Source organism: Sinorhizobium glycinis, from assembly GCF_001651865.1.
Taxonomy (GTDB): Bacteria; Pseudomonadota; Alphaproteobacteria; order Rhizobiales; family Rhizobiaceae; genus Sinorhizobium; species Sinorhizobium glycinis.
Genome location: NZ_LPUX01000053.1, coordinates 1188199 through 1244046, shown reverse-complemented (window position 1 = coordinate 1244046; position 55848 = coordinate 1188199). Strand labels below are relative to the sequence as shown.

At 63.9% G+C, this 55848-nt stretch carries 56 protein-coding genes (2 of these 56 cut by a window edge); 22 read left to right on the top strand and 34 right to left on the bottom strand.

The features are described 5' to 3' along the window. Nucleotides 1-1108: the 5' portion of a translation elongation factor 4 gene (gene lepA, locus AU381_RS10650; RefSeq protein ID WP_064241671.1), read on the bottom strand. 728 nt of this gene lie to the left of the window's left edge; the window shows 1108 of its 1836 coding nt (coding positions 1-1108); its start codon is at nt 1106-1108; the stop codon falls past the left edge of the window. 72 nt (nt 1109-1180) lie between these two features. Beyond that, entirely contained in the window at nt 1181-2422 is a 1242-nt protein-coding gene (locus AU381_RS10645; protein WP_064241670.1) for an MFS transporter, read from the bottom strand. Nucleotides 2423-2567: 145 nt separating this feature from the next. Here AU381_RS10645 and AU381_RS10640 point away from each other — a divergent pair, with 145 nt between their 5' ends. The 3 genes from AU381_RS10640 to AU381_RS10630 all read left to right on the top strand — a co-directional run bounded on the left by AU381_RS10640 (nt 2568) and on the right by AU381_RS10630 (nt 4940). Continuing rightward, nucleotides 2568-3146 (top strand): helix-turn-helix domain-containing protein, encoded by a 579-nt coding sequence (locus tag AU381_RS10640; protein ID WP_064241669.1) that lies wholly within the window; start codon nt 2568-2570, stop codon nt 3144-3146. A 2-nt stretch (nt 3147-3148) separates the two neighbouring features. Beyond that, the gene (locus AU381_RS10635; protein ID WP_064241668.1) at nt 3149-3676 is read left to right on the top strand and encodes a GNAT family N-acetyltransferase; all 528 of its coding nucleotides are present in this window, start codon (nt 3149-3151) and stop codon (nt 3674-3676) included. Nucleotides 3677-3914: 238 nt separating this feature from the next. Then, complete coding sequence (locus AU381_RS10630; protein WP_064241667.1) at nt 3915-4940, top strand: histone deacetylase family protein; 1026 nt, start codon at nt 3915-3917, stop codon at nt 4938-4940. Between the two features lie 252 nt (nt 4941-5192). On the opposite strand, the gene AU381_RS10625 is transcribed toward AU381_RS10630, so the two are convergent. Beyond that, nucleotides 5193-5831 (bottom strand): exopolysaccharide biosynthesis protein, encoded by a 639-nt coding sequence (locus tag AU381_RS10625; protein ID WP_064241666.1) that lies wholly within the window; start codon nt 5829-5831, stop codon nt 5193-5195. 333 nt (nt 5832-6164) lie between these two features. Here AU381_RS10625 and AU381_RS10620 point away from each other — a divergent pair, with 333 nt between their 5' ends. After that, complete coding sequence (locus AU381_RS10620) at nt 6165-6830, top strand: YiaD family glycine zipper/OmpA-like lipoprotein (protein ID WP_064241904.1); 666 nt, start codon at nt 6165-6167, stop codon at nt 6828-6830. Nucleotides 6831-7023: 193 nt separating this feature from the next. Here the strand turns inward: AU381_RS10620 and AU381_RS10615 are convergent, their stop codons facing one another. After that, nucleotides 7024-8076 carry a lysine-2,3-aminomutase-like protein gene (locus AU381_RS10615; protein WP_064241665.1) on the bottom strand — a complete coding sequence of 351 codons (1053 nt, stop codon included), beginning with the start codon at nt 8074-8076 and terminating at the stop codon, nt 7024-7026. After that, nucleotides 8073-9125 (bottom strand): EF-P lysine aminoacylase EpmA, encoded by a 1053-nt coding sequence (epmA, locus tag AU381_RS10610; protein ID WP_064241664.1) that lies wholly within the window; start codon nt 9123-9125, stop codon nt 8073-8075. The genes AU381_RS10615 and epmA overlap by 4 nt, the downstream gene beginning before the upstream one ends. 154 nt (nt 9126-9279) lie before the next feature. On the opposite strand from epmA, the gene efp reads away from it, so the two are divergent. The 3 genes from efp (at nt 9280) to mbfA (ending at nt 12601) form a co-directional block, all read left to right on the top strand. Then, nucleotides 9280-9849, top strand: coding sequence for an elongation factor P (gene efp / locus AU381_RS10605; protein WP_064241663.1), 570 nt, complete (start codon nt 9280-9282; stop codon nt 9847-9849). Between the two features lie 310 nt (nt 9850-10159). Beyond that, nucleotides 10160-11401, top strand: a complete 1242-nt coding sequence (cfa1, locus tag AU381_RS10600; RefSeq protein WP_064241662.1) for a cyclopropane-fatty-acyl-phospholipid synthase — start codon at nt 10160-10162, stop codon at nt 11399-11401. Between the two features lie 216 nt (nt 11402-11617). Then, nucleotides 11618-12601, top strand: coding sequence for an iron exporter MbfA (gene mbfA, locus AU381_RS10595; protein ID WP_064241661.1), 984 nt, complete (start codon nt 11618-11620; stop codon nt 12599-12601). 195 nt (nt 12602-12796) lie between these two features. Here the strand turns inward: mbfA and AU381_RS10590 are convergent, their stop codons facing one another. Beyond that, nucleotides 12797-13417 carry a transglutaminase-like cysteine peptidase gene (locus AU381_RS10590; RefSeq protein WP_064241660.1) on the bottom strand — a complete coding sequence of 207 codons (621 nt, stop codon included), beginning with the start codon at nt 13415-13417 and terminating at the stop codon, nt 12797-12799. Nucleotides 13418-13671: 254 nt separating this feature from the next. Further along, complete coding sequence (locus tag AU381_RS10585; protein ID WP_064241659.1) at nt 13672-14478, bottom strand: alpha/beta hydrolase; 807 nt, start codon at nt 14476-14478, stop codon at nt 13672-13674. A 219-nt stretch (nt 14479-14697) separates the two neighbouring features. Here AU381_RS10585 and infC point away from each other — a divergent pair, with 219 nt between their 5' ends. The 5 genes from infC to pheT all read left to right on the top strand — a co-directional run bounded on the left by infC (nt 14698) and on the right by pheT (nt 19933). Beyond that, nucleotides 14698-15234 (top strand): translation initiation factor IF-3, encoded by a 537-nt coding sequence (gene infC / locus AU381_RS10580; protein ID WP_082909774.1) that lies wholly within the window; start codon nt 14698-14700, stop codon nt 15232-15234. A 353-nt stretch (nt 15235-15587) separates the two neighbouring features. Next, on the top strand, nt 15588-15791 hold the full coding sequence (gene rpmI, locus AU381_RS10575) for a 50S ribosomal protein L35 (RefSeq protein WP_012710090.1): 204 nt from the start codon (nt 15588-15590) through the stop codon (nt 15789-15791). A gap of 37 nt (nt 15792-15828) precedes the next feature. Further along, nucleotides 15829-16233, top strand: coding sequence for a 50S ribosomal protein L20 (gene rplT, locus AU381_RS10570; protein ID WP_012710091.1), 405 nt, complete (start codon nt 15829-15831; stop codon nt 16231-16233). A gap of 155 nt (nt 16234-16388) precedes the next feature. Next, a complete protein-coding gene (gene pheS / locus AU381_RS10565) occupies nt 16389-17471 on the top strand; it encodes a phenylalanine--tRNA ligase subunit alpha (RefSeq protein WP_064241657.1) in 1083 nt (360 codons plus the stop codon). A 35-nt stretch (nt 17472-17506) separates the two neighbouring features. Next, on the top strand, nt 17507-19933 hold the full coding sequence (pheT, locus tag AU381_RS10560) for a phenylalanine--tRNA ligase subunit beta (protein ID WP_064241656.1): 2427 nt from the start codon (nt 17507-17509) through the stop codon (nt 19931-19933). 208 nt (nt 19934-20141) lie between these two features. Here pheT and AU381_RS10555 read toward each other — a convergent pair whose 3' ends face one another. The 3 genes from AU381_RS10555 to AU381_RS10545 all read right to left on the bottom strand — a co-directional run bounded on the left by AU381_RS10555 (nt 20142) and on the right by AU381_RS10545 (nt 21699). Next, complete coding sequence (locus tag AU381_RS10555; protein WP_064241655.1) at nt 20142-20522, bottom strand: VOC family protein; 381 nt, start codon at nt 20520-20522, stop codon at nt 20142-20144. A 39-nt stretch (nt 20523-20561) separates the two neighbouring features. Beyond that, nucleotides 20562-20921 (bottom strand): nuclear transport factor 2 family protein, encoded by a 360-nt coding sequence (locus AU381_RS10550; protein WP_064241654.1) that lies wholly within the window; start codon nt 20919-20921, stop codon nt 20562-20564. A 286-nt stretch (nt 20922-21207) separates the two neighbouring features. Next, nucleotides 21208-21699, bottom strand: coding sequence for a YciE/YciF ferroxidase family protein (locus tag AU381_RS10545; protein WP_064241653.1), 492 nt, complete (start codon nt 21697-21699; stop codon nt 21208-21210). 258 nt (nt 21700-21957) lie between these two features. Here AU381_RS10545 and AU381_RS10540 point away from each other — a divergent pair, with 258 nt between their 5' ends. Further along, nucleotides 21958-22581, top strand: a complete 624-nt coding sequence (locus AU381_RS10540) for a hypothetical protein (protein WP_064241652.1) — start codon at nt 21958-21960, stop codon at nt 22579-22581. A gap of 344 nt (nt 22582-22925) precedes the next feature. After that, complete coding sequence (locus AU381_RS10535) at nt 22926-23912, top strand: Gfo/Idh/MocA family protein (protein WP_064241651.1); 987 nt, start codon at nt 22926-22928, stop codon at nt 23910-23912. Between the two features lie 15 nt (nt 23913-23927). Here the strand turns inward: AU381_RS10535 and AU381_RS10530 are convergent, their stop codons facing one another. From AU381_RS10530 to AU381_RS10520, 3 genes are read right to left on the bottom strand one after another with little or no spacing between them, the layout of a single operon-like run. Continuing rightward, nucleotides 23928-24293 (bottom strand): DMT family transporter, encoded by a 366-nt coding sequence (locus tag AU381_RS10530; RefSeq protein ID WP_244520038.1) that lies wholly within the window; start codon nt 24291-24293, stop codon nt 23928-23930. 15 nt (nt 24294-24308) lie between these two features. Then, nucleotides 24309-25022: a class I SAM-dependent methyltransferase gene (locus AU381_RS10525; protein WP_064241650.1), complete on the bottom strand. Its 714-nt coding sequence runs from the start codon at nt 25020-25022 to the stop codon at nt 24309-24311. 20 nt (nt 25023-25042) lie between these two features. Next, a complete protein-coding gene (locus tag AU381_RS10520; protein WP_064241649.1) occupies nt 25043-26038 on the bottom strand; it encodes a glycosyltransferase in 996 nt (331 codons plus the stop codon). 264 nt (nt 26039-26302) lie between these two features. On the opposite strand from AU381_RS10520, the gene AU381_RS10515 reads away from it, so the two are divergent. Beyond that, nucleotides 26303-28132, top strand: a complete 1830-nt coding sequence (locus AU381_RS10515) for a hypothetical protein (RefSeq protein ID WP_064241648.1) — start codon at nt 26303-26305, stop codon at nt 28130-28132. A gap of 78 nt (nt 28133-28210) precedes the next feature. Beyond that, a complete protein-coding gene (xseA, locus tag AU381_RS10510; RefSeq protein ID WP_064241647.1) occupies nt 28211-29794 on the top strand; it encodes an exodeoxyribonuclease VII large subunit in 1584 nt (527 codons plus the stop codon). Nucleotides 29795-29989: 195 nt separating this feature from the next. Here xseA and AU381_RS10505 read toward each other — a convergent pair whose 3' ends face one another. Then, the gene (locus AU381_RS10505; protein WP_064241646.1) at nt 29990-30487 is read right to left on the bottom strand and encodes a MarR family winged helix-turn-helix transcriptional regulator; all 498 of its coding nucleotides are present in this window, start codon (nt 30485-30487) and stop codon (nt 29990-29992) included. Nucleotides 30488-30612: 125 nt separating this feature from the next. Between AU381_RS10505 and AU381_RS10500 the strand changes: the two genes are divergently transcribed. Further along, entirely contained in the window at nt 30613-31488 is an 876-nt protein-coding gene (locus AU381_RS10500) for an EamA family transporter (protein ID WP_064241645.1), read from the top strand. A 153-nt stretch (nt 31489-31641) separates the two neighbouring features. Here the strand turns inward: AU381_RS10500 and AU381_RS10495 are convergent, their stop codons facing one another. Together AU381_RS10495 and AU381_RS10490 are read right to left on the bottom strand one after the other, a co-directional pair. Then, nucleotides 31642-32898, bottom strand: a complete 1257-nt coding sequence (locus AU381_RS10495; RefSeq protein ID WP_064241644.1) for an aminopeptidase — start codon at nt 32896-32898, stop codon at nt 31642-31644. Between the two features lie 82 nt (nt 32899-32980). Then, nucleotides 32981-33667 (bottom strand): glutathione S-transferase family protein, encoded by a 687-nt coding sequence (locus tag AU381_RS10490; protein WP_064241643.1) that lies wholly within the window; start codon nt 33665-33667, stop codon nt 32981-32983. A gap of 84 nt (nt 33668-33751) precedes the next feature. Between AU381_RS10490 and AU381_RS10485 the strand changes: the two genes are divergently transcribed. Then, nucleotides 33752-34207, top strand: a complete 456-nt coding sequence (locus tag AU381_RS10485; RefSeq protein WP_064241642.1) for a MarR family winged helix-turn-helix transcriptional regulator — start codon at nt 33752-33754, stop codon at nt 34205-34207. 5 nt (nt 34208-34212) lie between these two features. Here AU381_RS10485 and ybaK read toward each other — a convergent pair whose 3' ends face one another. From ybaK to tatA, 4 genes are all read right to left on the bottom strand, one after another. Continuing rightward, complete coding sequence (ybaK, locus tag AU381_RS10480; protein ID WP_064241641.1) at nt 34213-34686, bottom strand: Cys-tRNA(Pro) deacylase; 474 nt, start codon at nt 34684-34686, stop codon at nt 34213-34215. Between the two features lie 6 nt (nt 34687-34692). Then, entirely contained in the window at nt 34693-35043 is a 351-nt protein-coding gene (locus AU381_RS10475) for an ArsC family reductase (protein ID WP_064241640.1), read from the bottom strand. A gap of 82 nt (nt 35044-35125) precedes the next feature. Continuing rightward, nucleotides 35126-35755, bottom strand: coding sequence for a YitT family protein (locus tag AU381_RS10470; protein WP_064241639.1), 630 nt, complete (start codon nt 35753-35755; stop codon nt 35126-35128). Nucleotides 35756-35768: 13 nt separating this feature from the next. Beyond that, complete coding sequence (gene tatA / locus AU381_RS10465; protein ID WP_064241902.1) at nt 35769-36938, bottom strand: tyrosine aminotransferase; 1170 nt, start codon at nt 36936-36938, stop codon at nt 35769-35771. A 211-nt stretch (nt 36939-37149) separates the two neighbouring features. On the opposite strand from tatA, the gene AU381_RS10460 reads away from it, so the two are divergent. Beyond that, nucleotides 37150-37620 carry an Lrp/AsnC family transcriptional regulator gene (locus AU381_RS10460; RefSeq protein ID WP_064241638.1) on the top strand — a complete coding sequence of 157 codons (471 nt, stop codon included), beginning with the start codon at nt 37150-37152 and terminating at the stop codon, nt 37618-37620. 219 nt (nt 37621-37839) lie between these two features. On the opposite strand, the gene AU381_RS10455 is transcribed toward AU381_RS10460, so the two are convergent. Then, on the bottom strand, nt 37840-38901 hold the full coding sequence (locus AU381_RS10455; protein WP_064241637.1) for a M14 family metallopeptidase: 1062 nt from the start codon (nt 38899-38901) through the stop codon (nt 37840-37842). A gap of 219 nt (nt 38902-39120) precedes the next feature. On the opposite strand from AU381_RS10455, the gene AU381_RS10450 reads away from it, so the two are divergent. Further along, nucleotides 39121-39645: a hypothetical protein gene (locus AU381_RS10450; RefSeq protein ID WP_064241636.1), complete on the top strand. Its 525-nt coding sequence runs from the start codon at nt 39121-39123 to the stop codon at nt 39643-39645. Between the two features lie 91 nt (nt 39646-39736). Continuing rightward, on the top strand, nt 39737-40489 hold the full coding sequence (locus AU381_RS10445; protein ID WP_156528565.1) for a hypothetical protein: 753 nt from the start codon (nt 39737-39739) through the stop codon (nt 40487-40489). A 110-nt stretch (nt 40490-40599) separates the two neighbouring features. Here AU381_RS10445 and guaA read toward each other — a convergent pair whose 3' ends face one another. From guaA to AU381_RS10430, 3 genes are all read right to left on the bottom strand, one after another. Continuing rightward, on the bottom strand, nt 40600-42162 hold the full coding sequence (gene guaA, locus AU381_RS10440; protein WP_064241634.1) for a glutamine-hydrolyzing GMP synthase: 1563 nt from the start codon (nt 42160-42162) through the stop codon (nt 40600-40602). 220 nt (nt 42163-42382) lie between these two features. Then, complete coding sequence (locus AU381_RS10435) at nt 42383-43021, bottom strand: 5'-methylthioadenosine/S-adenosylhomocysteine nucleosidase (protein ID WP_064241633.1); 639 nt, start codon at nt 43019-43021, stop codon at nt 42383-42385. Beyond that, nucleotides 43018-43404: a PaaI family thioesterase gene (locus AU381_RS10430; RefSeq protein WP_244520049.1), complete on the bottom strand. Its 387-nt coding sequence runs from the start codon at nt 43402-43404 to the stop codon at nt 43018-43020. The genes AU381_RS10435 and AU381_RS10430 overlap by 4 nt, the downstream gene beginning before the upstream one ends. A gap of 224 nt (nt 43405-43628) precedes the next feature. Here AU381_RS10430 and AU381_RS10425 point away from each other — a divergent pair, with 224 nt between their 5' ends. After that, entirely contained in the window at nt 43629-44183 is a 555-nt protein-coding gene (locus AU381_RS10425; protein ID WP_064241631.1) for a GNAT family N-acetyltransferase, read from the top strand. A 177-nt stretch (nt 44184-44360) separates the two neighbouring features. Here the strand turns inward: AU381_RS10425 and AU381_RS10420 are convergent, their stop codons facing one another. The 10 genes from AU381_RS10420 to AU381_RS10375 all read right to left on the bottom strand — a co-directional run. Further along, a complete protein-coding gene (locus AU381_RS10420) occupies nt 44361-45443 on the bottom strand; it encodes a DUF1513 domain-containing protein (protein WP_064241630.1) in 1083 nt (360 codons plus the stop codon). Between the two features lie 216 nt (nt 45444-45659). After that, nucleotides 45660-46649 (bottom strand): magnesium transporter CorA family protein, encoded by a 990-nt coding sequence (locus AU381_RS10415; protein WP_064241629.1) that lies wholly within the window; start codon nt 46647-46649, stop codon nt 45660-45662. A gap of 316 nt (nt 46650-46965) precedes the next feature. Then, on the bottom strand, nt 46966-48090 hold the full coding sequence (locus tag AU381_RS10410) for an imelysin family protein (RefSeq protein WP_064241628.1): 1125 nt from the start codon (nt 48088-48090) through the stop codon (nt 46966-46968). Next, nucleotides 48090-49826: a di-heme oxidoreductase family protein gene (locus tag AU381_RS10405; protein ID WP_082909771.1), complete on the bottom strand. Its 1737-nt coding sequence runs from the start codon at nt 49824-49826 to the stop codon at nt 48090-48092. The genes AU381_RS10410 and AU381_RS10405 overlap by 1 nt, the downstream gene beginning before the upstream one ends. A gap of 49 nt (nt 49827-49875) precedes the next feature. Continuing rightward, nucleotides 49876-51156: an imelysin family protein gene (locus AU381_RS10400; RefSeq protein ID WP_064241627.1), complete on the bottom strand. Its 1281-nt coding sequence runs from the start codon at nt 51154-51156 to the stop codon at nt 49876-49878. 147 nt (nt 51157-51303) lie between these two features. Then, a complete protein-coding gene (locus AU381_RS10395) occupies nt 51304-52593 on the bottom strand; it encodes an RsmB/NOP family class I SAM-dependent RNA methyltransferase (protein WP_064241626.1) in 1290 nt (429 codons plus the stop codon). A gap of 130 nt (nt 52594-52723) precedes the next feature. Beyond that, a complete protein-coding gene (locus AU381_RS10390; protein WP_064241625.1) occupies nt 52724-53098 on the bottom strand; it encodes a septal ring lytic transglycosylase RlpA family protein in 375 nt (124 codons plus the stop codon). Nucleotides 53099-53558: 460 nt separating this feature from the next. Next, the gene (locus AU381_RS10385; RefSeq protein WP_064241624.1) at nt 53559-54434 is read right to left on the bottom strand and encodes an SDR family oxidoreductase; all 876 of its coding nucleotides are present in this window, start codon (nt 54432-54434) and stop codon (nt 53559-53561) included. Beyond that, nucleotides 54422-55594 carry a tRNA epoxyqueuosine(34) reductase QueG gene (queG, locus tag AU381_RS10380; RefSeq protein ID WP_064241623.1) on the bottom strand — a complete coding sequence of 391 codons (1173 nt, stop codon included), beginning with the start codon at nt 55592-55594 and terminating at the stop codon, nt 54422-54424. Before queG ends, AU381_RS10385 begins: the two co-directional genes overlap by 13 nt. Before the next feature lie 10 nt (nt 55595-55604). Then, nucleotides 55605-55848, bottom strand: the end of a protein-coding gene (locus tag AU381_RS10375) for a glutathione S-transferase family protein (protein WP_064241622.1). 449 nt of this gene lie beyond the right edge of the window; 244 of the gene's 693 nt are visible here — the last part of the coding sequence; its start codon lies beyond the right edge, outside the window — the gene reads right to left on this strand; its stop codon occupies nt 55605-55607.

Here is a 55848-nt window from a genome sequence, read left to right as displayed (position 1 = left end):
ACAGGCGCTCCTGGATGATTTCCAGATGCAGGAGCCCGAGGAAGCCGCAGCGGAAGCCGAAGCCGAGCGCGGCGGAGGATTCCATCTCGAAGGAGAAGGACGCGTCGTTGAGGCGCAGCTTGCCCATGGCGCCGCGCAGCTCCTCGAAATCCGCCGCATCGACCGGGAAGAGGCCGCAGAAGACCACCGGCTGCGCCGGCTTGAAGCCCGGAAGGGCGTCCGCCGTCGGACGCCTGTCGTCGGTTATCGTGTCGCCGACGCGGGTATCGGCCACTTCCTTGATCGAGGCGGTGATGAAGCCGATCTCGCCGGGGCCGAGCGAATCCATCGCCACCATCTTCGGGGTCAGCACGCCGACGCGCTCGATCGTGTATTTGGCGCCGGTGCCCATCATGCGGATCGTCTGGCCCTTGGTCAGCACCCCGTCGATGATGCGCACCAGAACCATGACGCCGAGATAGGTGTCGTACCAGCTGTCGACGAGCAGCGCCTTCAAGGGCGCCTTGTCGCCGCCGGGGCTCTTCGGCGCCGGCAGCTTGTGGACGATCGCTTCCAGGACGTCCGGAATGCCGAGGCCGGTCTTCGCCGAGATCAGCACCGCATCGGAGGCGTCGATGCCGATCACTTCCTCGATCTGCTCCTTGATACGGTCGGGCTCGGCCGCCGGCAGGTCGATCTTGTTGAGTACGGTGACGAGCTCGTGGTTGTTGTCGATCGCCTGGTAGACATTGGCGAGCGTCTGGGCCTCGACGCCCTGGCTGGCGTCGACGACGAGCAGCGAACCCTCGCAGGCCGACAGCGAACGCGACACCTCGTAGGCGAAGTCGACATGGCCGGGCGTGTCGATCAGGTTCAGCACATAGGTGTCGCCGTCATTGGCCTTGTAGTGCAGGCGCACCGTCTGGGCCTTGATGGTGATGCCGCGCTCGCGCTCGATATCCATGCTGTCCAGCACCTGCTCGGACATCTCGCGCTCGGCAAGCCCGCCGGTCAGCTGGATCAGCCGGTCGGCGAGAGTCGACTTGCCGTGGTCGATATGGGCCACGATCGAGAAGTTGCGGATATGCGACAGGGGCGTCTTGGAAGATGGTGTGCTCATGGGCCGCATATAGCAGCGCGATCAGGCGGCGCAAAGCGGGAAATGAAGGCTTCGTTCACTATAAATCGGCACCTGGCGCGGCTATTCCGCCCTCGCTTTCGCCTCGGCGAGCGCGCCCGCGTTCGGCACCTGCGCGCTCTTGATTTCGAAGGTCTCGCAGCGCTGCGGGGGCACCCGTTCGCGCATGCGCAGGCGGATGAGCACGAAGGCCGCATAGAGGACGGCGACGGCGATCGTCGCATGGATGAACAGGTGGGCGCCCAAGGCGGGCGTCAGCAGCGTCACGAGCATCGGCACCAGCGTTGCCGCCGCCGACCAGGCGACCAGCATGGTGCTGGCGAGCGGCACGTAGTCGGCCGGGTCGGTGCGGTCGTTGGCATGGGCATTGGCAATTGAATAGACCGTCTCGACGGCGCCGGCGAAGAGCGCGAAGACGAGGATGAGCAGCGGAAGGCTCGCAAAGGAGACGACGAGTGCCGCGAGGCCCGCCGCCACGATCACGGCGCAGGTGGCGACAAGCACGATGCGCCGGTCGATCCGGTCGGAAAGCGCGCCCATCGGATATTGGATGACGAGCAACCCGAACTGCATGACGAACATCAGCGTCGCCACGTCCCGCTGACTGACCGCATTGGCGGCGGCATAGATCGGCGTGAAGCCCTGCACTAGCATCGAGAGGCCGCCGGAGGCGAGCACGCCGATGAGGGCGACGGGGGAGCTGCGCCAGGCCATGGCGATGTCGATGCTGACCTTGGCGGGCGCCGGCGGCGTCGGCAGGCGCGTCAGCCCGATCGGCAATATGGCGAGCGCCGTGAAGAAGATCGTGACGATAGGGGCGATGTTGCCGTCGACCGGAATGCGGCCGAAGAGCCAGGCCCCGGCCCCGAGCCCGATCACATAGGCCATGTAGAAGAGCGCCATGGCTTTGCCGCGCCAATGGTTGTCGCTCGCGTGGTTGAGCCAGCTCTGGGTGATGATGAAGTTGGTATTGGCGGCCGCGCCGTAGAGGGCGCGGGCAAAGATCCAGAGGATCGGGTGGACGCCGAGGCTGATCAGCACGGCCGCAAGGATGACGAGCGCCATGGAGCAGGAGAAGGCCCGCGCATGGCCGACGCGGCGGATCAGCGGACCGGCCAGCACGCAACCGATCAGGCCGCCGAAGGCGATCGCCGTGACCGCAGCACCCGGAATCCAGTCCGGTGCCGCGGACCGCGTCAGCACGAAGGGAACATAGGCGAGCATCATGCCGTTGCCGATGGCGACAGCGGTCATCGAGGTGACGATGCTGGCAATCGAAAGGAGCGACGAACGATCGCTGCCCATGTGCTTGTCCTCCCGCAGCCGCTACTTCGGAGCCAAGCTAGCGCGGAGCCGGCCGTCGCATTGTCGCCTAAGCGCCATCCGACAAATTTATTTTGCGGCAGGGCGGTGGCTTGACTCCATTATATGAGAAATGCAATCTCAAATAATGGAACAGGTGGTCACCCCTCTTGAACGGACGATCGGCGAGCGCGTGCGGGAACTGCGCAGCGCCCAAGCCTTGACGCTGGACGAGCTGTCGACGCGCTCCGGCGTCAGCCGCGCCATGATCTCGCGCATCGAACGGGGCGAGGCGAGCCCGACGGCGCAACTCCTGGCAAGACTCTGCAGCGCGCTCGGCACGACGCTCTCGGCGCTTTTCGCCTCAACCGCCGAGAATGCCTCGCCGGTCGCCCGACGGGCGGAGCAGCGGCTTTGGCGCGACCCGGAAAGCGGCTATCTGCGCCGCTCGGTGTCGCCTGAGGGCGTCGGCTCGCCGGTCGATATCGTCGAGGTCGAGTTTCCGCCGGGCGCCCGTGTCGTCTTCGAGCGCCAGCCGGCCGACCGCGGCATCACCCAGCACCTCTGGCTCTTCTCCGGACGACTGGAACTGACGATGGAGAGCGGGCCGCAAATCCTCGAGGCGGGCGACTGCCTCTTCATGGGGCTCGAAGAGGCCCATATCTTTCACAACTCCTATGACGAGCCGGCGCATTACGCCGTCATCCTCTGCCGCACCAAGGTGTGAATATGCCTGACGTAACGATCCGCGTGCTCACCGAAGAAGAAACCCGCGCCGCGCTGCCGGCGCTCGCCGAGGTCCTCTCCGATTGCGTCGAAGGCGGCGCCTCGGTCGGCTTCATGCAGCCTTATCCGCCGGAGGCCGCCGCGCCCTTCTGGGAGGGCGTCGCCGCCGCAGTCGGCCGCAACGAAACCGTGCTCATCATCGCCGAGGTCGATGGCCGGGCGGTCGGCACCGTGCAGCTCGGTGTCGCGACAATGCCGAACCAGCCGCATCGCGCCGACATCAAGAAGCTCCTGGTGCATCGCGACGCGCGCGGCCTCGGCCTTGCCCGCCGGTTGATGGAGAGAGCCGAGGCCGAGGCGCAAAGGCACGGCCGGAGGGTACTGGTGCTCGACACGGCGACCGGGGAGCCGGCGGAGGCGATCTACGAGCGCTTCGGCTGGCTGCGCGCCGGCGTCGTACCGGATTATGCGCTGATGCCGGACGGCCGCTATTGCGCGACCACGTTCTTTTACAAGCATCTGGTGGCTTAGTGAGCCGGGATTGCCCCTCATCCCGCTGCCGCGACCTTCTCCCCGTTCTTGACGGGGAGAAGGGGCAAGCCGCATGCTCATCCCGCATCCTCCGCCGGTCGTGTTAGAACACAAAAGCTGCCGCATATCCCTTCGCCCCGCCCGCGAGGAGAAGGTGCCGGCAGGCGGATGAGGGGCATTACCAAGCACCGCGAGCAATCGAACAATTCCAAATAGCATCCACCCGAAGGACCCCAAAATGCGCGTTTTCTACTCCGAAGACCACAAGCTCCGGGACGCCAGGACCGAACTCCACGGCGGCGAGCTCGTGCCGCCCTTCGAGGCGCCGTTTAGGGCCGAGTGGATCCTGGCAGCGGTCAAGGAAGCCGGCTTCTCCGATGTCGTCGCGCCCGAGCGGCACGGCATGGAGACGGCGCTGAAACTCCATTCGGCGGACTATCTCGAATTCCTCGAAACCGCCTGGGCGCGCTGGGTCGCCGACGGCTATCGCGGCGAGGCGATCCCGGCCTGCTTTCCGGCGCGCCGCATGCGCCAGCACCCGCCGAAGGACATTGACGGGGCGCTCGGCTACTATGCCTTCGCCGCCGAGACGGCGATCACCGAAGGCACCTTCGCCGCGGCGCGGGCGGCGATGGACTGCGCGATCTCGGCGGCCGATCAGGTCGCTGCCGGCAATGCTGCCGCCTTCGCGCTCTGCCGTCCGCCCGGCCATCACGCGGCGATCGATCTTTTCGGCGGCTACTCCTTCATCAACAATGCCGCCTGCGCCGCCCAGCGCCTGCGTGACTTCGGCGCCGCGAAAGTCGCCGTGCTCGACGTCGATTTCCACCATGGCAACGGCACGCAGGATATCTTCTACGAGCGCGGCGACGTATTCTTCGCCTCGCTGCACGGCGATCCGGTCGACGCCTTTCCGCATTTCCTGGGCTTTGCCGATGAGGAGGGGACCGGCGAGGGGCTCGGCTCGACGAAGAACTATCCGCTGCCGCGCGGCACCACATTCGGGACGTGGGTCACGGCGCTGGACGACGCACTGTCGCGCATCGCCGGTTTCGGCGCCGAGGCCCTCGTGCTCTCGCTCGGCGTCGACACGTTCGAGCGCGATCCGATCAGCTTCTTCAAGCTGAAATCGGAGGATTTCCTGCAGATGGGCGCGCGCTTGAAGAAAACCGGCCTGCCGATCGTCGTCTGCATGGAAGGCGGCTACGGCGTGCCGGAGATCGGCCTCAACGTCGCCAATGCATTGAGGGGCATCGCCGGGTGATTTTCTCGTCGTCCGGCGGATCGCGGCAAGCGGGCACCCCCCTCTGCCCTGCCGGGCATCTCCCCCACAAGGGGGGAGATTGGCAAGCGGCGATGTCCCACTCGAATACCTAGGCAGGCGCGTATCGGTCGATTTCGGCGTTTGCACGCTGACTGTCGGGCGGGGCTTGCCCCTCGGCAATCTCCCCCCTTGCGGGGGAGATGCCCGGCAGGGCAGAGGGGGGTGCCAGTCGGGCAGTGCGAGCAACCCGGCTCAGGACACGAAGAACTGCGACAGCCCCTGGCCGGCGGCGAAGGCCGCGTAGGCGAGCACGGTGAAATAGACCGTGGTCGCCACCAGAAAGAGATAGCCGCCTGCCACCATCAGCCCGTCGCGCTGGATGATGCCGAGCGACAAGAGCAGGATGGCGATGCCCGGCAGCGTGTTGGACAGCGGGATCAGGCCGAGCGGAAACAGCAGGAGCACGCCGCCCGCCATGATCATCAGGCCGTTGAAGCGGTTCATGACGGCGCCCTGGGTCAGGAAGGGCAGCCTGGGCCGCACATAGTTATCGAGTTTTGAAACCAGGGCAGCCCCCTTCTGCAAGGTCGGAACGAGCTTTTCGGTTTCGATCTGCCGGTCGAGAATGCGCTTCGGCAGCCAGGGCAGGCGGTTGAGGGTGATCGCCAGCGAGATGAGAATGATCGCCGCGCCGAAGACCGTGCTGACGCCGGGGATCGAGACCGGGATCAGGAAGGGCAGCGTCAGCAGCGCGCAGAGAAGCAGGAAACCGTGCTCGCCGATCTCGATCATCAGTTCCCGCAGCGTGATCGTATTGCCTCTGATCGAAGCGATCATGCCGGTCAGCGTGTCGCTGAGACTGCGCTCTGTGTCGTCGAACTCGATCGCCATCTATCGTCCTTCTCACTTGGTTCCCGGCCAGGCAATGACACCCTACTGCATGTTTCCTTAAATCGTAGTCGATTTAAGGAGAAAAACATGCAGCGATTCAAAGTGCTACAGCGACCTTTGTGCGTCTGATAAGACGCACGGCGCTGTAGCGCGAGCGTGTGAAGCTTCGGTTAGCGGGCGCTCTGGACAGCAATGTGGCGAAGCACGGCGCAATTGCTGCAGTGCCGAAACCTCACATCTGCCCGTCTGTGTGGAAAGCGTCGCGCCCCTTCATCTTCCTGCCGCAATCGATAGTATGAAGCACCTTTAGCACCAATGGGGACAATTGATTCGATGATCAAGAAATGCGCCATCCTGGCTGTCGCGGCCATTTACCTTTCCGGTTGCACGACCACCGATCCCTATACGGGAGAGCAGAAGATGTCGAACACGGCCGGCGGCGCGTTGATCGGTGCGGGTCTCGGCGCCGCGACCGGCCTCCTGGTCGGCGGCAGTTCGGCCGGACGCCGTGACGCCGCGCTCGTTGGCGCCGGCATCGGCGCGCTCGGCGGCGGCCTGATCGGCAACTACATGGACCAGCAGGAATCGGAGCTGCGCGCGCAATTGCAGGGCACCGGCGTCTCGGTGACGCGCCAGGGCGATCGCATCATCCTCAACATGCCGTCGAACATCACCTTCGCGACCGACCGCGACCAGGTGATCCCGCCGTTCTATCCGACGCTCGACTCGGTCGCGATCGTGCTGCGCAAGTTCAACAAGACGCTGATCGACGTCGACGGCCACACCGATTCGACCGGCAGCGCCGCCCACAACCAGGATCTCTCCGAGCGCCGCGCCGCCTCGGTCGCCAACTACCTCGGCAGCCGCGGCATCGACCAGCGGCGCATCTCGACCATGGGTTACGGCATGGAGCGCCCCGTCGCATCGAACTCCAGCGAGTCCGGCCGCGCCCAGAACCGCCGCGTCGAAATCTCGATCGCGCCGATCAAGCAGGGCTGAGCCAGGTCCGGGCTTAAAGGCCGCACGGTTGCCCGTTTCGGCCTTTGTTTTCTGCGCGGCCCCTCATCCGCCTGCCGGCACCTTCTCCCCATCTTGATGGGGAGAAGGGACAAGTGGCACGTTCCCGCGAGTCTCCTTCGCCCCGCTTTGCGGGGAGAAGGTGGCCGCCAGGCCGGATGAGGGGCATGCGACATCAGCTCTTCGGCGGATAGGCGTGCTCGTTGCCGCGGAAATCGGTGACGGTGTAGCAGCCGCCGCCTTCCGCCTCGATCGCGCTGGCGCTGACAACCGCCTTGCCGTGCCCGCCGGGGATATCAAGGATGTAGGTCGGCTGGCAGAGGCCAGAGACGCGGCCGCGCAGCGAGGCGACGAGTGCCTGGCCCTCCTTGATCGTCAGCCGGAAATGACCGGTGCCGGGTGCGAGATCCGGATGGTGCAGGTAATAGGGCTTGATCCGCGTCTCGACGAAAGCGCGCATCAGTTCGGCAAGCACCGCCGGGTCGTCGTTGACGCCCCTCAGCAGCACCGATTGGCTGACCATGACGATCCCTGCGTCGATGAGCCGGGCGGCGGCGCCGCGCGCCTCGGGCGTCAGTTCGCGCGGATGATTGGCGTGGAGCGCCAGATAGGTCGCCTTGCCGCTGCTTTTGAGCGCCGCGATGAGATCCGCATCGATGCGTTCCGGCTCGACAACCGGTACGCGCGTATGAAAGCGGACGACCTTGACGTGGCCGATCGCGCCGAGCCGCTCCAGGATTTCTTGAAGCCGCCGCGGCGACAGCACCAGCGGATCGCCGCCGGTGAGGATCACTTCCCAGATCTCGGAATGCCCGGCGACATAGGCAATCGCCGCGTCGAGCTCGGCCGGTGTCAGCGTGCCGAGCCCCTGCGGGCCGACCATCTCGCGGCGGAAGCAGAAGCGGCAATAGACCGGGCAGACATGCACGGCCTTGAGCAGCACCCGGTCCGGATAGCGGTGGACGATGCCGGCGACAGGGCTATGCGCGCCGTCGCCGATCGGATCGGCGCGCTCCTCAGGCGTCAGGGTCAGTTCGGCCGGGTCGGGCACGAATTGTCTGGCGATCGGGTCATGCGGATCGGTTCGGTCAATGAGGTTTGCAACAACGGGGCTGATCGCGATCGCGTAGCGGGACGCCACTCGGGAGATCGCTTCTTCGGCTGCGGCGTCGACAAGGCCGACCTCGACGAGCTCGCGTGCGGTCCTGAGGGCGCGTTCTGCTGTCATGCCCTTGCCTCCGCGACCGGCGACCAGAGGACCTGCTCGATGCGCGCCGCACCGGTCGCCAGCATGACCAGCCGGTCGAAGCCGAGCGCGATGCCGCTTGCCTCCGGCATGCTGGCGAGCGCCGCCAGGAAATCCTCGTCGAGCGGATAGGTTTCGCCGTAGACCCGCGCCTTTTCCGCCATCTCCAGCTCGAAGCGGCGGCGCTGCTCGCTGGCATCCGTCAATTCTCCGAAGGCGTTGGCGAGCTCGACGCCACAGGCGTAAAGCTCGAACCGTTCGGCGACGCGGGGGTCCCGCAGGGTCGGACGCGCGAGTGCGGCCTCGGTGACCGGATACTCGTCGAGGATGGTGGCGCGGCCGAAGCCGAGATTGGGCTCGACCTTTTCGACGAGCGCGCGGCTGAAAAGATCCGCCCAGCTGTCGTCGTCGGCAACGCGCAGACCGGCCTCCCGCATGGCCGCGGCCAGGCCTTCGCGATCGGTCTTGCCGTCCTTCGCGACCGAGACGAGGAGGTCGATCCCGGCGAAACGCTCAAAGGCCTCGGCGACCGAGAGTCGTTCCGGTTCCCGGAAGGGATCGCAGCTTTGACCCTGGTGGGAGAGGGACGGCGCGCCGACAGTGTCGGCGGCGAGTGCGAGAACGTCCGCGCAATCGCGCATCAGCGTCTCGTAGGTCTCCCCGGCGCGGTACCACTCCAGCATGGTGAATTCCGGATGGTGCAGCGGGCCGCGCTCGCGGTTGCGATAGACATGGGCAAAGCAGGCGATGCGGCTCTCGCCGGCGGCAAGCAGCTTCTTGCAGGCGAATTCCGGCGAGGTATGCAGATAGAGCGGCTGCACCGATCCGTCTGGCCCAAGCGCTTGCGTTGCGAAAGCATGCAAATGCGCCTCATTGCCCGGCGACATCTGCAGCGTCGCCGTATCGACCTCGATGAAGTCCCGTTCGCCGAAGAACCGGCGCAGCGCCGACTGGATGCGGTTGCGCCCGATCAGGAAGGGGCGCCGGTCGGCATGGACGTCCGGGGTCCACCAGGGAGATGCATGCGGCATGATCCAAGCTTTCTTTCCACGCGAATGCCGGCTCAGGCTGGCCATTTGCGCAAAATTAAGGTAGTGGCGGCGCGAAATCCTGTTTCTCGCGTCCTGCAGGACCGGTTCTTCCGGCCCGCTCGTGTCGCTGATACCTCTGTTACAAGGAAGACTAATGGTCAAGGTCATCGCTTCTTCGGTCCGCAAGGGCAACGTTCTCGACGTCGACGGCAAGCTCTATGTCGTGCTCACCGCCCAGAACTTCCACCCGGGCAAGGGCACGCCGGTCACTCAGGTCGACATGCGCCGTATCTCCGACGGCGTGAAGGTCTCGGAGCGCTACCGCACCACCGAGCAGGTCGAGCGCGCCTTCGTCGAGGACCGCGAGCACACCTTCCTCTATGAAGATGGCGAAGGCTTCCACTTCATGAATCCGGAGAGCTACGACCAGCTCGTCATGTCGGCCGACGACATCGGCGACCTGAAGGCCTATCTCCAAGAAGGCATGGCTGTGATGCTGTCGATCCACGAAGGCATTGCCATCGCCATCGACCTGCCGCGCCACGTCATTCTCGAGATCACCGAGACCGAACCGGTCGTCAAGGGTCAGACGGCGTCTTCCTCCTACAAGCCGGCCCTTCTTTCGAACGGCGTCCGGACCTCCGTGCCGCCGCATATCCAGGCAGGCACCCGGGTCGTCATCGCAACGGAAGACGGCTCCTACGTCGAGCGCGCCAAGGACTGATGTAGATCTGGGCAGAGCCCCGTCTCCCCGCAGGCGGGGAGAGGGACGAGGTTGGCGCCACGAGTCCCCTTCGCCCCGCGTGCGGGGAGAAGGTGGCCGGCAGGCCGGATGAGGGGCCGGACTCGAGTGCCGGAACAGGATCATGCAGTTCGGGGCGGCAGGTCGGTACCTGCCGCCCCGAATTCGTTTGGACCCCTTGCGCAACTCAGGATGCAGACGCGGAAGGTCTGCAAAATTGGGCGTGCATTTTGGCGGCTCGGTGTTTAGGGTCACCTGCCGCCGCCGGAAGCGGAGAGATCGAGGGAGTTGCATGTTTCCACTGTCGCATATGATGAAAGCCTTCATCCGCAAGGGCACGCTGACCGTGATCGATGCCGACGGCAAAAGGCACGTCTTTGCCGGCGAGCCCGGGCCGAGCGTCACGATGCGACTGACGGACAAGCGGCTCTATCGCAGTCTTGTCCTCAATGCCGAGCTCGCCGCCGGCGAGGCCTATATGGACGGGACGATGCGCTTCGAGGAGGGGTCGACGCTTCGAGACTTCCTGACGCTCTTCTCGATCAACCGGCTGTCGCTCGGCTCCTACCCCATCCAGAAGCTGCTGCGGGCCATCAAGATGCGCTTCCGCAAGCGCCAGCAGGCAAATCCGAAGGGCAAGGCGCAGCAGAACGTCGCCCATCACTACGATCTCGGCAACGATTTCTACAAGCTCTTCCTCGACGAGAACATGCTCTATTCCTGCGCCTATTTCCGCGAGCCGGATGAGACGCTGGAGGCGGCGCAGCGCAATAAGCTCAGGCTGCTGGCCGCGAAACTCTGCCTGAAACCCGGCATGAAAGTGCTCGACATCGGCTGTGGCTGGGGCGATCTGGCGCTCTATCTGGCGAAGCTCGAAAATGTCGAGATCCTTGGCGTCACCCTCTCGAAGGAGCAGCAGGCGCTTGCCTCTGAGCGGGCCCGAGCCGCGGGTCTGGCCGACCGGGTGCGCTTCGAGCTGAAGGATTATCGCGACGTCGAGGGGCCTTTCGACCGGATCGTCTCGGTCGGCATGTTCGAGCATGTCGGCGTCCATCATTACGACGAGTTCTTCAAGAAGCTGAACGCGCTGATGCCGGATGATGGCCTCGCCGTGCTGCACTCGATCGGCCATATGAGCCCGCCCGGCATGGCGAGCCCCTGGCTCAGGAAGTACATCTTCCCCGGCGCCTATTCGCCGGCTTTGTCGGAAGTCTTCGAGGTCGTCGAGCGCAACAGCCTGTGGGTGGCGGACCTTGAATTCCTGCGCGTCCATTACGCGACGACGCTCGCCCATTGGGGCGCGCGCTTCGAGGAAAACCGCGACAAGGTGATCGCGATGTATGACGAGCGCTTTGCCAGGATGTGGGAGTTCTACCTGATCAGCGCCGAGATGATGTTCCGCACCGGCAGCCAGCTCGTCTTCCATATGCAGCTGTCGCGCTCGCGCGATGCGGCGCCGATCGTGCGCGACTACATCACCGACCAGCAGCGCGCCTATATCGAGCGGGAAAAGGCGCTCGATCTGGCGATTTGAATTTGCCCCTCTCCTCGGGTTTAACCCGAGGACTAGCCCTCTCCCCGCATGCGGGGAGAGGGACTTAAGCGGCCGCGGCGAGTCCCCTTCGCCCCGCCTGCGGGGAGAAGGTGCCGGCAGGCGGATGAGGGGCGTCTCCCACTGTTGGACCCCGCAGCTTGACGACCGACCAGTCCGCCTCTATCTCTTTAGAACAATTCTAAAGAAGGTTCGCCAATGTTTTCCCGCCTCTTCTCCCGTTCGAAACGGCCGTTTCTTTCCCTGAGCGAACAGGAGATCCTGGCACTTGCGATCTCGTCCGAAGAGGACGACGGCCGCATTTACCTCACTTATGCGGATGCGCTGCGGGAAAAATTTCCGCATTCCGCCAAAGTCTTCGAGGACATGGCCGAGGAGGAGAGCCACCATCGACAGGCCCTGATCGACCTGCATGTCGCGCGCTTCGGCGGCCGCATTCCGCTCATCCGGCGCGAGCATGTGCGCGACTTTCCGGAGCGCAAGCCCGACTGGCTGATTGCCGAAATGCCGATCGAAAAAGCGCGTGCAGAGGCGGAAGCCATGGAGGAGGCTGCCCACCGCTTCTATCTCGAGGCGGCGGCACGCACGCGCGACGCGGCTACGCGCAAGCTGTTGGGGGATCTGGCGATTGCCGAGAAGGCGCACGAATCTCTCGCCCGCCGGCTCGGCGAAAGGCATACGCCCGCCGGCGTGCGGTCCGAAGAAGACCTGACGTCCCGTCGCCAGTTCATCCTCACTTATGTGCAGCCCGGCCTGGCAGGCCTGATGGATGGTTCGGTTTCGACGCTGGCGCCGATCTTCGCCGCCGCTTTCGCAACCCAGGATACCTGGCAGACCTTCCTGGTCGGCCTGTCGGCCTCGGTCGGTGCGGGCATCTCCATGGGCTTTACCGAAGCCGCCCACGACGACGGAAAGCTTTCCGGACGCGGCTCACCGGTCAAGCGCGGCCTCGCTTCCGGCATCATGACGGCGCTCGGCGGCTTAGGCCATGCGCTTCCCTATCTGATCCCGCATTTCTGGACGGCGACGATGACCGCAGCGGCGATCGTCTTCTTTGAGCTCTGGGCCATCGCCTTCATCCAGAACCGATACATGGAAACGCCATTCCTGAGAGCGACCTTCCAGGTCGTGCTCGGCGGCGGCCTGGTGCTCGCGGCGGGCATCGCCATCGGCAATGCGTAATGGCCGGGGGGCGGGGCCGGCGTTACGACGGCATGGAAGACATGAAAAAAGGGCCGAGAACCGGCCCTCTTCTGATCGGATCGTCGGCCGTTCAAAGCGCGTCGCGTTCAAACGGGTTCACGCGACGCGCCTTAGGTCCTTGTTTTTATGCATGTCGTTGTCCCAAAACCGCTGCACACTTTCGGTCGACATGCATTAGTTGCCGACGGAGCCTACGAGTACCTCGGCGCTGTTGTCGATCGTGACCCAGCGGCCGCTATTGTTCGAGGCCTGGCGCTTCAGAAAGCGGTAGGGCGTATTGGTCCAGAGCCTGACACCGTTGTCGAGATTGTCGAGAATGAAATCGCCCTGGGCGGTCCGCACGGTCAGGACCGCATGACCCTCGCCGTCCGGTTTGCGCACCACGGTCATCAGGAGATTGCCGGCGGCGAAGCCGCGCTGCATCAGGCGCCGGCGCTTCTCGAGCGCGAAATCCTCGCAGTCGCCCCGGCCTTGGGGATAGGACCAGACCTCGTCCCTGCCGAGAAGCTCCTGGTCGGTGACCGGCGAGATCTCGCGGTTGACGGCGGCATTCACCTGCCGGATGACCGCCCAGCCGCTCGCCGTGACGCGCGGCGCCGCACCCGCCCGAGACCGGACGCCGCATTCACTTCTGTTCTTCTGACAGAATTCGAAATGCCCGATCGGCTGCGAGGTTGCAGAGCCGGTCTGCATCCAGGGAGTGGATCCCGACTGAGCGGGAATCGCCATGCTTGCCGAAATGAAAAATGCGCAGAATCCCGCGACGCCTGCCTTTACCCCGGTCCAAAATGCCATACAGATCCCCTGCAGCGCATGCGTGCATGCGCAATCTCAAGTTGGATGACAGCTTTTGTAGGCTTCCCCTAGCGCTGCTCTAATCGTTAACAAAGAGTTAATATTGTCGGGGGGGTTGAGTCAATCTACCGATTCGTCTGATTGACCTTTATGGTTAAGATCGTCCACTATACGATAGCGGAAGCCTTGCATCCCGGGCGGTCCGGGATGGCTCCGAGAACGGGGCGGTGCGTTGACGGATGCCGGCCGGGAAGTCAGGCCTTGGCGAGCATGGCGCTGATCGCCTGTTTCAGTTTGAAAATGTCTTCGTCACGCGACAACCGGTGGTCGCCGTCGCGAATGAGGGTCATGACGACGTCGTCCGCCGGCATGTGCTCCATGAGCTTCAGCGCATGCGTATAGGGCACGTCCGGATCGCGCATGCCCTGGAGAATATGCACCGGGCAGCCCGTCGCGATCGGCCCCTTGAGGACTCGATTTTTCTGCCCGTCCTGGATGAGGGCGCGGGTGAAGACATTGGGCTCCGGGCTATATTCCGACGGCTCCTCGAAATAGCCGCGTTCGGCAAGCGACGCCCGCTCGGTCTCCGTCAGGCTGGGTTCGATCAGCTCGGCGGTGAAGTCCGGGGCAGGGGCGATGAGCACCAGGCCGGCGACGCGTTTTCCCTGGCCGCGCGCCCTCAATTCTTCGATGAGGCGCAGAGCGACCCAGGCGCCCATGGAGGAGCCGATCAGGATCATGCGCCCGGCGACCGCCTGATCGACGACCGCGAGGCTTTCCTCGACCCAGCGCGAGATCGTGCCCTCCTTGAAATCGCCGCCGGAAGCGCCATGACCGGAATAGTCGAAGCGGACGCAGTCCGTTCCGATCGCTTGCGCGTGGCGTTCGACCTCGAGCGCCTTCGTGCCGGTCATGTCGGATCGGTAGCCGCCGAGCCAGACGAGGGCTGGGCGGTTCGAGGGGAGCTCGGCACGGAAAATCCGCATGGCGATGCTGCGGGCCTCGGCGTCCGCACCCACCTTTATCCACGTGATCTCGGTCTCGGCCGGCAATGTTGACATCGTTTATTTCCTCGCAAGCACCCGTTTCGATCAGATATCCCGCCAAAAACAGATTCGCAAAGGCCTCGAAGTGGTGATTTTCCTTACGGGCCATGCTATTGACTCTGGAGCCGCAATTCACACATTGCCGTCAGTGACTGTTTCAAGCGCACCGTTTGAGATGACGCTGATTGTTTCTTTAGTCCACTGTCACGTAAACAGCTCGAGGAGAGTACGACCATTCGCAGACCGTTCAAAGCGGACGCCCCAGTCAAGGAAGGGCCGCGCGCAAACAAGGAAATCCGGGTTCCCCGGGTTCAGCTCATCGATGCCGAAGGCCAGAACATGGGTAGCGTCCCGATCGACCAGGCGCTCCGCATGGCGGAAGAGGCCGGTCTCGATCTGGTGGAGATCGCACCGAATTCCGAACCGCCGGTGTGCAAGATCCTCGATCTCGGCAAGCTGAAATACGCCAACCAGAAGAAAGCGGCCGAGGCGCGCAAGAAGCAGAAGATCGTCGAGATCAAGGAAATCAAGATGCGCCCCAACATCGACACCCACGATTACGAGGTGAAGATGAAGGCGATGAACCGCTTCTTCGAAGACGGCGACAAGGTCAAGGTGACGCTGAAGTTCCGTGGCCGCGAAATGGCCCACCAGGAGCTCGGGATGAAGCTTCTGCTTCAGGTCAAGGACGATACCCAGGCGATCGCCAAGGTCGAGGCCGAACCGAAGCTCGAAGGCCGCCAGATGATGATGGTGCTTGCGCCGAAATAAGCACGAAAGCGTGGATCGCACGCGAAAGTAGTCTCGATGTAAAAGCCGCCCTCGGGGCGGCTTTTTGCGTTCCAGCGCATCGTTTGCGGCTCGTGACCCTCGAGCAGTCGGACCTCGGCGGCTGAGAGCGCGGCCGGCCTTTCCGGTCAGGGTCGTGCGGCGTCCGTTGCGCGATCCCGCCTGACGCCTGGCTCAGCGTTTCGCCAAGATCGACGAGCAGCTTGCGCTTTTGCAGGACTTCGGCTACAAGCCCCCCGTCCGAACGGTCCGGCAGGGCATGCCGTGGCCGTTCTTAACGCTGGAAACCAGCCTCGTCAGCCGGTTTCGCATATCAAGAACAATGGAGTAGCAAAATGCCCAAGATGAAGACGAAGTCGTCTGCCAAGAAGCGGTTCAAGGTAACCGCGACCGGCAAGGTTCGAGCTGCCGCTGCCGGCAAGCGCCACGGCATGATCAAGCGTACCAACAAGTTCATTCGCGACGCGCGCGGGACCATGGTCCTCGCCGAGCCTGATGGCAAGAAGGTCGTCAAGAACTACCTGCCGAACGGTCTCTGAGACGTCGGGCACATTGGATACTTAAGGAGATCATGACATGGCACGTGTAAAACGCGGCGTAACCGCCCACGCCAAGCACAAGAAGACGCTCAAGGCCGCCAAGGGCTTCTACGGCCGCCGCAAGAACACGATCCGCGCCGCCAAGGCAGCGGTCGACCGTTCCAAGCAGTACGCCTATCGCGACCGCAAGGTGAACAAGCGCAATTTCCGCGCCCTCTGGATCCAGCGCATCAACGCTGCCGTCCGTGAATTCGGCCTGACCTACGGCCGCTTCATCGACGGCCTGAACAAGGCCGGCATCGAAGTCGACCGCAAGGTTCTGTCCGACATGGCGATCCATGAGCCGGCAGCATTCGGCGCCCTCGTCGAAGCTTCCAAGAAGGCGCTTGCCTACCTCAAGGAAGCCGGTACGGCAAACGAGTTTGAAAGCGCTGTCCGTTAAGCCAGCGTTTTCCCAAGACCGTTTCTGAAATTTGTTGGGAAACCCGCGCTGGCAGGGCTGGCGCGGGTTTTTCTTATTCGGCACGTCGCCAGCGATCACATCGCTGAAGTGGTAAGCCGCCAAACCGAACCATTCCCGCATCGAGGCAGGACAGAATGAGCGAACTGGAAACGTTGGAACGGACATTGCTGGCGGACATCGATGCCGCCGCCGACGAGGGGGCGATCGAGGCGGTGCGCGTCGGCGCGCTCGGCAAGAAGGGCTCGATCTCGGAACTCCTGAAGACGCTCGGCACGATGAGCCCGGAAGAGCGCCAGACGCGCGGCGCCCGCATCAATGCGCTGAAGAACATCGTCACCGAGGCGATCTCGGCCCGGAAGTCGGCGCTCAAGGACGCGGCGATCGCCGAGCGGCTGGCGCGCGAGACGGTCGATGTCAGCCTGCCGGTGCGCTCCTCGCCGGCCGAGCGCGGCCGCATCCACCCGATCAGCCAGATCGTCGACGAGATCACCGCGATCTTCGGCGACATGGGCTTCTCGATCGCCGAGGGGCCGGACATCGAAACGGACTACTATAACTTCACGGCGCTGAACTTCCCCGAAGGCCATCCGGCCCGTGAGATGCACGACACCTTCTTCTTCCAGCCAGATGAGAGCGGAGAGCGCAAGGTGCTGCGCACCCACACCTCGCCGGTGCAAATTCGCACGATGGAGGCTGAGCAGCCGCCGATTCGCATCATCATCCCGGGCAAGACCTATCGCCAGGATTCCGACGCCACCCATTCGCCGATGTTCCACCAGGTCGAGGGCCTGGTGATCGACAGGACGGCCAACGTCGCCAACATGCGCTGGGTGCTCGAGGAATTCTGCAAGGCCTTCTTCGAGGTGGATCAGGTGACGATGCGCTTCCGCCCGTCCTTCTTCCCCTTCACCGAGCCGTCCTTCGAGGTCGACATCCAGTGCGACCGCTCCGGGCCGATCGTCAAGTTCGGCGAGGGCAAGGATTGGATGGAGATCCTCGGCTGCGGCATGGTGCATCCGAACGTGCTGCGCGCCGGCGGCCTCGATCCGGACGAGTACCAGGGCTTTGCCTGGGGCATGGGCCTCGACCGCATCGCCATGCTGAAATACGGCATGCCGGACCTGCGCGACTTCTTCAATGCCGATGTCCGCTGGATGACCCATTACGGCTTCCGCCCGCTCGACATGCCGACGCTATTCGGCGGCCTTTCGGCCTGATCTTCGCGCAGAAATAATAGGACACAGGTGAAATCATGAAGTTCACGCTTTCCTGGCTGAAGGACCATCTGGAAACCGACGCCTCGCTCAAGGAGATCTGCGCTCGCCTGACGATGATCGGGCTCGAGGTCGAGGATGTCGACGACAAGGCCGCCTTCAAGCCCTTCGTCATTGCCAGGGTCGTTTCCGCCGAGCAGCACCCGAATGCCGACAAGCTGAAGGTTCTGAAGGTCGACACCGGCTCAGGCGAGCCGGTGCAGGTCGTCTGCGGCGCGCCGAATGCGCGCACCGGCCTCGTCGGCGCCTTTGCCGCCCCCGGCACCTATGTGCCGGGCATCGACGTGACGCTCTCGGTCGGCAATATCCGCGGCGTCGAAAGCCGCGGCATGATGTGCTCGGAGAAAGAGCTTGAGATCTCCGAGGATCACACCGGCATCATTGACCTCGCCGAGGATGCGCCGGTCGGCACGAGCTACGCGGCCTATGCGGGCCTCGACGATCCGGTGATCGAGATCAACCTCACGCCGAACCGGCCGGACTGCACCAGCGTCCACGGCATTGCCCGTGACCTCGCCGCCTCCGGCCTCGGCACCCTGAAGACGCGGCCGGCGCCGTCCTTCCCGGTCGAAGGAGAGACGCCGGTCAAGGTCCGCCTCGATCTCGGCGAAGACAGGCATCTCTGCCCGGGCTTCGCGCTGCGCCTGGTGCGCGGCGTCAGGAACGGCCCGAGCCCGGCCTGGATGCGCCAGCGCCTGACGGCGATCGGACTTCGGCCGATCAACGCGCTGGTCGACATCACCAACTATCTCACCTTCGACCAGGGCCGGCCGCTGCACGTCTTCGACGCGGCCAAGGTCACCGGCAACCTGACGGTTCGTCGGGCCAAGGAAGGCGAGACGGTGCTGGCGCTCGATACGCGCGAATACACGCTGTCGCCGGCAAACGTGGTGATTGCCGACGAGGACGGCGTCGAATCGATCGGCGGCATCATGGGCGGCGAGCATTCCGGCTGCGACGAGGCGACCACCGACGTGCTGATCGAGTCGGCGCTCTGGGACCCGATGAACATCGCCAAGAGCGGCCGTACCCTCGGCATCATCACCGATGCGCGCTACCGCTTCGAGCGCGGCGTCGATCCGGAATACATGGTGCCGGGCCTCGAACGGGCGACCGAGCTGGTGCTGGAGCTCTGCGGCGGCACCGCCGCGAAGCTGGACGTCGTCGGCTATGAGGGCCACACGCCCAAAATCGTCGATTTCCCGGTCTCCGAGGTCAAGCGGCTGACCGGCCTCGAAGTCTCGTCGGAAGAGAGCGTCTCGATCCTCGAAAAGCTCGGCTTCGGCGTGGCAGGGTCCGGCGAACGCTTCCGCGTCACCGTGCCCTCCTGGCGGCCCGACGTCGACGGCAAGGCGGACCTCGTCGAGGAAGTCATGCGGATCCATGGCGTCGACAATATCGTCGGTGCGGCCTTGCCGAGCCACAACGCCGTCAACGGCAAGATCCTGACGACGCTGCAGATCCGCACCCGCCAGGCGAGACGGGCGCTTGCAAGCCGCGGCATGCTCGAGGCGGTCACCTGGTCGTTCATTTCGGAAGAGCAGGCGAAGCTCTTCGGCGGCGGCCAGCCGGCGCTGAAGCTCGCCAATCCGATCGCTGCCGACATGTCGGACATGCGGCCGTCGCTGCTCCCCGGTCTCCTGGCGGCGGCGCAACGCAACGCCGACAAGGGCTATGGCGATGTGGCGATCTTCGAGGTCTCCGGCACCTACGAGGGCGACACGCCCGAGACGCAGCGGCGCGTCGCCGGCGGGGTACGCCGCGGCACCGCGTCGCTCACCGGCGCCGGCCGGCTCTGGTCGAATGCGGCGAAGGGCGGCGGCAAGCCGGTCGACGTCTTCGACGCGAAGGCTGACGCGATTGCCGTGCTCGAGGCCTGCGGCGTGCCGATGGGGAACGTCCAGTTCGAAGCCGGCGGCCCGGCCTGGTACCATCCCGGCCGCTCCGGCACGATCAAGCTCGGTCCGAAGATCGTGCTCGGCACCTTCGGCGAGTTCCACCCGAAGACCCTCGACGCTCTCGACGTCTCGGGCCCGATCTGCGGTTTCGAGATCTATGTCGATGCCATGCCGGAGCCGAAGAAGAAGGCGACGCGCACCAAGCCGGCGCTGGAGCTCTCGCCCTTCCAGGCGGTGAAGCGCGACTTCGCCTTCGTCGTCGACAAGGCGGTAGAGGCGGCCGCTGTTCTCCGGGCCGCTTCCGGCGCCGACCGCAAGCTGGTGACAGCTGTCAACGTCTTCGACGTCTTCGAAGGCGCCGCGCTCGGCGAAGGCAAGAAGTCGATCGCCATCGAGGTGACGATCCAGCCCGTCGAGCGCACGCTGACCGACGAGGATTTCGAGGCGCTGACCGCCCGCATCGTCGCCAATGTGGCGAAGAGCACCGGCGGCGTGCTTCGCGCCTGACAATCGTTTGATTTGGAGAAGACCCCTCCCCAACCCCTCCCCACAAGGGGGAGGGGCTTACGATGCCGCGGCCCGGTCCATTCATGGGTCGACGGATCTACACGATCGGATGCTGATGATTATGATGCCGGCGCGACGCGCGCCGAGCCCCTCCCACCTGTGGGGAGGGGTTGGGGAGGGGTCCTCGCGGCCGCCGCCGACGTGAGCCTCAAACAACTGACTGAAGCAACTCTATTCTCTTGCCGAATGCATCGTTGACATAGCAACGGACAAGTTCCGGCAGCGCCTCGCCCTCCGTCACGCCAAATCCGGCCGCCTGCAGCCGCGCGATCAGCACGAAAAGATCATCGACGATAAAGGCGGGATGCGCCTTGCGCGCGGGCAGGAAGTCCTTCTCGACGCCGAGATGGATCTTGAGGCCGACCTGCTCGAACCAGCAGCCGCGCGCCGCGAGGTTGGGCGGTTTGGCCACCTCGGGAATCGCAAGCAGACCGGCATAGAAGCGGCGCGCCTCGGCTTCGCCGCCTTCCGGCATGGCGAGTTGCACATGGTGGATGGTGACGACCTTGCCCGATGTCCCTTGCGGCATGCCTTTTCCAAAATGGCCGTTCCAAGGGGGATTGCCGGACTACGCGTGGCGATGCCAGACCTTGTTGACGATCAGCCAACGCCCGTCGACTTTCAACAGGCTCAGGTAGTCCGTATAGCGCGAGCCGCCGAATTCATCGACGACCTTCACGCTCGCCGCGTCGCCCGTGATGTGGATCATCTCCACCTCCATGAGCGGCTGCGTCTCAGGCGGTGCCGATCCCTCTGTCACGACCGCGGCGATGAAGGCATCACGGTCCAGCCATTCGACCGAGTCTTCGTAATTGCCGACGATCGAGGCGTTCGGGTGAAAGGCCTTGCGCAGCGCCGCCTCATTGGCGAAAGCCATGCCGTCGACATAGAGATGGACGACTGCACTGATGGCCTGCTCGTCGGACATACCTCGTTCCTCCAATCCTGGGCGGCAAAGAGAACCTACCGTGTTCCGATCGATGCTCTCCTGCCCCCGATGCCGCTCGGAGCCTCGTCAGAGGCGGACACATCATAGTTAGGGTAACGCAACGGAATTGCGATGCCCGCGACCGGACCCCGTGCGTCAGGGTCACGTCGCAGCGAAATGGGGCCGGGTGCTCGAAGATTGGTGCCCGCCCGGCGCTCAGCGCCCTCACCAGCCTCTTTCGGCATGCGACCGGCGACCGGTTCCCTTGCCGGTCGCCGGTAGCAAGTCAGGCGGCTTTCCTGTTCGATTGCGCCACCGCGAGTTTTGTCAGATCCTCGTCGGTGACGACTTCTTCCTTCAGCGTTGCGTCAAGAAGCGGTACCGCATCCTTCAGGCCGATGGTCTTGGCCCAGGTCTTCAAGGTTCCGTAGCGAGCGATTTCGTAATGCTCGACAGATTGCGCGGCGGAGATCAGGCCGGCGTCAAGTGCCTGTGTGCCCTTGAACTCGTCCATGATCTCCTCGCCTTCGGCAACAAGTCCCTCGATCGCTTCGCAGGTTTTCCCTTGCGCGCGTTTGCCGATCAGTTCGAAGACCTGCTGCAAGCGCTCGACATGGGTTTCGGTCTGCTCGCGGTGCTTTTCGAACGCGGCCTTGAGCTCCTGTGCCTGAGCTGCACGCGCCATCTTCGGAAGAGCCTTCAGGATCTTGCGCTCCGCATAGTAGATGTCCTTGAGCGCGTCGTAGAACAGATCGTCCATGGTCTTTCCCTTGGGCATTGTCGATTCCTTCCTTGTCCGGTGGGGGTCGTCTATGACGCCCAATCAACATTTGCCCGTCCCGTTTGTTCCGGATCACGGCGAAAATCTAGGGCGAGTCGTCGCTCGGCCGGCACGAGCGAGGCGTTCGCTTCCTACAGGAAACGGGTGGCCGCGCATCTCGGCTGCCGCTAGCCTCCTTGAGTCCCGATTATTGTCGCACCCGGACCTGTTCGTGGTTCCGTTGGCGATCCATGGCGTTCACAGAGGGAAATGAGAATGAAGACACCCGGATCAATGAAGTCGCTGGAGGAGCTCGGCCGCGCACGCCTTTCGAAAAACTTCTTCCTGCGCGACTTCCTTCATTCGGAGATCGCCGATTTCTACCGGATCCCGAACATCCCGGACGATCCGGATCTTGCCGTGTTGGCCGGGCGCAGGCTCTGCGAGGAACTTCTCGAACCGCTGCAGGCGACCTTCGGCCGGCTCCACATCCGCTCCGCCTATCGCAACCGCGCCGTCAACGAATTCGGCAACAGGAACAAACTCAACTGTTCGACCAATGCCGCGACGGCGGCCGACCATATCTGGGACATGCGCGACGCGGACGGCTGCATGGGGGCGGCCGCCTGCATCGTCATTCCCTGGGTCTGGGACCGGGAGCGTGAAGAGGGCGGCTGGCAGAGCCTTGCCTGGTGGATCCACGACCATCTCCCCTATGCCTCGCTCTGCTTCTTTCCCAAGCTTTGGGCCTTCAACATCCAATGGCATGAGCGGCCGCAGCGGAGGATCCGAAGCTTCGCCGAACCGCGCGGCCTCCTGACGAAGCCGGGCATGGCCAACCACGCAGGCAGTCACGCGCATCTCTATCCGGGCTATCCGGCGCTCGTAAGGGCGCCGTAACAATGATCCCTCCCCCTGTGCGTTTATAGACCGGAGACATGGGTGACACTTTTGGCGTGAGCCTTAAGCGAGGAGCGCGCTTTTCCGCGGTGACGTCAAGAGCATCGCTCGCCGGGAGCGCCGCGGAATCCGTCAGACCTGCATGCTCGCTGTAGTACTTTGAATTGCTGCGCGGTTTTGCTCTCAAATCGGTTCCGATTCATAGACTCATGCGGTAGGCTCGGCGCCGCCCTGATCGCCCGATCCGGATAAATCGGGACGCGATCGATCCTCACGAGTCAAGGTGCGGGCCGGGGAACGCCGCTGCCGTTCTTCACAAGCCCGCTCTACAAGGAGACTGCCCCATGCTGCGTTTCGGAATTCTGTCGACGGCCAGGATCGGCCGCGAACTCGTCGTGCCCGCCATCCAGGACGCCGAGAATTGCGTCGTCACGGCGATCGCCAGCCGCGACTTGGCCAAGGCGCGGATCATGGCCGATCGCTTCTCGGTACCGCATGCCTTCGGCTCCTATGAGGAGATGCTCGCCTCGGACGTGATCGACGCCGTCTACATTCCGCTTCCGACCTCGCAGCACGTGGAATGGGCGATCAAGGCCGCCGACGCCGGCAAGCACGTTCTTTGCGAGAAACCGCTGGCGCTGAAGGCCGAGGAAATCGACGCCGTCATCGCGGCGCGCGACCGCAACAGAGTGCTGGTTTCGGAAGCCTACATGGTCACCTACAGCCCCGTCTGGCGAAAGGTGCGCTCGCTTATCGCCGAAGGCGCCATCGGCAAGCTCAAGCATGTCCAGGGCGCTTTCACCTATTACAACCGCGATCCCGGCAACATGCGCAACGTTCCGGCGCTCGGCGGCGGCGGCCTGCCGGACATCGGCGTCTATCCGGCGATCACCACCCGCTTCACCACCGGCAAGGAGCCGCTGCGTGTCCAGGCCAATACCGACCGTGATCCGGAATTCGGCACAGACATCTATTCGAGCGTGCGCGCCGACTTCGGCGATTTCGAGCTGAGCTTCTACATCTCCACCCAACTCGCCGCCCGCCAGGTCATGGTCTTCCATGGCGACCAGGGCTACATCGAAGTGAAATCGCCCTTCAATGCGGACCGGTATGGCCGCGAGGAGGTGGAGCTCACCAATCAGAACCATGGCCAGTCGCAACTCTTCCGCTTCCAGGACGCGCGTCAGTACAAGCTCGAGGCGGAGGCCTTCGCGCGCGCCGCGAAAGGTGATCCGGAAGAGGTGGTGACGCTCGAGAGCTCGCGCCTCAATCAGAAGTTCATCGATGCGATCTATCGCGCCAGCGACAAGGATGGCTGGGAAACGGTGTGAGGGCGGCAACCGACGTCAGGAATTGATGATGATCATTCCGCCAATGATGAGTGCGGCGCCGATGGCGTAGCGTAGCGTGAGTGCCTCGCCGAGAAACACGGCGGCGAACAACGGCACAAGGCAGAAGGTCAGCGCCATGAAGGAGTAGGCGAGCGTCAGCGGCACCGATTTCAAGGTGAAGATCCAGATCAGCGTGCCGAGCCCGTAAAGCAACAACGCGACGAGCAGTGTGGGGCTGGTCGCAAGCGAGACCAGGTCCTGGACATTGAGACCGCCGGTACTGGCGCTGGTCAGCTTGAAGAGGATTTGTCCGGTTGCGATCAGCACCGGCGTGAAGATCAGTCCGAACCACACCGCGGGCGCGAGATTGAAGGACATCATCGGCAGGTCACAGCCCTACGCCCGGTCGTGGGTATGGGTGATATCTTCGCGATAGAAGATGTCGCGTCCGATGTCGATGCATTCGTAATGCTCCGGCACGGGATGCATCGCCCGCAGGAAGGAATGTGTGTAGGGGAAGAAATTGAAGTGCGGATTGAAGGTATAGCGGTACTCGCGCTCGCGCGGTACGACGATGACGAGACGTCGCCGCGTGATTCGGCGGAGCTCCGCGATCGCCCGGCGGTAGTCGAGGATGTGTTCGATCACATGCGTGCAGACGACAGTATCGAACTCTCCATCGCGGAAGGGCAGGTTTTCGATCATCGCGGCGACGTATTCGACGCCGTCTATGGCAGCGGCGTCGGCGATGGCGAAATCGACGCCGGTCAATCGGCCGACCCCCGGATTTCCGCTTCTGATGCGGTTGAGCAGGGCGCCGGTTCCACAGCCGACGTCGCAGACGCTCGTACCCCTCACCTCTGCCACGATCTTGCGTATGCAGGCCTCTGAATTGTCCGTCCCCTCATGGACCCGCGGATGCTGACGATAGAGCTCCTCGTATTCCTCGGCGGAGAGAAAGGGCGCACGCTCCCGAAAGCGGGCGAGATGGGCGATATGATCGCCCCAGGCAAGGCTGGCAAAGCCCCTGAAGAACCGGGAATCACGGAGGATCGGAGGAATGACGTCCTCGATGATGAAGCGAATGCGGTTGGTCGTTTCCCGGTTCATCGGCAATGTTCCCAAGAGTTTTATGCAGTGTTCCTGGCGCGCCGCTTCGGGTGCGCAGCAGGGGTTGGCAGTGGTTTTTCCCTTTCGCGTGGCGCCCGCCGGGCGACGGTCATGTAATGCATGCGCAGGAGTTCAGTCCTGGCTCGGGCGACCGAATCGAGGATGAGGCCGACCGTGAACAGCAGGATCGAAATCACCAGCAGCACCAGCGAGAAGACCCAGGTCGGCATCCGCGGAACCAGCCCGGTCTCGAAATATTCGATGAGCACGGGCGTCATGAACACGAGACTCAACGCCAGGAAAGCCGCGCCGATCAGGCTGAAAAACGTGAACGGGCGCGTCTCCTTCATCAGCATGACGAACATCCAGAGGATCTTCGCTCCATCCTTGAAGGTCGAAAGCTTCGAGTGCGAGCCTTCGGGACGCCGGCCGTAGCCGAGTTCGATTTCGCTGACCGGCAGCTTCAGCCGCGATGCATGCACGGACATTTCCGTTTCGATCTCGAACCCGTGGGAGAGGGCGGGAAAGCTCTTCACGAAGCGACGCGAAAATGCCCGGTAGCCGGAGAAGATGTCGCTGAAATCCGTGCCGAAGATCGTGCGGTAGAGCACATTGAAGATGCGGTTTCCGAAGGCGTGTCCCTGCCGCCCGGCTTCGACCCGTATATGCCTGCGCGTTCCGACGACCATGTCCGCCTGTTCCGTCAGCAATGTGCGGATCAGATCTCCCGCATCGGCAGGGGAATAGGTGCCGTCGCCATCCGCCATCACATAGATGTCGGCGTCGATGTCGGCGAACATGCGGCGCACGACGTGGCCCTTGCCCTGCCGGCGCTCGCGCACCACGATCGCGCCGGCCAGCATCGCCTGCAGCGCCGTGCCGTCGATCGAATTGTTGTCGTAGACATAAATGCGTGCGGACGGCAGTGCCGTCCCGAAGCCGCGCACCACCTGGCCGATCGTCGCGGCTTCATTGTAGCAGGGCAGAAGGACGGCGACATCGAGTTGGTCGGGCATTGATCGCTGTTCGGTTGCGGGACTTTCGCATCCTACAGGCGGCGCGGTTAACAAGACGCTATGGCGTTCAAAGGCTCGCGGCGTGGTCACGACCGCATCGCTCCGCTGCTTTACGCTTTCTTGATTGGCGCCGGCTAAAGTCGCCGCCACGTTGGCGCAGCAGGCGAACCCATGAGGTTGTCCTTGCCGCTCGCGAAAAGATCACCTCGCGTTCCCAAGATCTGCCGGTCCGGTCGCGTCCGTGATTTCCGATGGAGGGTTGGCGTGGCGGAGACAGCGGGGGCAGTGTTGGAATCGAAGGAGTCCGGCCGCGATGAAACGGTCTTGTCGCGGCTGTCCTGGATGGTGCTCGGCTATGCTCTTCCTGTCATCGTTTTCCTCACCGTGAAATTGATGCGCGCCGAGGACTACGTGGGGCGCGACAATGACGACGCGATGCGGCTTGTCCAGGTGCGCGATCTGCTGGCCGGACAAAGCTGGTTCGATCTTACGCAGACGAGGCTCGGTCTCGACGGTGGTACATTGATGCATTGGTCTCGTCTCGTCGACTTGCCAATTGCCGCTCTTATCGCCCTTTTCACGCCAATTGCTGGCCCGGAGCGGGCCGAGGCGATCGCGCTTGCAATCTGGCCGATCCTCTTGGTGGCGCCGCTGCTTGCGGCCATGGGGCTTGCCGGGCGGCGCCTCGGCGGATCGCAATGCATGCACTTCTGCCTCGGCTTCACGGCCATCTTCGTGGTGACCGGCAATCGCTTCCAGGCGGGTGCGATCGATCATCACAACATTCAGATTGTTCTGGTCGCGACGATGGCCGCCATGCTGGTAGATCGGCAATACAGGGCGACAAGCTTTGCCATGGCCGGCGCCGCGGCCGCCCTGGCGATCGCGATCGGCGTCGAGACGACGCCCTTCGTTGCCGCGGTGTGCCTGGTGGTCGCCGTTCTCTGGGCGTGGGAGGGGGCGGCATTCGCCGCTCCGGCCGTGGCATTCGGCACAAGTTTAGCCGCTACCGTCAGCGCCGCCTTCTTTTTAACGGTGCCGCCGCATCTCTACCACGCCTCCACCTGCGACAACCTTTCGATCGCGTTCTTCTCGCTTTCGGCGGCGGGCGGTGCCTTGCTCGCGCTTGCTGCGGCGGCCGCGAGCGACCTTGGCCGGAAAGGGCGCTTTGTCGTTCTCGGCGTGGGCGGCTTTGTGCTCGCAGGGATTGTCTTGAGCATAGCGCCGGAATGTCTGCGCAACCCGCTTGCGAGCCTCGATCCGCTGCTTTTTGACTTGTGGCTGAACAAAGTGACCGAGGCCCGGTCGTTCCTCGCTTTGGCGCGACAAGATCCGGGCAGTCTCGGCGCCTTTTATTTCACGGGTCTCTTCGCCGTTCTGATCTGTGCGTGGCGCATTTTCCGTGGCGAGCCCATCGTACCCCATCTGATCCTGCTGACATTGGTCTTCGTCAACTGGTGCATAGCCCTGGTACAGGTTCGCGGCGCCGTCTATTCCAATCTGCTCGCCATCCTGCCAATCTCGCTTTTGCTGGTCTCGCTGAGGTCGCGAATGATGCGGGAGCGTTCCAATCCGCGCGCATCTCTTCTTTACGTCGCGACCGTCCTCGTCTCCGTCCCAGCCGTCTGGGCCGTGGCGGGTGAACTGACGCTCAACGGCGTGGCGGTAGTGACGGGCGATGCTGATGCGCAAGAGCGCGCTGATCGCTGCTATTCGGCGGAAGCCATGGCGGACCTTCGGCGGATCGCGCCGACCCTCGTCGTCGACCCGTCGAACATGGGTGCGTCCATCCTCCGCTTCACGGAGCATCGCGCCTTGAGCGCTCCCTATCACCGAAATCCGGACGGTATGTTGACCGAGCTCAGGATTGGACTGGCGGATCCCGACGCTGCGGCCGCCATGCTGAAGCGGCTGGGTGATCCGGTCCTGGCCTTCTGCGCCAAGGACCCGCAGACAAGGATGATCATCGAGAGGGCACCGCAAGGGCTATACGGCCACCTCAACGCGGGCGATGTCCCTTCCTTCCTCACGCCTCTGCCGGTAGCGGCGGGAACGGGCATCAAGCTCTTTCGGCTTCGGCCGGAGCAAGATTGATTTCGTCTTGGGCAGAAAAACCGTAGATAGCCCCGCCTTGCTGCTGATCTTCGGCGCCTGGTCGGCTACAAGTGACGCATGACTTCGATCTTCGATTCCGATTCTCCGTCCAATGTCGCCGAATATTCGGTGTCGGAGCTGTCCGGCTCGATCAAGCGCACGCTCGAGCAGGCCTTCGAGCATGTGCGGGTGCGCGGCGAGATCTCCGGTTATCGCGGGCCGCATTCCTCCGGCCATGCGTATTTCGCGCTGAAGGACGATCGCGCCCGGATCGAGGCGGTGATCTGGAAGAGCACTTTCGCGCGGCTGAAATTCCGCCCGGAGGAGGGGATGGAGGTTATCGCGACCGGGAGGGTCACGACCTTCCCCGGCTCGTCGAAATACCAGATCGTTATCGATTCGCTCGAACCCGCCGGCGCCGGTGCGCTGATGGCGCTTATCGAGGAGCGCAAGCGCAAGCTTGCGGCCGAGGGTCTCTTCGACGCCGCGCGCAAGCGGCCGCTGCCTTTCATGCCGAAGGTCATCGGTGTCGTGACCTCGCCGACGGGCGCCGTCATCCGCGACATCCTGCACCGGATCGCCGATCGCTTCCCGGTTCATGTCGTCGTCTGGCCGGTGCGTGTCCAGGGCGACGGGGCGTGCGACGAGATCGAGGCCGCGATCCGCGGCTTCAATTCTCTCGATCCAGGCGGACCCATTCCGCGGCCGGACGTGCTGATCGTCGCGCGCGGCGGCGGCAGCCTCGAGGATCTCTGGTGCTTCAACGACGAGGCGGTGGTCCGCGCCGCCGCGGCCTCGGGCATTCCGCTGATCTCGGCCGTCGGCCATGAGACCGACTGGACGCTGATCGACTACGCCTCCGACCAGCGGGCACCGACGCCGACCGGCGCGGCCGAAATGGCGGTGCCGGTGAAGGCCGATCTCGAGGCGCAGGTCGCCAATCTGTCCGCCCGGCTGCAGGCAGCCGCCATCCGGCAAATGGATCACCGGCGCCACGCGCTCAGGGCGCTTGCCCGGGTGCTGCCGTCGCTCGACCAGTTGCTCGCCTTGCCAAGAAGACGTTTCGACGAGGCGGCCGCCGGGCTCGGCCGCGGCCTGCAGATGAATACCGCCAACAAGCGCCGCAGCTTCGAGCGCATTGCGGCGCATCTGCGGTCGGAATTGCTGTCGACGAAGATCCGCGAGCACCGGCGGCACCTCTTGGAAGCGATGAACAAGGCGGAGCGCTGCGTGGAGCGCCAGATCGACCGGCGGCAGGCGCGGATTTCCGCCGCCGACGCATCGCTTCGGGCGCTGCCGTCGCGCCTCGTGGGCCAGATCCACCGCGCGTCGGACCGCATTGCCGGCTTGAGCGCCCGGACCGATGGAGCCATGGCCGCCGAGATGCGCCGGCTGAAAGGCGCGCTCGCGGCGCAGGATCGAGTGCTGCAATCGCTTTCCTATCGCAATGTGCTGCAGCGCGGTTTTGCGCTGGTGCGCGATGCCGCCGACAACCCCGTGAAGCAGGCGGCGGCGGTGACGGCGGGCATGACACTGTCGCTCGAATTCGCCGACGGCCGCATCTCCGCGGTCGCAGGCGAGGAGGGCGCCCCGCCGTCGCCAGCGCCGAAGAAACGGCCGGGCCGGCCGGTGGAACCGACGAAGCAGGGCAGCCTGTTCTAATGCATGTCGCCCGAAAGTGTGCAGCGGTTCTGGGACAACGACATGCATAAAGAACAAAGACCTAAAGCGCGTCGCGTGAACCCGTTTTTCAGACGCACAACGGACGCTGCAGCACCTTGAATCGCTGCACGTTTTTATCCTTTTAAACCGGCTACGATTTAAGCAACATGCAGTAGTGAGCCGCATCTGATCAGCTCATTCGAATGCAGCGAGGAATTTCCTGAGCAGCGCGTTTAGCGCCTCCCGCTCCTCCGGCTCAAGGCCAGCGATCAGGCGCTGCTGGTTGGCGACGTGGGCGGCCGCCGCGGCGTCAATGCGCTTCAGGCCCTTCGGCGTCAACGCGATGATGACGCCGCGCCGGTCTTCGGGATTGTCCAGGCGCTCGACGAGACCTGCTCTTTCGAGCTGGTCGATGCGGTTGGTCATGGTGCCGGAGGTCACCATCGTTGCTGCAAGCAGTTCGCCGGGGGAAAGTTGAAAGGGAGGGCCGGAGCGGCGGAGCGTCGCCAGCACGTCGAAACTTGCCGATGTGAGGTCGTGCTCGGCGAAGACCGTTTCCTGCTCCCGGGCGACATGGGCCCGGAGCCGCGCCAGGCGGCCGAGGGGACCCATGGCGGAGATGTCCAGATCCGGCCGCTCCCTGCGCCACTGGGCCAGGATCCTGTCCACGTGATCCTCGTCGCTGTGTTTCATGTCCACCCATGGCCTCCAGCGGAGCGGCTCCGCGCCTTCGTTATGGCTTTAATATGCCGGTATCTTGACGTCAAGATAAACTGCGCTACAGTTGTCTTGACATCAAGATTCTTGAGGCAAAGAAAATGCGAACGACAAACCTGGACCTTGCCTTCACGGCCATAGCCCCGGCGATCTGGGGAAGTACCTATCTGGTTACCACCGAATTGCTGCCTGCCGGCTATCCGCTGACGGTGGCGATGCTCAGAGCCCTGCCTGCCGGCCTCCTGCTGCTGCTCGTCGTGCGGCAAGTGCCGAAGGGCATCTGGTGGGCGCGCAGCTTCCTGCTCGGCGCGTTGAACTTCGCGTTCTTCTGGGCGATGCTGTTCGTCTCCGCCTATCGCCTTCCGGGCGGCGTCGCCGCCACTGTCGGCGCCATCCAGCCGCTGGTCGTCGTGGTGCTGTCGCGTGTCGTCCTTGGTTCGCCGGTCAAGACGTTGAGCGTTATCGCCGGTCTTGCCGGCATGGCCGGGGTGGCGCTGCTGGTGCTGACGCCTGGAGCTGCCCTCGATCCGCTCGGCGTCGCGGCGGGCCTCGCGGGCGCCGTCTCCATGGCGTTCGGTACGGTGCTCAGCCGTCACTGGGCACCGCCGGTGTCCCCGCTCACCTTCACCGCATGGCAATTGGCCGCCGGTGGCCTGTTGCTGGTGCCGGTCGCGCTCTTCTTCGAGCCGTCGCTGCCGGCGCTTACCGCATCCAACCTGATGGGCTTCGCCTATCTCGGCCTGATCGGCGCCGCCTTCACCTATCTTCTGTGGTTCCGCGGCCTCTCGCGGCTGGAGCCGTCCCAGGTGGCGCCGCTCGGCTTTCTGAGCCCGGTGGTGGCGATCCTGCTTGGCTGGGGCGTGCTTGGCCAGCAGCTGACGGTGACGCAGGTGTTCGGGATCGTCGTCGTGTTTGCCAGCGTCTGGATGAGCCAGCAGGCGCAGATGGTGCGGCGCGGCGCACCCGCTCGGGCTTAATGGGACGAGGCGGAATGCCCCTCACCCTAGCCCTCTCCCCGCTCGCGGGGAGAGGGGACTTTTAGCGGTCGCCGCGAGTCCCCTTCGCCCCGCCTGCGGGGAGAAGGTGGCCGGCAGGCCGGATGAGGGGCCCACGCAAGCGCCGCAAGATTATCACGCCCACTCGCCCTGGCGCATCACCGGCACACGGCTGCCGTCGGCGCGCAGACCGTCGATGTCGACCTCGCCGGAGCCGATCATCCAGTCGATGTGGATGAGGCTGGAATTGCCGCCCTGGGCGCGGACCTGTTCCTCGCTGAGGCTGGCGCCGTCGAGGAAGCACTTCGAATAGCACTGGCCGAGCGCGATGTGGCAGGATGCGTTCTCGTCGAAAAGCGTGTTGTAGAAGAGGATGCCGGAGGCCGAGATCGGCGAGGAATGCGGCACCAGCGCCACTTCGCCGAGCCGGCGGGCGCCCTCGTCGGTGTCGAGCACCTTCTTCAGCACTTCCTCGCCCCGCGACGCCTTCGCCTCGACGATGCGGCCAGCCTCGAAGCGCACCTGGATATCGTCGATCAGCGTGCCCTGGTGCGACAGCGGCTTGGTGCTCGATACATGCCCCTCGACGCGCAGCGCGTGCGGCGTCGTGAAGACCTCCTCGGTCGGGATATTGGGATTGCAGGTGATGCCGTTCTTGGCGGTCGAGGCGCCGCCGTGCCATTCGTGCCCATCCGCAAGTCCGACCGTCAGGTCGGTACCCGGCCCGGTGAAATGCAGCGCCGCAAAACGCTCCTCGTTGAGCCAGGCCGAACGCCGGCGGAGATTGGCGTTGTGCTCGCTCCAGGCGCCGATCGGGTCGTCGACGTCGACGCGGGAGGCGGCGAAGATGGCGTTCGCCAGCTTCTCGACGGCGATCGCCTCCGGATCGTCCGGAAAGACCTGCTTTGCCCAGGACGGGTTCGGATAGGAGACGATGTTCCAGTTGATGTCGAAATTGGAGATCTTCTCGAGCGCCGGCTTGTAGGCGATCGAATTCGCCCTGTTGGCGCGGGCGACTTTCTGCGGGTCCTCGGACGAGAGCAGCATCGGATTGTCGCCCGCGATCGCGAGGCGCGCCGCGCCGCGCGCGAAGGCCTTCGCCATGCCCTCGTAGAGCCAGTCGCTTGCCCGGTCGAAACTCTCGTCCGGCGCATGCGCGTAGCGGGCAAGCGTCGCCTCCTCGTCGGCATAGAAGGTCGTCACCAGACCGGCGCCAGCCTTGTAGGCATGCCGGGTGATCAGCCGCACAAGCGGCAGCGCGGCGATCGGCGCGGTCACCACCAGGTCCTGGCCGCGCTGCAATTGCAGGCCGACCTTGACGGCGACCTCGGCGAGTTTTTCGAGCTTGGCGGCATCGACGGGATTTCTGGCCGACTGGAGGGGGGCGTTCATGGCTGCTCCTTCTCGCGATATTTTGCGGGTGGCCCGTTGTAGACCGCTTCCCGCAAAAACAGAAGGCTTTGCGATCCACCAATCAAGCGGCGATCTTTCCTGTCTTCAGCAAGACCGCATCGTGCTTCTCAAGAAAAGCCATCAGGCGCGAGGCATAGTCGTGGGTGACCGCTGCCTTAACGCTCGGCCGCGCAGCCAAAGCGTTGCGCCAAGCGCTGACGCGTGACAGTCCGTCGAAGATGCCGTGCTCAGCGATTGTGTCGAAGACGTCGAAATAGCGGAAGATCGGAGCGAAGACGGCGTCGACCAGGCTGAAACCCGCGCGTGCAAAATAGGGGCCGTGACCGAGGTCCGCCTCTACGGTCGCGAATTTCGTCCTGAGCGTGTTCCGCTTGGCTTCGAGCGTCTCGGCGTCCTGCGTGGTCTCGTAGACCCAGAGATCGCCAAGGATGGACGAGCCGAATTCCAACCAGCCGCGGTGGCGGGCCCTCGTCAGAGGATCGGCCGGGTGTAGCTTCGGGCCGGGCTGTGTTTCTTCGAGGTATTCGCAGATCACCGTGCTTTCAAAGAGGATCGCTTCGCCATTGTCTTGCGGAATGCTGAGCAGCGGCACCTTGCCGAGCGGCGAGATCTTCAGGAACCAGTCGGGCTTGTTGGCAAGGTCGATATAGACGCGCTCGAAGGGTACGTCCTTTTCGTGAAGGGTGATCGCGGCGCGTTGCACATAGGGGCAAAGATGATGGCTGATCAGGGTGAGGGGCGCGGTCATCGGGGTCTCCGCTGTTCGTCAAAGTAGATGCAACTGCATATATATTGGCTTGCCAAATTCGTCAAGATAGATGTAATTGCATCTATGGTGGATGAGGACCGATCAGAGCGAATCGCGCCGACCGCGGCAACCACCGAGGCATGGACAGGGCTCATGCGGGCGCAGCAGCGCGTGCTTGCGGCCATCGAAAAGGACTTCAAGACGGCAGGCCTGCCACCGCTCGGCTGGTACGACGTGCTCTGGGAACTGGTGAAGGCCGATGCCGGGCGGCTGCGTCCGTTCGAAATCGAGGCCCGGACGCTGCTTGCCCAGTATAATCTCTCTCGGCTGATCGATCGGCTCGAAAAGGAGGGGCTGGTGCGCCGCGAAGCCTATGACGAGGACGCCCGCGGCTGCTGGGTCGTCGTCACCGACGCGGGGCGGGCGATGCGGGCGCTGATGTGGGAGACCTATTCGCGGTCGATCGAGACGCATGTTGGCGCAAAGCTCAGTGAGCAAGAGGCGAAGACATTCGCCGCGCTACTTTCGAAACTCTTCTGACGTAGTCAGGCGATCAGCGGGGCGGCGATCGCCTTGAGCACGGCCTGCGCATCCTTCGGGTCGAGCCGCACCTGCAGGCCGCGCTGGCCGCCATTGATGTAGACCAGCGCCTCGCCGAGCGCGGCTTCCTCGATCGCCGTCGGCACGAGCTTTTTCTGGCCGAAGGGGCTGATGCCGCCGACGTGATAGCCGGTCAGCCGCTCGGCGTCGGCCGGCTTCATCATGTTTGCCGACTTGCCGCCGAAGACGGCGGCGAGCTTCTTCATGCTCACTTCCCGGTCGGAGGGCACGACGCAGCAGACCGGCTTGCCGTCCACCTCCGCCATCAGCGTCTTCAAGACGCGCGACGGGTCCTCGCCGAGCGCTTCAGCCGCCTGCAATCCGACGCGTTCGGCGCCCGGGTCGTAGTCGTAGCTGTGTACCGTGAAGGGCACGCCGGCCCTTGTAAGCGTTTGAGTGGCGCGAGTCGTCCTGGACATGGGGAGCTATGCGCCGAACTCGGCTTCGTAGAGCTCCGGCTTAAAGCCGATCAGCAGCTTGCTTTCGTTCTCCAGAACCGGCCGCTTGATCATCGACGGCTGCTTGAGCATCAGCGCGATCGCCTTGTCGGCGGTCAGATCCTGTTTCTCCGCGTCGGCCAGGTTGCGGAAGGTCATGCCCTGTCGATTGAGAACCGCTTCCCAGCCGAGCTCGGCGCACCAGCGCTCGAGGCGTGCCCGGTCGATGCCCTCGGCCTTGTAGTCGTGGAACCTGTAGGCCGTGCCGCGGCCGTCGAGCCAGCCGCGCGCCTTCTTCATCGTGTCGCAGTTCTTGATGCCGTAGATCGTGGTCGCCATTGCCCGATTCTTTTTTCGCCAATTACGGATCACACATAACTGCGCGCGGCGCCCGAGAAAAGTACGGAAGACCACCTCGATCTCAGGTCACGCCGACATAGCGTCCGGGCTTGTGATTGATCGCCAGCATCATGTTGACGACGGTCGCCCCGACGACCGAGAGCATCAAATTGGCGGGTGGCAACACGAAGAAGGCAGCGCTGAGGATCGCCAGGTCGACCGCAAGCTGGAAATAGCCGGCGCGGATGCCGCTCTTCTCCTGCAGGTAGATCGCCAGGATATTGATGCCGCCGAGCCCGGTGCGATGGCGGAAGAGCACGAGCAGACCCATGCCCATCAACCCGCCGCCGACGACCGCGGCATAGATCGGCTCGAGCCGCGCGAACTCCACCCATTGCGCCGTGAGACGCGAGAAAAGCGAGACGAGGCTGACGGCGAGGAAGGTGCGCAGCGTGAAGAGCCAGCCGAGCCGCTTGATCGCCAATATGTAGAAGGGCAGGTTGACGAGCGAGAACATCAGCCAGAAGCTGGTGCCGGTCGCATATTGCAGAAGCAGGGCCAGCCCGGCGGTGCTGCCCGTCAAGAGCACCGCCTTGCTGTAGATCACCACCCCGAGGGAAACGATCAGCGTGCCCGTCAGGATGGCGAGCACGTCCTCGTAGAGCTTGTGGCGTTCGACCGTAGCTGCGCCGGTTTCTCCGTCGGCTGTCATGCGGGCGGTCCGATCAGAGGCTCGTGAATTTCTGGATGACGTCAGCGACCTCAGCGGTCTTCAGCCCGGCGATGTTGATGCGGCCGGAGCCCGGCATGTAGATGCCGTGCTCGGTCCTGAGCCGCATCACCTCCGCTTCGGTGAGCGGAAGCATCGAGAACATCCCTTCCTGGGTCGATATCGCGCCCAAGCTCTGCCAGCGGCTCCTGAGGCCGTCGGCGAGCGCCCGGCGGATGCCGCTCATGCGCAGCCGCATGCCTTCCAATTCCTCGGCCCAGTCGCGGGCAAGTTCGGGATCGGCCAGAATCGTGCGGACGACCGCCGCGCCATGGTCCGGCGGCATGGAGTAACTGGTGCGGGCGAGGCCGGCGAGATTGGAGCGCACCGTGTCGGCGGATGAAGTCGATGGGGTGACGCCGAAGATCGCACCGGTGCGCTCGCGATAAAGCCCGAAGGATTTCGAGCAGGAAACCGCCACAAGCGCTTCCGGAACGACGGTCAAGAGGTGCCTGAGGCCGGAGACGTCCTGCTCGAGGCCGCGGCCGAAACCCTGATAGGCGAGATCGACGAGCGGCAGCAGGCCGCGCTCGGCGACGAGCGCCGCGATCTCCATCCATTGAGGCTCGGTGAGGACGCCGCCGGTCGGGTTGTGGCAGCTCGCATGCAGGAGCACCGCATCGCCGGCGGCGGCCCCTTCGAGCGCGCTGACGACATTGTCGAAGAGGACCGACTGGGACGGGATGTCGAAGAAGTCGTAGGTGGCGATCTCAAGCCCGGCCGCCTTGAAGACCGGTGCATGGTTCGGCCAGCTCGGCAGGCCGAGCCAGATCTTTCGGCCGCCCATGCGGTAGATCAGATCCGCCGCCAGGCGCAACGCGCCGGAGCCGCCGGGCGTCTGCACGCCGGCAACATGGTTGCGCTCGACCGTGTCGCCGCCGACGAGGCGCCAGAGATGATCGAGGAACACCAGGTCTCCCTCGGGGCCGACATAGGCCTTGGTGTCCTGCGTTTCGAGGAGCCGCTGTTCTGCCGCCTTGACGGCCCGGAAGATCGGCGTGCGCCCGGTTTCGTCGCGATAGACGCCGACGCCGAGATCCACCTTGCCGGGGCGTTCGTCCTTGCGGAAGAGGCCGATCAGGGCCAGCAACGGATCGTCGGGTTGGCGGGCGAGGGCGTCGAACATGCTGGAAATCCCTTTGGAACGGAGAAATCGATCGATAGTCGTCTTGGGGCGGCCGAAAGGCAAGCCGCTTCAGTGGCTTGCCGGGTTCCTCTGTAGAACAAGGCCGGCGCAAATTCGACAATGTATTTGCCTGTTTTTGGTGATGTTAATACATGTTATTGCGGTAGAACGCGCAGTCACTGCATTAATTTTGCTGAAAGCCAGGTGTTCATTGGAAACCGAACGAACGGAACTCGATGCGACCGACCGGCGGATCATCAGGCTGCTGGTCGAAGATGCGTCTCGGAGCAACAACGAGCTTGCCGCCAGGGTGGGCCTGTCGCCGGCGCCGCTGTCGCGGCGGCTGGCACGACTCTACGCGACCGGCGTCATTCGCCAGACGGTCCTCGTCGACCCGAAGGCGCTGGGGATCGGCTTCCAGGCCTTTGTCGAGGTGACGCTGGAGCGAACCGCAAGCAAGGTCGGGCAACGGTTCATCGAACTGGTGTCGCGCATCCCGGAGGTGGTCGAATGCCACACGGTCGCCGGCGATTTCGACTTCCTGCTGAAGATCGCGGTCAGCGATGTCGCCGATTACAAGCGCCTGCTCTGGAGCGAGTTCGAGCAGATCGCCGAAATCAAGACGCTGCGCTCGACCATCCTGCTTGACAGCCCGAAGACGCAGGTCGGCGCGGCGCCGTAGGGGCGCGCAAAGCCCGCCGCTTGCGGTCTCGACGGCCCCTCATCCGCCTGCCGGCACCTTCTCCCCGCTTGCGGGGCGAAGGGGCATGCCGCGCCCTCTCGGTCCCCTCTCCCCGTCTTTACGGGGAGAGGGCTAGTCCTCGGGTTAAACCCGAGGAGAGGGGCAATCCAGCGCCAACTACCGACGAATCGACACAGGTTTTGCGCAGCCGACAGAAAATCACGCCTCCAGCGTGCCCGGCCTGCGGATCATGCGCGACGGCTCGGCGCAGGCGATCTTCATGAGGTCGGAACGGCGGCGGGCGAAGCGGGTGGAGACGCGGGTGACGACCAGGCCGTCCTGCGGCGCGCGCACCTCGATCTCCCCATTCGGCATGCCGGGCCGAGCGATGATCGTCGCCAGCAGGTCACCGGCCCCGACGCTCTCGCCGATGTCCTTGTGAAACAGGATCGCGCCCGCCTCCGGCGCGCGGATCATCTCGATATTGTCCAGCGGCGCGACCACGCCGCCAAAGGCCGGAAGGGGACGGTCTTGCGCCACGACGGCCCCGCGCCCGGCGAGGAACCGGAAGAGGCCATCGGCATCCTTGCGGGCCAGTTCCGGATAGACGTCGCGGGTGCCGCGAAGCTCGACGGTGACCGAGAGTCGTCCCGGCAGAGAGGTCTTCCTTTCACCGGAGCGTTCGTGCTTCCAGGCATAGGCAACGGCCTCTTCGAAGGCTGAACTTTCGCCGTCGGAGAGAAATACCGCCCGCATATCGAGGGCCGCGGCGAGATCCGCCGCCTCGGGCCAGAATGCTTCGTCGATATAGGCGTACTGCAGCCCCTCGTCGTCGCAATGGAGATCGAGCACCAGCTCGGCGTGGAGCGCCATGTGCAGGAGTTGTCGCTTGAGCTGGTCTACCGCCGAATGCCGATCGATGTCCTCGATGAGGCTGCTGCGCTCGCCAAGCGCAATCAAGGGAAAATCGCGGTTGAAATTGCTGCGGGTGCCGAGATCGAAGCGGCCCTGCAGCTCGCCGAAATGCGACTGGGCCGCTCCGATCGGGTTCGCCTGGGGAACGACCGTGATGTCACCGCGGATCCCGCCGTCGCTCGCGGCTTGCCGCAGTCTCTCCAGCAGGTAATGCAGCAGCGCCGTGCCCGGCAGCTCGTTGGCGTGGAGGGCCGCCTGGATATAGGTGCGCGGCGCCTCCGGCTTCGTTCCCTTGAACCGGAACACCGGCAGCCGCCATTCGAGCCCGGGCGTGTCGCCGGCGATGATGATGTCGGAAATGTCCACGTCTATCGTCCTTAAAGTCTCGGGTGATGTCCGCATTGGAAGCGGTTTATCGGCCGTCGGCGTTTGCCATACAAACGTGCGGCGCATTCAAAACACAAGTAAACGATCAGAGTGCGTAGCTAAAGCTGAGAAGTTGTGTACACGGCGCCTCGCAACCTTGTCACGTCGATGACGTTCTACTAATGTTCGAATCGATGGAAACGTAGCACGGAGCAGTTCGTGGCAAAGCAGCCAACGTCGAAGAGCGGGACCTCTCGCATCCGATTCATCATGCTTGATGCCGAGATACCCGAAGGCGATCTCAGTCAGATCACGTCCGCAATTCAGAATGCTCTCAAACCCAACACAACCATCATTCAGCAACGGCTTCCCAACCAACTGCCTGCCGCCGGATTGCCAAATGGTGCTGCCGAGGTGGATGCCGATTCGGACGGCGATCTCATCGATGCCGAGATCGAAGCTCCTTTCGAGCCAGATTCAGTGCGGGCACAGCGCGCGTCACGTTCTCGCAAGCCGACCGTACCGAAGGTGCTTGATCTCGACCTAACGTCGGGTGTTTCGCTGGAGACCTTTGCGAACGAGCACAGTCCAAAGAACGATATCGAACGTAATCTGGTGGTCTTGGATGGTTCAAAGAGCATCGTGAGGAGGAAGCCGTCACGGCGAATCATGTCTATACCTGCTATCGGGCTCTTAGGTGGCCGTCCGGGATTGACGACTTTTCGTGGCCCCTTCGGGCTTTGAAAAAAGATCAGCTCGTGACGAGTTCAACGCGGGGACAGTATGTCATCAACCATCTCGGCATTGCACGGGTTGAGAAAATGAGCACCGCTGCTTGAGCGCAATAGCTGACTTTGCAAGTTCATCACCGGGCTTCTACCGTCGAACTGCAGTTGAACAACTATTAGTGCTCGCGTGGTTTATTGAGGCGCGGCAGCAGCGCGCCTCTTTTGACGGTGCTTATATGCGGCAGTGTTTCAAGGAGGTTGGTATCGAACCACCTGATATGAGCGTTTATCTGCCGAGGTTAACCAAGAAAAAGCCTCCTCAGCTCATTAAGGAGAAGAGCGGCTATCGCCTAGCGGGTTCTGCTCGGCGAGAATTGGACACCCGGCTCGGTGGTGATCCGACCGTAGCTGCCGTGGCCAAAGCGCTTGCGGATCTGCCCGGCCAAGTGCCAGACGTTGCAGAACGTGAGTTTCTGAAGGAGGCACTCAGCTGCTATCGAGTTCGTGCCTACCGCGCCACGATCATCATGGCGTGGAATCTCGCCTACGACCACCTAGTTCGCTGGATACTCAAGGATCCTGCTCGCATACAGTCTCTAAACACCGGCATCGCTTCGAAATACCCGAAGAAGGTGCTGGTTGTGACGAAACACGAGGACGTGGACGCGCTGAAAGAATCGGAGTTGCTCGAGGCTGCTCGGATAGCCAACCTCCTAGACAAGAACACCACCCAAATCCTTAAAGACAAGCTGAACAGGCGGAATATGGCTGCCCACCCCTCCAGGATCGTCATCAATCAGCATCAAGCCGACGACATGATCACGGATTTGGTGGCAAACGTCATCTTGAAGTTAGCCTAACGGATACTGCGCTCAGGCAATCTCGAATGATGGCAACTTTCGATTTGTAGATCGAAGCCTCAGATCAATAGAGATTCCTTTCTACCCTGTAACGCCGGTTGTATCCTACCTCACTCCCACTCGATAGTGCCGGGCGGCTTCGAGGTGACGTCGTAGACGACCCGGTTGATGCCGCGCACCTCGTTGATGATGCGGGTTGCGGCGCGGCCGAGGAATTCCATGTCGTAGTGGTAGAAGTCGGCGGTCATGCCGTCGACCGAGGTGACGGCGCGCAGTGCGCAGACATATTCGTAGGTGCGGCCGTCGCCCATCACGCCGACCGTCTGCACCGGCAGAAGCACGGCGAAGGCCTGCCAGATGGCGTCGTAGAGGCCGGCCTTGCGGATCTCGTCGAGATAGATCGCGTCCGCCTCGCGCAGGATTTCGAGCTTCTCGCGGCTGATGCCGCCGGGGCAGCGGATGGCAAGACCCGGACCGGGGAAGGGATGGCGGCCGATGAAGCTGTCCGGCAGGCCGAGCTCGCGGCCGAGCACGCGGACCTCGTCCTTGAAGAGTTCGCGCAGCGGCTCGACGAGCTGCATGTTCATGCGCTCCGGCAGGCCGCCGACATTGTGGTGCGACTTGATCGTCACCGACGGGCCGCCGGTGAAGGAAACGCTTTCGATCACGTCCGGATAGAGCGTGCCCTGGGCAAGGAAATCGGCGCCGCCAAGCTTCTTCGCCTCTTCCTCGAAGACCTCGATGAAGAGGCGGCCGATGATCTTGCGCTTGGTCTCCGGATCGCTGACGCCCTCGAGCTCGCCGATGAAGCGGTCGGAGGCATCGATATGGAGGAGGTGCAGGTTGTAATGCTCCTGGAACATGGCGACGACATTCGCCGCCTCGTCCTTGCGCATCAGGCCATGGTCGACGAGGATGCAGGTGAGCTGGTCGCCGACAGCCTCATGGATGAGGAGCGCAGCAACGGAGGAATCGACGCCGCCTGAAAGCGCGCAGATCACCTTCCTGTCGCCGACCTGTTCGCGGATCGCCTCGACCGCCTTGGCGCGGTAGGCCGACATCGTCCAGTCGCCCTTGATGCCGGCGATCTTGTGGACGAAGTTGGAGATCAGCTTGGCGCCGTCCGGCGTGTGGACCACTTCCGGATGGAACTGCACGGCGTAATATTTGCGCTCCTCGTCGGCGATGAAGGCAAAGGGGGCGTTGGAAGAGGTCGCCACCACCTCGAAGCCCTCCGGCAGCGCGGTCACCCGGTCGCCATGCGACATCCAGACCTGATGGCGGGAGCCGAGCGACCAGAGCCCCTCGAAAAGGGCGCAGTCCTTCTCGACCTCCAGGAAGGCGCGGCCGAATTCACGGTGATGACCGCTTTCGACCTTGCCGCCGAGCTGGGCGCACATCGTCTGCTGGCCGTAGCAGATGCCGAAGACCGGCAGGCCGCTTTCGAAGATCACCGACGGTGCGCGCGGCGAGCCGATGTCGAGCGTCGAGGCGGGGCTCCCGGACAGGATCACCGCCTTCGGGCTCAGCCGCTTGAAGCCGTCTTCGGCCGACTGGAACGGCACGATCTCGCAGTAGACGCCGGCCTCGCGCACGCGGCGCGCGATGAGCTGCGTCACCTGGCTGCCGAAATCGACGATCAGGACGGTGTCGGGATGGGCTGTCTGGGTCATGGCGGGCCTTCAAACGAGCTAGGGTCAGGACCTAATCATGGCGAGCCTTTAATGAAAGCCCGCCGCCGGCGCAACGATTACATTGCACCCCGACAATTTAGGACCTGCTTCCACAGCGCCGCGCGTCTTATCAGACGCGCAAAGGTCGCTGTAGCACCGGATTGCAGCATGTTCTGTCTTTAAATCGGCTCCGCTTTACGGACAGATATGTGCAGAACCGTCAGAGCCGGATTCCGCCGGTTTCGAGCGCTTCTTCGAGCCGGTCGATCGCGCCGGCCAGCTTCTCGTCGATGACGTGCAGATATTCGGTCCAGTCGTCGACATGCTTCAGTTCCGCCTTGCCGTCCGATATGCCGCGAAGCCCGATCAGCGGCACGCCGAAGGCCTGGCAGGCGCGCAGGATGGCATAAGTCTCCATCTCGACCATGTCGGCGTCGATCGCGTCATAGGCCTTGCCGGAGACGATATCGGCGCCGGTCGAAAGCCGTGCCTCCTTCACGCCCGGAATGCGCAGCGGCAGTTCGACGATGGCCGGCAGGTCGAGGAAGGGTGTCGCGCCTTTTTCGAAGCCGAGCGGCGAGGCGTCCATGTCGCGATAGCCGACCGAGGTCGCCTGGTAGATTTCCGTCTGTTCGAGCGTGGCGGAACCGGCGGAGCCGAGCGAGACGACGAGGTCGGGCAGTGTTCCGGTGGCCTTGAGCTGGCACAGTGCCATGGTCAGGGCGACGGCCGCCTCGACCGGGCCGACGCCGGTCATCAGAGGCCTGACCCGCTTCCGCAGACAGGAGCCGTATTCCGGGTCGACGGCCATCACGTAGAGGATCTTCTTGCCGGCCACCAGCTTCAGCTCGAAACTCATCCCTCGATCCCCTCGCGGCCGCGCACCACCATCATCGTTCCGGTCATCGAGGCGATGAGCTTCGCCGGCCCGTCCGACCGCACTGCATAGGCCCGGCCGTCCGAAACGATGATCGTCGTGCCGGGCTTCGTCACCTCGCCGCGGAAGAGGAACCGCTCGCCGCGGCCGGGCGACAAAAGGTTCACCTTGAACTCGATCGTCAGCAGCGACGCGTCGGGATCGATGAGCGAATAGCCCGCATAGGTCCCGGCGGCATCGAGTGCCGCCGAAATCACGCCGGCATGGAGGAGACCATGCTGCTGCGTCAGCTTGGGATCGAACGGCAGCTCGATCTCCACGGTGCCCTGCTCGACACGGGTGAGTTCCGCGCCGATCGTGCGCATGGCGGCCTGGCGGCCGAAACTCTCCCGGATGCGGGCACGGAAATCGTGCGGCTCGCTATCGTCCCTCAATGCAAAAGCCTCTTGCCAGAACGGATCTGAATGCCCCGTCGGCCGACAGTTGCATGCGTGGCGGACAAGGACAAGCGCAAACGTCAGCGCGGCGCAGGCTGCCAATCTCGACCTCGGACTTTCGGGAGGCCGGCGGCATCCATATATCATCCCCGATGAGGAACTTCAGACGCATAGAGATCCGGCCGGCAGTTCCGGATGACCTGATGATGATCGCGTCGGTCCTGGTCAGGACCTGGCGCGCGACCTTTCGCGGCATCATTTCCGATGCCTATCTCGATGCAATGAAGGTCGAAGACCAGGCGATCGGCCATGCGCGGCGGATGCGCAACCCAGGCGCCTTCCTCTTGGTCGCCGTCGACCTTTCGGAAGAACGGGTGATCGGCTTTGCGAATTACGGCCGGGCGAGGGGAATGCCGCACGCCTTCGATCGGGAACTGTACGAACTTTATGTTCTGCCGGAGTTTCATGGCGCGGGCATCGGTTCGGCGCTGGTGCGCAGCGTCGCCACCCATTGCCGTGAGATGCAGGCCACGTCGCTCTTCGCCTGGGTTCTGGCCGGCAATCCGAACCGGGTCTTCTATGAGCGGCTCGGCGCACGCGCCGTGGGAGAGGGCCGGGTTCGCGTCGGCCGCGAGAGTCTTGAGCAGATCGCCTATCGCTGGGACGATCTGGCGAAGCTTGCCGGCCTCGGGAATATCTCAGCGTGAGTTGAAGACCCCTCCCCAACCCCTCCCCACAAGGGGGAGGGGTTGGTGCCCCGCGCGACTACCTGCCATTTCCAACCGTCGCTTGTCGCGGAAACGTTCGAAATGGGAGGTGGCGCTTCGGCAAGGTAAGCCCCTCCCCCTTGTGGGGAGGGGTTGGGGAGGGGCGAATACTCTGTGCTACGCGAGCCGGACGATGTGCTGGTCCCAGGCGACCGGGCTTCGGCGACTGATGAACTGGCCGTCATAGGACGAGACCGCGAAGCCGGATTTCGCGGCGGCAACGCCCGCCGCATCAGCCACCGGTTCCTCCTTGACGACGGCGCCCGTTTTCGCATCGAGCGTGACGGCGACATTGCCCTTCGGCGATGTGAGCCCGACAAGGTCCTCGCGGCGGTTGATGGCGATCGCCCCGACATAATTGGCGAGCGCGGCCGTTGTGCTTTCCGGCAGGGGAACAAAGCTCAGTCTCTCCCCCTTGGCGAAATACCCGACCAGCGGCGGCAGGTCGTCGCGCGCGCCCTCGTACTGGCAGGCAAACCAGATCCTGCCGTCGGCGCCGATGTCGACGTGGCGGGTAGAAAGCTGCTTGAGCTCCGGCGGCAGGCCATGTTTCTCGATCAGCGTGCCGGTCGCCGTGTCGACGAGGGTAAGGCTCGGTTCCATGTGGTCGAGATTGAGCTTGGTGCGGCCGAAATCCGGATGAGTCTCGATGCCGCCATTGGCGATCACGAGCGTACGGCCGTCTGCGCTAAGCGTCATGTCGTGCGGCCCAATGCCATAGGTCGGGAATTCGCCGATGCGGGCAAAGCCGCGCGTCCCGTCATAGACGCCGATCATGCCGCGATTGGCCGAAAAATCGTTCTCGGTCGCGTAGAGCAGCCTCCCGTCGGCGGAGAAGCAGCCATGGCCGAAGAAGTGGCGACCTTCGGCGGCGGTGATCACGACCGGCTCGGCAGTCCGGTCGGTCGCCAGGATCATTGCGTAGGTCCCGGGCCGGCGGGCAAAGGCGACGGCTCGACACGTCACCGGCGAGAAGGCCATGCCGTGTGCCCGCGCCGGGAGAGCCGTGCGCTCGACGATCTCGCCCTCTTCCGTCAGCGTCGCGATGCCATACCCGCCGTCCGGGGCCATGAAGGTCGAGGCGAAGACGGCGTCCGACCGCTCGAGCGCGAAGGCGCGGCGCGAGCCAAGCGTCGCCAGCCAGGCGGCGCCGGCCATTTTGACGAAGCTGCGTCTGTCGATGAGCGTCCCGGTGTTCATGCGATTTCTCGCGGTGGGGATGGGTGGAGCCCGACCCGTGGGGAAGACCCCTCCCCAACCCCTCCCCACAAGGGGGAGGGGCTAGGCGTCCGCGGCACGCCCAGCGCAATCCGCGACATCCGAGCTTGCGGAGCCGTTGAGATTGAAGGGATCGGCGCGGCATCGTAAGTCCCTCCCCCTTGTGGGGAGGGGTTGGGGAGGGGCCTTGTCCACATCCTACAGCCAGCCCCGGCGTTTGAAATAGAGATACGGCAACAGCGCCGAAACCGCCATCGCTGCCAGCGCGTAGGGGTACCCGAGCCGCCAGTGCAGTTCCGGGATGATGTCGAAGTTCATGCCGTAGATCGAAGCGACGAGCGTCGGCGGCAGGAAGACGACCGCCGCGACCGAGAAGATCTTGATGATCTGGTTCTGCTCCAGGTTGATCAGGCCGAGCGTGGCGTCGAGCAGGAAATTGATCTTGTTCGACAGGAACAGCGCGTGGTCGCCGAGCGAGGCGGCGTCGCGCTGGATCAGCTTGATCCGCTGCCGGCTCTCCTTGGCGGCTTTCCGCGTTGTGCCCCGTTCGAGGGCGACGTGGTAGGCGACGAGCCTGCCGATGCTGACCAGGCTTTCACGGATGGTCGTCAGAAGGTCGCCCTTCTGGCCGATCTGCTCGATCAGCGACTGCAGGTCGCGCGTCTTCTTGGTGGCGCTCGCATGCGACTTGCGGAACACCTCGCGCGAGATTGCGTCGACCTCGTTGCCGGAGCGCTCCAGGGCGTCGGCAATCCGGTCGATCATCGCCTCGAGCAGACCGAGCATGACCAGTTCGCCCGTTTCACAGATGGCGCCGTTCGGCTTCTGGATGCGGGTTGCATAGATCTGGAAAGGCTTCGGGTCGGCATGGCGCACGGTGACGAGCGTCGCCCCCTTCAACACGAATGTCACCGGCACCTTGGCGGGATAGTCGCTGTCGAGCTTTGCCGTCGCGGTCATGGTCATGAACTCCGCGCCGTCCTCCTGGTAGAGTCGGTCGGAAAGCTCGATCTCCTGCATTTCGTCGCGGGTCGGGATGGCAATGCCGAGATGATCCTCGACGAACCGAGTCTCATCGGCGGAGGGGTTGAAAAGGTCGAACCAGGTCACCGGCTCCTGGGAGGCAAGGCCGGCGGCATGATCGACGAGCAGGAGATGGCCGTTCTGGCTTTTGTAGATGCGCAGCATTCTGGGCTCCATGGGCGAGGTCATCCGACCGCCTGGAGCCCTGGTCAATCAGGTCCGGACGGCCGCAATGAAGGCTCGACTTCGACTGTCGGGGTTCATCTCGGGTTGATCCTTCGTAGGTGACGCATGCCCGCCAAAGCGGACATGAAATGCGCTTTGCTCCGAAATCCGCGGCTTGTCAACCTGCGGCTTCTGCGGGCTTGTCACGTTACTGCATGTTTCCTCAAATCGTGCCGATTGGAGGACAAAAACATGCAGCAATTCAAAGTGCTACAGCGTCCTTGGTGCGTCTGAAAAGACGCACGGCGCTGTAGTGTCAATCGCCATCCGCGAAGGAAAAACCAGCCCCGAGCCCGATCGCGCCGCCGAAATCGCGGTTCAGCCGGTCGAGCAGGTCGGCGGTGTTGAGGGCGATGAAGTCGAGCCTGGAGCGCCGTTTATTGTCGGCGAGCGCCGCATCGATCGGCCCCTCGACGCGGTCGCTCGCGCTGATCAACGCCTTGAAAAGGAAATTCACCGAACCGGCGATGGAACGGCTGTCGCCGGGAAGCAGGTTTTCCATGCCCGCGATGCTGAAGAGCGTCTGCAGGCCGCGCAGGTTCGCGCCGATCGACGCCATCGTATTGCCCGATCGCCAGTAGATGGCCAGCTTCGGGCGGCCCTTGTCCGGATTTCCGTCGATCGCCCCGTCATAGAAGGGGCGCAGCCGCTGGTCTTTGACCATTTCGACGCTATGCACGAGAACCCCGAGCAGTTCGGTCGCCGCTTCCTTGTTGTCTCGGAAGAGCGGGTTGTCAGGGCCCGGCGCCTTCCAGGCGGACTGGATGCCCTCGGGCTCCTCCCAGGCGGCAAGCAACTCACCGGCAATCGACTTCAAATTCTCCGAGATCGCCATTCCGTAACGGCAGCGAAAGCGGCCATCCTCGCCGTTGAGCGCCTCCGCTCCCGTGCCGTAAAGAACATATTCGAACGCCCCGAGGCCCTGCACGGCGACGCTCTTCACCTTGAGGCTCTCCGCGTGCGTCGCGCTCTCGTCCCGCTTCGCGAGAATGGCCTGCACCTGCTTGAGGCCGGTGCTCTTGCGGTCGGGATAGAAGAGAAAACGCTCGAACCGGTTCTGTTCGAGGGCCGGACCAAGGCGGACGATTTCGATCGTCGACCATTTTCGCACGACATCCGAGAAAGCCGATCGCGTCGCTTCAAGCGCCGGGGCGGAAGGCGTCGCGCAGAGTGCCGCACTTGCTTCGACAAGGTCGGCGGTGGCGCGCGAAAGGTCGCGGTAACCGGGGACGATGAAGTAATCCACCGCCTTCGCCATTACGCCTGGCAATGCCGCTTCGTCGAGGGCGCGCGGCGAAAGAGTGGCGCCTTCCTGCGCCGCCGCGGGCGCGACGACTGCAAGAAGCAGCAAGCCGAGGGTCAGGGAAAAGCGCAGGCGCATCAGAGCGACTCCAGAAAGGAAAGCAGGGCAAGACGATCGTCCCGCGACATGGCGACGAAGGCACTGCGGGCCATTTCCGCTTCGCCGCCGTGCCAGAGGATGGCCTCGGTAAAGTTGCGGGCACGCCCGTCATGAAGCAGGAACGTGTGACCGCTGACGGTCTTCGTCAAGCCCAGCCCCCAGAGCGGCGGCGTGCGCCATTCGCGTCCGCTGGCCACGCCGACCTGCTGGCCGTCGGCCAATCCCTCGCCCATGTCGTGCAACAGGAAGTCGGAATAGGGCCAGATCAGCTGGAAAGCCAGTTCCTTGTGCGGAGCATCGCGCCGGGTCACGTATTTCGGTAGGTGACAGGCAGGACAGCCCGCCTCGTAGAACAGCTGCTTGCCTTGCAGGGTCTGCGGAAAGCCTGCCTTCCGGCGGGCGGGCACCGCGAGATTGGCGGAATAGAAGGTGACGAGGCCGAGCACCGGGTCGGGCGCCTCGACCGGCCCGAGCCGCGCCTGCACGCCGGTCGGGAGCGAGAGGCAGGCGTTCTGCGCCTTGGTGCAATCGCCGTGGCTGCGGTTGGCGGCGGGAGTGGAAATGCCGATATCGATCGCGAAAGCGTCTGCGGCCTGCTGGCGAATGGTCGGGTTCTGGGCCTTCCAGCCGAAGCGGCCGAGGGCGATCTTGCCGCTGTCCCGATCCCGTACCAGCGCCGCCCGTCCGCTGATGCCGTCGCCATCCCGGTCTTCCGGGTCGGCCTGCGCAAGGATGTCGGCCTCGTGGATCATTTCAACGAGGCCGAGTCCGATCATCGGCGGGGTCACGCGGGGCGACAGAGTGGTCGTCGGGTCCATCCGACCATAGCCGAGATCGGCAACCGCGTATTCGGGTTTGCGGAGCGAGACCGTCTCGCCTCTGGAAAGGGTCACCTGCTCTTCCGTATAGCTGACCTTGAGACGCCCTTCGGCGGCAAGTCCCGGCACGGCGCTGTCCTGCAGCTGCGCGCCGTAGGCAGGATCAGGAAGGTTGAGCACCTCGTGGTCGGCGACCATGCGGCGTTCGGCTTCGTCGTGCGGCGGACGGGCGAGACGGAAGACCGTCGATGTCGCGTCGCCTGCCTCGGGAGGACGGCCGCGCCCGTCGCGCAGATGACAGCTCTCGCAGGCGCGGGCGTTATAGAGGGGGCCGAGCCCGTCGGAAGCCTGCGTCGAGGAAGGGGCGGAGACCCAGAGCTTTTCGAACAGCGCCTTGCCAAGCTTGAAATTCTGCTCGTCCTCGAAAGGCAGGTTGGCGGAGAATTGCTGGAAGACCTTCTCGTCGATCGGGGCAATCGTGGTCGTCGCGCCGCCGGACATCGCCTCGAATTGTTCGGCTTTCGAGAAATCCGTGGTCGGCCGGGTGACGGTCTCGACGCGCTGCAGGTCCTGTTCGGAAAGATCGTGGCGTTGGGGGAGGCACCCCCCTCTGCCCTGCCGGGCATCTCCCCCACAAGGGGGGAGATCGGCAAACGGCGACGTCCTGCTCAGCGAATGGGGCTGGGCGGGTACCCTTGCAGTCGACGAAGGCGGCGCTTGCGACGTGTCCGTCGGGCAGCCCTTCGCCTCTGGCCAATCTCCCTCCTTGTGCGGGAGATGCCCGGCAGGGCAGAGGGGGGTATCAACAGTCGCTTTCCCGCCGATCTCCGCCGCAGCGGCGAAGCCGATAGGCGCGGCAATCAGCAGCGCAAGGAAGCGGGCGGTCAGGACCTTCATCGGGCAAGAGCCGGGCCGCACCTTGCCGGGAGCGGCCCGCCTTTTCTGCTTATTGGAAGACAGCGTTAGGATTATCCAGGCTGTCGGAACCTTCAAGCTCGATCGTGCCGAGACCGAGCGCCGCAATGACGCGTTCGACGGTCTTGGCCTGGGCGATCAGCCCGTCGATGGCGGCCTGAACGGTCGCATTGCCATCCTTGTTGCCTTCGCCGATCATCTGGTCGTAGGCCTCGACGGCTTCGGCGCGCTTGGCCATCGCCTGCATCCTCTCGACCGTTGTCGCCAGATTGGCCGTCATCTCCCTGTCGAGGGCGGCGTCATTGGCGGCGACGAGCTCGGAAAGCGAGGGGCCGGTGAGCTTCGTGCCGTCGACCCGCGTATATTCGCCGGTATAGGCCGACTGGATGCCGATCGCGTCATGCAGATGCGAGTTATGGGTGTTGTCCGAGAAGCAATCGTGCTCCTCTTCCGGATCGTGCAGCAGCAGGCCGAGCTTCATGCGCTCGCCGGCGAGTTCCCCGTAGGAAAGCGAGCCCATGCCGGTGAGGATTGCAGCGAGGCCGGCTTTGGGATCTGCTTCCACCGCCTTGGCCGCAGCACCCTCCGGCGCCCAGTTGGCGACCATCTCCTTGAGGTCGGAGACGAGCAGGCTCGTCGCCGCCTTCAGGTAGGCGGCGCGGCGGTCGCAATTGCCGTTCGTGCAGGCCTTCGTGTCGAAATCCGTATAGGACCGCTTGCCGGCGCCCGGACCGATGCCGTTCAGATCCTGGCCCCAGAGCAGGAACTCGATGGCGTGGTAGCCGGTCGCGACATTCGCTTCGATGCCGCCGGCTTCCTGCAGCGTGCCCGCGAGGAATTCCGGCGTGATGTTCGTCGCGTCGACGTCCTTGCCGTCGATCTTGATCGACTTGTTGGCGATGACGTTGGCGGTGAACAGCGCGTTCTCGTCGCTCTCCGTGCCATAGCTCGGATCGACGTAGTCGATCAGGCCTTCGTCGAGCGGCCAGGCGTTCACCTTGCCCTCCCATTCATCGACGATCGCATTGCCGAAGCGGTAGACCTCGGTCTCCTGATAGGGGTTGCGGGCCTTGAGCCAGGCCTCGCGCGCTGCCTTCAGGGTCTCTTCGCCGGGGCTCGCGATCAGCGAATCGACAGCCTTTTCCAGCGCCTCGGCGGTGGTCAGCGCGTCCTCATATTTGGCATGCGCCACGGCCGCATAATGTTTGACGACCGTCGCGGCGTCCGTCGCGGCGCTGGCCGGCTGCAGGGCCAGCACGGACGTGGCCGCCGTGAGTGCCAGCGCGGCAGCGCGGATGAAATTCTTGGTCATGACCCTCTCCTTGGCTTTTCCCCGGGCAGCCAGAAAGCCTCTCGGAGCCCGTTGAAGCGCCATTGTCATGGACCAAAAGCAAACTGGTGTCAAAGTGTATAGTTTAGAACATTTTCAAATTTGCGACTTCCCCTTGTGGAGGTCTCGCTATGCTTTCCTGCCCATCAGGCAGAAGAAAAACCCGTCGGTTCCGGTCGAGGCGGGCGTCAGCGTCACGGTCTTCATGTCGGCCGACCAGGGCTGCGGCTTGTCGGTGCCGAACAGCGCCGCCCATGTATCGGCGGCCGAGAGGATTTCGAATTCCGGATTGTCCTCGCAGAAGCCGTAGACCTGCGCTTCGTTTTCCTCCGGAAGAACGGAACAGGTCACGTAGATCAGGTGCCCGCCAGGGCGCACGAACTGGGCGGCACCGGCGAGCGCCTCCTCCTGCTGCGCGAGCCGCTCCTCGAGGTTCTTCTGCGTCAGGCGCCACTTCGTGTCGGGCCGGCGCCGCCAGGTTCCGGTGCCGGTGCAGGGGGCGTCGACGAGCACCCGGTCGCAGCGGCCGGCAAGCGCCGCAAGCGAATCCGCCGACTCGTGGACCTGGACATTGCGGGTGCCGGCCCGTTTCAGCCGCTCAATGATCGGCGCGAGCCGCTTGCGGTCGGTGTCGTAGGCATGCACCTGGCCCTTGTTGTTCATGGCGGCGGAGATCGCGAGCGTCTTGCCGCCGCCGCCGGCGCAGTAGTCGAGCACCTGCTCGCCCTCCCGCGGGAAGACCAGGTCGGCGACGATCTGCGATCCTTCGTCCTGGACCTCGAACCAGCCCTTCTGGAACGAGATTTCTGCGGTCACGTTCGGCAGGCGCGAGGCGCCTTCGCCGGCCGGGATGCGGACGCCGTAGCGAGCGATCGCCGCCGGCTCTGCGCCGCTGCGCTCCAGGGATTTCAGCACCTTGTCGCGGCTGGCCTTCAAGGTATTGACGCGAAGGTCGAGGGTCGGGCGGCCGGCGAGTGCTCTCGCCTCGTCAAGCCAGTCGTCGGAAAAATTGTCCTCGAAAGAGGCTTGCGTCCACTCGGGAATGTCGCCTTGGACATTGAGGGGCGCGTTCTCGATACGGCGCTCGCTGAACGCCGTCATCGTCTCGGCCGAAGGCGGCTGCGGGGCAAACTTGTCGTCTGCGAGTTCTGCGGCGAGCTTGTCGGGCGTGAGGCCCCATTGCCGGTACATGACCGCGTGGCCAAGGGCGGCCGGGCTGTCGCTATCCATCAGATAGGCGTGGGAAAGCTTCATCCGCAGCGCATCGTAGACGATGTTGCCGATGGCGGCGCGATCGCCCGATCCGGCGAAGCGATGCGAGAGGCCCCAGTCCTTGAGCGCGTCGGCGACGGGGCGCTTGCGCTTTTCGATATCCTCAAGAACGTCTATGGCTCCAGCGAGCCGTCCGCCCAATCGCATCTTCGATCAACTCCTTTTTCGCCGTGGTAGCGGCGATGGCACCGAAGAGCAAGTGAGCGGCCGCAATATGTGCGGGAGCGACCGGCCCCGCAGAGGTCCGTCCACCCCAGTGACGGTGGACGGTGGCCGGTCAGGAATTGATGACCTGATAGCAGATGCTGGCCGTGCCCGAGCGGATCATGCCGATCTGCGAGGCGGCGGCCTTGGAAAGATCGAGGACCCGGCCGCGAATGAACGGGCCGCGATCGTTGATGCGGACGACGACGGACTTGCCGTTCCGCTTGTTGGTGACCTGGACCCTGGTACCGAATTTGAGGCTGCGGTGCGCGGCCGTCAGGCGCGCCGCGTTCATGCGCTCGCCGGAGGCGGTTTTCGAGGTGAGGGCATACCAGGAGGCGCCACCGCAGCCCGTTCCCTTTGCCTGACTGTCGGATGCCGAGACCAAACCCATCCCGACGGCGAATAGCGCTGCGGCGGCAGCAGTCTTGATTCTCGCTGGCTTCAAGCGACGACCCCTTCGGATTGAATGTTCGACTAGTTCCCTTGCAGTTCGAGCTAATTAGGGTGAAAAATGGCAAAACCGTGCTTCAACCCTTAACCTTCCATTAGGATTCCGCAAAAACATCCTTAATTTTAAAACGGAAGACCATTTGAATTGTTTTAGAATACCGGAAGAAGTTCTTTGAAATCAGCGACTAAACGATGGTCCTTGCCTTTGGTTCCGTGCAGCTGCCAAGCGAATGTAAAAAATCATTTAAAATTTCGATTCGCGTGCATCTTGGCGCATTTCTATCATGAAACACCGGACTTATCGCTTAGGTTGCAGATCGTTGTCCAAGTATAAGGCGAATTATGGCAGCATGCGGCAGTCAAGCCGAGTCACCCGGATCCATTACTTTCGGATGATCTCAGGACATGCTTTTGGCAGGGGGTGATATTCTGATAGGAGTATTGCCGAGTTGGATCTATTCACCGCGCCAAGTGCCGCTCGCCCATAACTGTGCAAGCGAGACGCGATAATTCGGGAAGGCGAATTCGAAGCCGGCCTGGCGCAGCCGTCGGTTGGAGACGCGCTTGTTCTCGCCATAGAAGGAGCGCGCCATCGGCGACATGTCGGCGGTGTCAAAGGGAATTTCTGCCGGCGGCTCGACGCCCATCAGCCGGGCGGCCTCGGCCACCACGTCCTGCGGCGGCCCCGGCTCGTCGTCGGTGACGTTGAAGATCCCGCCCATGCCGCGGCCGGCGAGGAAGGCGGCTGCCGAGCCGATATCCTCGACGCGGATGCGATTGAAGACCTGGTTCGGCTTCACGACGCGGCGCGCCGTGCCTTCGGCAAGATTGCGGAAGGCATTGCGGCCAGGTCCGTAGATGCCGGCAAGCCGAAGCACGGCGACGGGAACGCCGTGCCGGGCGCCATGGTCGAGCCAGGCGTTTTCCGCCTCGACCCGTTCCCTCGAGCGCTGCGAGACCGGCTTTATCGGCGTCTCTTCGCTGACCCAGCCGCCGCCGTGGTCGCCGTAGACGCCGACGGTGGAGAGATAACCGACCCAGCGAAGATTCGGCAGGAGTTCGTCGAGCGCCGGCGTGCCGGTGCGAAACATTGGGTCGCCGTCACGCCCGGGCGCAATCGACTGGACGAGGTGCGTCGCCTTGCCCATCGCCGCGGCGAGCTCCGGAGAAATTTCGTCACCGTCGAAGAGCAGCGGTTCGATGCCGGCCGCGCGAAGTGCCGCAAGCTTGTCCGGCGATCGGGTCGTCCCCGTTACCGACTGCGCATCGGGCGCAAGCGCCTTCGCGATGGCCGTGCCGGAATAGCCGGCTCCCAGTATCAGGACATGCATCGGCTCACTCCTGCCATTTGCCATTCCGCAAGCACCTCATCGTCGCTTTCCTGCTCGCACTCGCTCGCAAAGGCGGCGAGCTCGTCCGCCGCCATCAGCCGCGAAAGCGCCCAGACCGCCATCGCCCGGACGGTCGGGGAGGCATCACGCGCCAAGGCCTTGCAGGCGGGTACGAACCTCTCTTCACCGGAATTGCCGGCGGCGATCAAGACATTTCTGACGAAGCGGTCGCGGCCGATGCGTTTCACCGGGGAGCCGGAAAACAGGCTGCGGAAGGCGGCGTCGTCGAGCGTCAGCAGGGCGGCGAGTTCCGGTTCCTTGAGGTCTTCCCGCGCCGTGAGCTTCATCTCGGAGGCCGAGCGCGCGAACTTGTTCCACGGACAGACCGCCAGACAGTCGTCGCAGCCATAGATGCGGTTGCCGATCAATGGGCGTAGTTCGGGGTCGATCGGCCCCTTGTGCTCGATCGTGAGGTAGGAGATGCAGCGCCGTGCATCGATCTGATAGGGCGCCGGGAAGGCGCCGGTCGGACAGGCGTCGAGACAGGCCCGGCAGGAGCCGCAATGGTCGCGCTCGGGCACGTCGATGTCGAGATCGGCGGTCGTGAAGAGGCTGCCGAGGAAGAGCCAGGAGCCGAATTCGCGGCTGACGAGATTGGTGTGCTTGCCCTGCCAGCCGATGCCGGCCTTTTCCGCGAGCGGCTTTTCCATGACCGGGGCGGTGTCGACGAAGACCTTCACGTCCTCGCCGGCGCGCGCGGCAAAGCGCGTGGCGATCTCCTTCAGCCGCCCTTTGACGACGTCGTGATAGTCGCGGTTCTGCGCATAGACGGAAATCGCGCCTCGGTCCCGCTTCGCGAGGATTGCCAGCGGATCGGTGTCGGGACCGTAATTCATGCCGAAGAGGACGATCGAGCGGACTTCGCTCCACAGCACGCGCGGATCGGAGCGCCGCTCCGCCGTCTCGGACAGCCATTCCATCGTGCCGTGGCAGCCGGCTTCAAGGAACTGCCGGAGCCGACCCGGCGCCTCAGGAATCGCGTCCGGCCGGGTCATCCGACAGAGGTCGAAGCCCTTGGCCGCGGCTTCCTCTTTCAGGAAGGCGGTGAGCGTCCGTCGTTTCCTGTCCTGGTTCCCCGCTTTGGCAGCGTCGCCAGGCATGGTGGTTTCCTTAGAAATCGAGATCCGCATAATGGGAAACGGGGGTTACACCGCGCACCCGCTCGGCAAGCAGCGGGCGGAAGGACGGCCGGGATTTCAGCCGCTGGTACCATTCCTTGGCGGTCGGCGCGTCGGACCAGTCGATTTCGCCAAGGTAGTCCAGCACCGAGGTCGCCGCGGCCGCCGCGAGGTCGGCATAGGAGATCCGGTCGCCGGCAAGCCAGGGGCGCGAGCCGGCGAGCCAGGAGAGATAC

Bases quoted from the DNA above. Each gene is read 5' to 3' on its own strand.
- AU381_RS10645 (WP_064241670.1), bottom strand. From the start codon at position 2,422: ATGGGCAGCGATCGTTCGTCGCTCCTTTCGATTGCCAGCATCGTCACC.
- AU381_RS10640 (WP_064241669.1), top strand. From the start codon at position 2,568: ATGGAACAGGTGGTCACCCCTCTTGAACGGACGATCGGCGAGCGCGTG.
- AU381_RS10635 (WP_064241668.1), top strand. From the start codon at position 3,149: ATGCCTGACGTAACGATCCGCGTGCTCACCGAAGAAGAAACCCGCGCC.
- AU381_RS10630 (WP_064241667.1), top strand. From the start codon at position 3,915: ATGCGCGTTTTCTACTCCGAAGACCACAAGCTCCGGGACGCCAGGACC.
- AU381_RS10625 (WP_064241666.1), bottom strand. From the start codon at position 5,831: ATGGCGATCGAGTTCGACGACACAGAGCGCAGTCTCAGCGACACGCTG.
- AU381_RS10620 (WP_064241904.1), top strand. From the start codon at position 6,165: ATGATCAAGAAATGCGCCATCCTGGCTGTCGCGGCCATTTACCTTTCC.
- AU381_RS10615 (WP_064241665.1), bottom strand. From the start codon at position 8,076: ATGACAGCAGAACGCGCCCTCAGGACCGCACGCGAGCTCGTCGAGGTC.
- epmA (WP_064241664.1), bottom strand. From the start codon at position 9,125: ATGCCGCATGCATCTCCCTGGTGGACCCCGGACGTCCATGCCGACCGG.
- efp (WP_064241663.1), top strand. From the start codon at position 9,280: ATGGTCAAGGTCATCGCTTCTTCGGTCCGCAAGGGCAACGTTCTCGAC.
- cfa1 (WP_064241662.1), top strand. From the start codon at position 10,160: ATGTTTCCACTGTCGCATATGATGAAAGCCTTCATCCGCAAGGGCACG.
- mbfA (WP_064241661.1), top strand. From the start codon at position 11,618: ATGTTTTCCCGCCTCTTCTCCCGTTCGAAACGGCCGTTTCTTTCCCTG.
- AU381_RS10590 (WP_064241660.1), bottom strand. From the start codon at position 13,417: ATGGCATTTTGGACCGGGGTAAAGGCAGGCGTCGCGGGATTCTGCGCA.
- AU381_RS10585 (WP_064241659.1), bottom strand. From the start codon at position 14,478: ATGTCAACATTGCCGGCCGAGACCGAGATCACGTGGATAAAGGTGGGT.
- rpmI (WP_012710090.1), top strand. From the start codon at position 15,588: ATGCCCAAGATGAAGACGAAGTCGTCTGCCAAGAAGCGGTTCAAGGTA.
- rplT (WP_012710091.1), top strand. From the start codon at position 15,829: ATGGCACGTGTAAAACGCGGCGTAACCGCCCACGCCAAGCACAAGAAG.
- pheS (WP_064241657.1), top strand. From the start codon at position 16,389: ATGAGCGAACTGGAAACGTTGGAACGGACATTGCTGGCGGACATCGAT.
- pheT (WP_064241656.1), top strand. From the start codon at position 17,507: ATGAAGTTCACGCTTTCCTGGCTGAAGGACCATCTGGAAACCGACGCC.
- AU381_RS10555 (WP_064241655.1), bottom strand. From the start codon at position 20,522: ATGCCGCAAGGGACATCGGGCAAGGTCGTCACCATCCACCATGTGCAA.
- AU381_RS10550 (WP_064241654.1), bottom strand. From the start codon at position 20,921: ATGTCCGACGAGCAGGCCATCAGTGCAGTCGTCCATCTCTATGTCGAC.
- AU381_RS10545 (WP_064241653.1), bottom strand. From the start codon at position 21,699: ATGCCCAAGGGAAAGACCATGGACGATCTGTTCTACGACGCGCTCAAG.
- AU381_RS10540 (WP_064241652.1), top strand. From the start codon at position 21,958: ATGAAGACACCCGGATCAATGAAGTCGCTGGAGGAGCTCGGCCGCGCA.
- AU381_RS10535 (WP_064241651.1), top strand. From the start codon at position 22,926: ATGCTGCGTTTCGGAATTCTGTCGACGGCCAGGATCGGCCGCGAACTC.
- AU381_RS10530 (WP_244520038.1), bottom strand. From the start codon at position 24,293: ATGATGTCCTTCAATCTCGCGCCCGCGGTGTGGTTCGGACTGATCTTC.
- AU381_RS10525 (WP_064241650.1), bottom strand. From the start codon at position 25,022: ATGAACCGGGAAACGACCAACCGCATTCGCTTCATCATCGAGGACGTC.
- AU381_RS10520 (WP_064241649.1), bottom strand. From the start codon at position 26,038: ATGCCCGACCAACTCGATGTCGCCGTCCTTCTGCCCTGCTACAATGAA.
- xseA (WP_064241647.1), top strand. From the start codon at position 28,211: ATGACTTCGATCTTCGATTCCGATTCTCCGTCCAATGTCGCCGAATAT.
- AU381_RS10505 (WP_064241646.1), bottom strand. From the start codon at position 30,487: ATGAAACACAGCGACGAGGATCACGTGGACAGGATCCTGGCCCAGTGG.
- AU381_RS10500 (WP_064241645.1), top strand. From the start codon at position 30,613: ATGCGAACGACAAACCTGGACCTTGCCTTCACGGCCATAGCCCCGGCG.
- AU381_RS10495 (WP_064241644.1), bottom strand. From the start codon at position 32,898: ATGAACGCCCCCCTCCAGTCGGCCAGAAATCCCGTCGATGCCGCCAAG.
- AU381_RS10490 (WP_064241643.1), bottom strand. From the start codon at position 33,667: ATGACCGCGCCCCTCACCCTGATCAGCCATCATCTTTGCCCCTATGTG.
- AU381_RS10485 (WP_064241642.1), top strand. From the start codon at position 33,752: ATGGTGGATGAGGACCGATCAGAGCGAATCGCGCCGACCGCGGCAACC.
- ybaK (WP_064241641.1), bottom strand. From the start codon at position 34,686: ATGTCCAGGACGACTCGCGCCACTCAAACGCTTACAAGGGCCGGCGTG.
- AU381_RS10475 (WP_064241640.1), bottom strand. From the start codon at position 35,043: ATGGCGACCACGATCTACGGCATCAAGAACTGCGACACGATGAAGAAG.
- AU381_RS10470 (WP_064241639.1), bottom strand. From the start codon at position 35,755: ATGACAGCCGACGGAGAAACCGGCGCAGCTACGGTCGAACGCCACAAG.
- tatA (WP_064241902.1), bottom strand. From the start codon at position 36,938: ATGTTCGACGCCCTCGCCCGCCAACCCGACGATCCGTTGCTGGCCCTG.
- guaA (WP_064241634.1), bottom strand. From the start codon at position 42,162: ATGACCCAGACAGCCCATCCCGACACCGTCCTGATCGTCGATTTCGGC.
- AU381_RS10435 (WP_064241633.1), bottom strand. From the start codon at position 43,021: ATGAGTTTCGAGCTGAAGCTGGTGGCCGGCAAGAAGATCCTCTACGTG.
- AU381_RS10430 (WP_244520049.1), bottom strand. From the start codon at position 43,404: ATGCGCACGATCGGCGCGGAACTCACCCGTGTCGAGCAGGGCACCGTG.
- AU381_RS10425 (WP_064241631.1), top strand. From the start codon at position 43,629: ATGAGGAACTTCAGACGCATAGAGATCCGGCCGGCAGTTCCGGATGAC.
- AU381_RS10420 (WP_064241630.1), bottom strand. From the start codon at position 45,443: ATGAACACCGGGACGCTCATCGACAGACGCAGCTTCGTCAAAATGGCC.
- AU381_RS10415 (WP_064241629.1), bottom strand. From the start codon at position 46,649: ATGCTGCGCATCTACAAAAGCCAGAACGGCCATCTCCTGCTCGTCGAT.
- AU381_RS10410 (WP_064241628.1), bottom strand. From the start codon at position 48,090: ATGCGCCTGCGCTTTTCCCTGACCCTCGGCTTGCTGCTTCTTGCAGTC.
- AU381_RS10405 (WP_082909771.1), bottom strand. From the start codon at position 49,826: ATGAAGGTCCTGACCGCCCGCTTCCTTGCGCTGCTGATTGCCGCGCCT.
- AU381_RS10400 (WP_064241627.1), bottom strand. From the start codon at position 51,156: ATGACCAAGAATTTCATCCGCGCTGCCGCGCTGGCACTCACGGCGGCC.
- AU381_RS10395 (WP_064241626.1), bottom strand. From the start codon at position 52,593: ATGCGATTGGGCGGACGGCTCGCTGGAGCCATAGACGTTCTTGAGGAT.
- AU381_RS10385 (WP_064241624.1), bottom strand. From the start codon at position 54,434: ATGCATGTCCTGATACTGGGAGCCGGCTATTCCGGCACGGCCATCGCG.
- queG (WP_064241623.1), bottom strand. From the start codon at position 55,594: ATGCCTGGCGACGCTGCCAAAGCGGGGAACCAGGACAGGAAACGACGG.